The sequence below is a fragment of the Pseudomonas sp. M5 genome, assembly GCF_016907075.1.
In the GTDB taxonomy this organism is placed as follows: domain Bacteria; phylum Pseudomonadota; class Gammaproteobacteria; order Pseudomonadales; family Pseudomonadaceae; genus Aquipseudomonas; species Aquipseudomonas putida_E.
On sequence record NZ_JAFBBH010000001.1, the window covers coordinates 55,334 to 110,818 of the forward strand.

52 protein-coding genes and 1 tRNA gene (2 of these 53 only partly in view) are annotated in these 55,485 nt (G+C 62.6%); 31 read left to right on the plus strand and 22 right to left on the minus strand.

The features are described 5' to 3' along the window. Positions 1–252: the 5' portion of an ABC transporter ATP-binding protein gene (locus tag JOE27_RS00280; RefSeq protein WP_012313661.1), read on the minus strand. The gene continues 432 nt to the left of window position 1, outside the view; the window shows 252 of its 684 coding nt (coding positions 1–252); its start codon is at positions 250–252; its stop codon lies off the left edge, out of view. 10 nt (positions 253–262) lie between these two features. On the opposite strand from JOE27_RS00280, the gene JOE27_RS00285 reads away from it, so the two are divergent. The 3 genes from JOE27_RS00285 (at position 263) to JOE27_RS00295 (ending at position 2,317) form a co-directional block, all read left to right on the plus strand. After that, entirely contained in the window at positions 263–868 is a 606-nt protein-coding gene (locus JOE27_RS00285) for an arylesterase (protein ID WP_046787322.1), read from the plus strand. Between the two features lie 58 nt (positions 869–926). Then, a complete protein-coding gene (locus tag JOE27_RS00290) occupies positions 927–1,208 on the plus strand; it encodes a hypothetical protein (RefSeq protein ID WP_039601335.1) in 282 nt (93 codons plus the stop codon). A gap of 131 nt (positions 1,209–1,339) precedes the next feature. Beyond that, entirely contained in the window at positions 1,340–2,317 is a 978-nt protein-coding gene (locus JOE27_RS00295) for a L,D-transpeptidase family protein (protein WP_046787321.1), read from the plus strand. A 139-nt stretch (positions 2,318–2,456) separates the two neighbouring features. On the opposite strand, the gene JOE27_RS00300 is transcribed toward JOE27_RS00295, so the two are convergent. Beyond that, complete coding sequence (locus JOE27_RS00300) at positions 2,457–2,708, minus strand: Lpp/OprI family alanine-zipper lipoprotein (RefSeq protein ID WP_003250288.1); 252 nt, start codon at positions 2,706–2,708, stop codon at positions 2,457–2,459. Positions 2,709–3,225: 517 nt separating this feature from the next. On the opposite strand from JOE27_RS00300, the gene JOE27_RS00305 reads away from it, so the two are divergent. Then, a complete protein-coding gene (locus JOE27_RS00305) occupies positions 3,226–3,507 on the plus strand; it encodes a GNAT family N-acetyltransferase (protein WP_046787320.1) in 282 nt (93 codons plus the stop codon). A 62-nt stretch (positions 3,508–3,569) separates the two neighbouring features. Here JOE27_RS00305 and JOE27_RS00310 read toward each other — a convergent pair whose 3' ends face one another. Next, positions 3,570–4,646 (minus strand): 3-deoxy-7-phosphoheptulonate synthase, encoded by a 1,077-nt coding sequence (locus tag JOE27_RS00310; protein ID WP_046787319.1) that lies wholly within the window; start codon positions 4,644–4,646, stop codon positions 3,570–3,572. Positions 4,647–4,879: 233 nt separating this feature from the next. Here JOE27_RS00310 and JOE27_RS00315 point away from each other — a divergent pair, with 233 nt between their 5' ends. The 3 genes from JOE27_RS00315 to cysB all read left to right on the plus strand — a co-directional run bounded on the left by JOE27_RS00315 (position 4,880) and on the right by cysB (position 7,533). Next, positions 4,880–5,827 (plus strand): putative 2-dehydropantoate 2-reductase, encoded by a 948-nt coding sequence (locus JOE27_RS00315; protein WP_204917514.1) that lies wholly within the window; start codon positions 4,880–4,882, stop codon positions 5,825–5,827. A gap of 104 nt (positions 5,828–5,931) precedes the next feature. Continuing rightward, a complete protein-coding gene (locus tag JOE27_RS00320) occupies positions 5,932–6,429 on the plus strand; it encodes a universal stress protein (protein ID WP_012313668.1) in 498 nt (165 codons plus the stop codon). A 129-nt stretch (positions 6,430–6,558) separates the two neighbouring features. Next, positions 6,559–7,533, plus strand: coding sequence for an HTH-type transcriptional regulator CysB (gene cysB / locus JOE27_RS00325; protein WP_046787317.1), 975 nt, complete (start codon positions 6,559–6,561; stop codon positions 7,531–7,533). Positions 7,534–7,634: 101 nt separating this feature from the next. Here the strand turns inward: cysB and JOE27_RS00330 are convergent, their stop codons facing one another. The 5 genes from JOE27_RS00330 to JOE27_RS00350 all read right to left on the minus strand — a co-directional run bounded on the left by JOE27_RS00330 (position 7,635) and on the right by JOE27_RS00350 (position 13,021). Beyond that, a complete protein-coding gene (locus tag JOE27_RS00330) occupies positions 7,635–8,369 on the minus strand; it encodes a phosphoadenylyl-sulfate reductase (protein ID WP_046787316.1) in 735 nt (244 codons plus the stop codon). 119 nt (positions 8,370–8,488) lie between these two features. Continuing rightward, complete coding sequence (gene pabB, locus JOE27_RS00335) at positions 8,489–9,832, minus strand: aminodeoxychorismate synthase component I (protein ID WP_174141620.1); 1,344 nt, start codon at positions 9,830–9,832, stop codon at positions 8,489–8,491. A 131-nt stretch (positions 9,833–9,963) separates the two neighbouring features. After that, a complete protein-coding gene (locus JOE27_RS00340; RefSeq protein ID WP_115275358.1) occupies positions 9,964–10,944 on the minus strand; it encodes an alpha-L-glutamate ligase-like protein in 981 nt (326 codons plus the stop codon). Continuing rightward, a complete protein-coding gene (locus tag JOE27_RS00345) occupies positions 10,944–12,479 on the minus strand; it encodes an inactive transglutaminase family protein (protein ID WP_012313673.1) in 1,536 nt (511 codons plus the stop codon). Before JOE27_RS00345 ends, JOE27_RS00340 begins: the two co-directional genes overlap by 1 nt. 5 nt (positions 12,480–12,484) lie before the next feature. Beyond that, entirely contained in the window at positions 12,485–13,021 is a 537-nt protein-coding gene (locus tag JOE27_RS00350; RefSeq protein WP_046787313.1) for an ATP-dependent zinc protease, read from the minus strand. Positions 13,022–13,315: 294 nt separating this feature from the next. Between JOE27_RS00350 and JOE27_RS00355 the strand changes: the two genes are divergently transcribed. The 6 genes from JOE27_RS00355 (at position 13,316) to prpD (ending at position 21,738) form a co-directional block, all read left to right on the plus strand. Then, positions 13,316–14,020 carry a GntR family transcriptional regulator gene (locus JOE27_RS00355; RefSeq protein ID WP_115275357.1) on the plus strand — a complete coding sequence of 235 codons (705 nt, stop codon included), beginning with the start codon at positions 13,316–13,318 and terminating at the stop codon, positions 14,018–14,020. An 8-nt stretch (positions 14,021–14,028) separates the two neighbouring features. Further along, positions 14,029–14,919 (plus strand): methylisocitrate lyase, encoded by an 891-nt coding sequence (gene prpB / locus JOE27_RS00360; RefSeq protein ID WP_012313676.1) that lies wholly within the window; start codon positions 14,029–14,031, stop codon positions 14,917–14,919. A gap of 84 nt (positions 14,920–15,003) precedes the next feature. Further along, entirely contained in the window at positions 15,004–16,131 is a 1,128-nt protein-coding gene (prpC, locus tag JOE27_RS00365; protein ID WP_115275356.1) for a 2-methylcitrate synthase, read from the plus strand. 100 nt (positions 16,132–16,231) lie between these two features. Further along, the gene (gene acnD, locus JOE27_RS00370; protein WP_174141622.1) at positions 16,232–18,820 is read left to right on the plus strand and encodes a Fe/S-dependent 2-methylisocitrate dehydratase AcnD; all 2,589 of its coding nucleotides are present in this window, start codon (positions 16,232–16,234) and stop codon (positions 18,818–18,820) included. Positions 18,821–18,959: 139 nt separating this feature from the next. Next, complete coding sequence (prpF, locus tag JOE27_RS00375) at positions 18,960–20,150, plus strand: 2-methylaconitate cis-trans isomerase PrpF (RefSeq protein WP_204917518.1); 1,191 nt, start codon at positions 18,960–18,962, stop codon at positions 20,148–20,150. Positions 20,151–20,253: 103 nt separating this feature from the next. Next, positions 20,254–21,738: a 2-methylcitrate dehydratase gene (gene prpD, locus JOE27_RS00380; protein ID WP_115275354.1), complete on the plus strand. Its 1,485-nt coding sequence runs from the start codon at positions 20,254–20,256 to the stop codon at positions 21,736–21,738. 63 nt (positions 21,739–21,801) lie between these two features. Here the strand turns inward: prpD and acnB are convergent, their stop codons facing one another. Further along, positions 21,802–24,411: a bifunctional aconitate hydratase 2/2-methylisocitrate dehydratase gene (acnB, locus tag JOE27_RS00385; RefSeq protein WP_204920600.1), complete on the minus strand. Its 2,610-nt coding sequence runs from the start codon at positions 24,409–24,411 to the stop codon at positions 21,802–21,804. A gap of 405 nt (positions 24,412–24,816) precedes the next feature. On the opposite strand from acnB, the gene JOE27_RS00390 reads away from it, so the two are divergent. Both JOE27_RS00390 and JOE27_RS00395 read left to right on the plus strand, forming a co-directional pair. Continuing rightward, on the plus strand, positions 24,817–25,284 hold the full coding sequence (locus JOE27_RS00390) for a DUF1289 domain-containing protein (RefSeq protein ID WP_115275353.1): 468 nt from the start codon (positions 24,817–24,819) through the stop codon (positions 25,282–25,284). A 68-nt stretch (positions 25,285–25,352) separates the two neighbouring features. Further along, positions 25,353–26,114, plus strand: a complete 762-nt coding sequence (locus tag JOE27_RS00395) for a hypothetical protein (RefSeq protein ID WP_115275352.1) — start codon at positions 25,353–25,355, stop codon at positions 26,112–26,114. A 27-nt stretch (positions 26,115–26,141) separates the two neighbouring features. On the opposite strand, the gene queD is transcribed toward JOE27_RS00395, so the two are convergent. After that, entirely contained in the window at positions 26,142–26,498 is a 357-nt protein-coding gene (queD, locus tag JOE27_RS00400) for a 6-carboxytetrahydropterin synthase QueD (RefSeq protein WP_012313684.1), read from the minus strand. Between the two features lie 51 nt (positions 26,499–26,549). Continuing rightward, entirely contained in the window at positions 26,550–27,629 is a 1,080-nt protein-coding gene (locus JOE27_RS00405) for a patatin-like phospholipase family protein (RefSeq protein WP_204917520.1), read from the minus strand. A 154-nt stretch (positions 27,630–27,783) separates the two neighbouring features. Here JOE27_RS00405 and JOE27_RS00410 point away from each other — a divergent pair, with 154 nt between their 5' ends. The 5 genes from JOE27_RS00410 (at position 27,784) to JOE27_RS00430 (ending at position 31,756) form a co-directional block, all read left to right on the plus strand. Further along, entirely contained in the window at positions 27,784–28,092 is a 309-nt protein-coding gene (locus JOE27_RS00410) for a PepSY domain-containing protein (RefSeq protein ID WP_046787304.1), read from the plus strand. Beyond that, the gene (locus tag JOE27_RS00415) at positions 28,092–28,406 is read left to right on the plus strand and encodes a PepSY domain-containing protein (protein ID WP_012313687.1); all 315 of its coding nucleotides are present in this window, start codon (positions 28,092–28,094) and stop codon (positions 28,404–28,406) included. Before JOE27_RS00410 ends, JOE27_RS00415 begins: the two co-directional genes overlap by 1 nt. Next, positions 28,407–29,075: a response regulator transcription factor gene (locus tag JOE27_RS00420; RefSeq protein ID WP_161872221.1), complete on the plus strand. Its 669-nt coding sequence runs from the start codon at positions 28,407–28,409 to the stop codon at positions 29,073–29,075. Then, positions 29,072–30,391: a sensor histidine kinase gene (locus JOE27_RS00425; RefSeq protein ID WP_204917522.1), complete on the plus strand. Its 1,320-nt coding sequence runs from the start codon at positions 29,072–29,074 to the stop codon at positions 30,389–30,391. Before JOE27_RS00420 ends, JOE27_RS00425 begins: the two co-directional genes overlap by 4 nt. A gap of 207 nt (positions 30,392–30,598) precedes the next feature. Beyond that, positions 30,599–31,756: an HPP family protein gene (locus JOE27_RS00430; protein ID WP_204917524.1), complete on the plus strand. Its 1,158-nt coding sequence runs from the start codon at positions 30,599–30,601 to the stop codon at positions 31,754–31,756. Here JOE27_RS00430 and JOE27_RS00435 read toward each other — a convergent pair. Beyond that, a complete protein-coding gene (locus JOE27_RS00435) occupies positions 31,730–32,596 on the minus strand; it encodes a LysR family transcriptional regulator (RefSeq protein WP_039602801.1) in 867 nt (288 codons plus the stop codon). The genes JOE27_RS00430 and JOE27_RS00435 overlap by 27 nt on opposite strands. A 180-nt stretch (positions 32,597–32,776) precedes the next feature. On the opposite strand from JOE27_RS00435, the gene JOE27_RS00440 reads away from it, so the two are divergent. Then, the gene (locus JOE27_RS00440; protein WP_204920601.1) at positions 32,777–34,666 is read left to right on the plus strand and encodes a propionyl-CoA synthetase; all 1,890 of its coding nucleotides are present in this window, start codon (positions 32,777–32,779) and stop codon (positions 34,664–34,666) included. Between the two features lie 34 nt (positions 34,667–34,700). On the opposite strand, the gene zapE is transcribed toward JOE27_RS00440, so the two are convergent. Together zapE and JOE27_RS00450 are read right to left on the minus strand one after the other, a co-directional pair. Continuing rightward, on the minus strand, positions 34,701–35,783 hold the full coding sequence (gene zapE / locus JOE27_RS00445) for a cell division protein ZapE (RefSeq protein WP_204917526.1): 1,083 nt from the start codon (positions 35,781–35,783) through the stop codon (positions 34,701–34,703). A 105-nt stretch (positions 35,784–35,888) separates the two neighbouring features. After that, positions 35,889–36,131, minus strand: coding sequence for a hypothetical protein (locus JOE27_RS00450; RefSeq protein WP_039602799.1), 243 nt, complete (start codon positions 36,129–36,131; stop codon positions 35,889–35,891). Between the two features lie 269 nt (positions 36,132–36,400). Here JOE27_RS00450 and JOE27_RS00455 point away from each other — a divergent pair. Then, a tRNA-Gln gene (locus tag JOE27_RS00455) sits at positions 36,401–36,475 on the plus strand. Between the two features lie 126 nt (positions 36,476–36,601). Here the strand turns inward: JOE27_RS00455 and JOE27_RS00460 are convergent. Genes JOE27_RS00460 through JOE27_RS00470 form a run of 3 tightly spaced genes read right to left on the minus strand, consistent with a single transcriptional unit; the run spans position 36,602 to position 41,751 of the window. After that, complete coding sequence (locus tag JOE27_RS00460; RefSeq protein ID WP_115275346.1) at positions 36,602–38,989, minus strand: hybrid sensor histidine kinase/response regulator; 2,388 nt, start codon at positions 38,987–38,989, stop codon at positions 36,602–36,604. A 14-nt stretch (positions 38,990–39,003) separates the two neighbouring features. Beyond that, positions 39,004–39,465 carry a response regulator gene (locus JOE27_RS00465; RefSeq protein ID WP_046787299.1) on the minus strand — a complete coding sequence of 154 codons (462 nt, stop codon included), beginning with the start codon at positions 39,463–39,465 and terminating at the stop codon, positions 39,004–39,006. Between the two features lie 15 nt (positions 39,466–39,480). After that, positions 39,481–41,751, minus strand: a complete 2,271-nt coding sequence (locus JOE27_RS00470) for an ATP-binding protein (protein WP_204917530.1) — start codon at positions 41,749–41,751, stop codon at positions 39,481–39,483. 264 nt (positions 41,752–42,015) lie between these two features. Between JOE27_RS00470 and JOE27_RS00475 the strand changes: the two genes are divergently transcribed. From JOE27_RS00475 to JOE27_RS00505, 7 genes are all read left to right on the plus strand, one after another. Next, the gene (locus JOE27_RS00475) at positions 42,016–42,543 is read left to right on the plus strand and encodes a spore coat U domain-containing protein (protein WP_115275344.1); all 528 of its coding nucleotides are present in this window, start codon (positions 42,016–42,018) and stop codon (positions 42,541–42,543) included. A gap of 29 nt (positions 42,544–42,572) precedes the next feature. Then, complete coding sequence (locus JOE27_RS00480) at positions 42,573–43,109, plus strand: spore coat U domain-containing protein (protein ID WP_115275343.1); 537 nt, start codon at positions 42,573–42,575, stop codon at positions 43,107–43,109. A 19-nt stretch (positions 43,110–43,128) separates the two neighbouring features. Continuing rightward, on the plus strand, positions 43,129–43,662 hold the full coding sequence (locus JOE27_RS00485; protein WP_115275342.1) for a spore coat protein U domain-containing protein: 534 nt from the start codon (positions 43,129–43,131) through the stop codon (positions 43,660–43,662). A 9-nt stretch (positions 43,663–43,671) separates the two neighbouring features. Continuing rightward, positions 43,672–44,175 (plus strand): spore coat U domain-containing protein, encoded by a 504-nt coding sequence (locus tag JOE27_RS00490; RefSeq protein ID WP_115275341.1) that lies wholly within the window; start codon positions 43,672–43,674, stop codon positions 44,173–44,175. Between the two features lie 43 nt (positions 44,176–44,218). Next, positions 44,219–44,995, plus strand: a complete 777-nt coding sequence (locus JOE27_RS00495) for a molecular chaperone (protein WP_115275340.1) — start codon at positions 44,219–44,221, stop codon at positions 44,993–44,995. Between the two features lie 81 nt (positions 44,996–45,076). Next, positions 45,077–47,401 carry a fimbria/pilus outer membrane usher protein gene (locus JOE27_RS00500; protein WP_239539371.1) on the plus strand — a complete coding sequence of 775 codons (2,325 nt, stop codon included), beginning with the start codon at positions 45,077–45,079 and terminating at the stop codon, positions 47,399–47,401. Beyond that, the gene (locus JOE27_RS00505) at positions 47,398–48,369 is read left to right on the plus strand and encodes a spore coat U domain-containing protein (RefSeq protein WP_204920602.1); all 972 of its coding nucleotides are present in this window, start codon (positions 47,398–47,400) and stop codon (positions 48,367–48,369) included. The genes JOE27_RS00500 and JOE27_RS00505 overlap by 4 nt, the downstream gene beginning before the upstream one ends. A 58-nt stretch (positions 48,370–48,427) precedes the next feature. On the opposite strand, the gene JOE27_RS00510 is transcribed toward JOE27_RS00505, so the two are convergent. After that, a complete protein-coding gene (locus tag JOE27_RS00510; RefSeq protein ID WP_161872319.1) occupies positions 48,428–49,576 on the minus strand; it encodes a M14-type cytosolic carboxypeptidase in 1,149 nt (382 codons plus the stop codon). Between the two features lie 328 nt (positions 49,577–49,904). On the opposite strand from JOE27_RS00510, the gene JOE27_RS00515 reads away from it, so the two are divergent. Further along, positions 49,905–51,080: an MFS transporter gene (locus tag JOE27_RS00515; RefSeq protein ID WP_204920603.1), complete on the plus strand. Its 1,176-nt coding sequence runs from the start codon at positions 49,905–49,907 to the stop codon at positions 51,078–51,080. Between the two features lie 43 nt (positions 51,081–51,123). Here JOE27_RS00515 and JOE27_RS00520 read toward each other — a convergent pair whose 3' ends face one another. Both JOE27_RS00520 and JOE27_RS00525 read right to left on the minus strand, forming a co-directional pair. After that, on the minus strand, positions 51,124–51,639 hold the full coding sequence (locus tag JOE27_RS00520; RefSeq protein WP_204917532.1) for a DUF4880 domain-containing protein: 516 nt from the start codon (positions 51,637–51,639) through the stop codon (positions 51,124–51,126). A 437-nt stretch (positions 51,640–52,076) separates the two neighbouring features. Next, positions 52,077–52,388, minus strand: a complete 312-nt coding sequence (locus JOE27_RS00525; RefSeq protein ID WP_204917534.1) for a hypothetical protein — start codon at positions 52,386–52,388, stop codon at positions 52,077–52,079. 130 nt (positions 52,389–52,518) lie between these two features. On the opposite strand from JOE27_RS00525, the gene JOE27_RS00530 reads away from it, so the two are divergent. Beyond that, positions 52,519–53,181, plus strand: coding sequence for a S24 family peptidase (locus JOE27_RS00530; protein WP_046787294.1), 663 nt, complete (start codon positions 52,519–52,521; stop codon positions 53,179–53,181). Positions 53,182–53,214: 33 nt separating this feature from the next. Here JOE27_RS00530 and JOE27_RS00535 read toward each other — a convergent pair whose 3' ends face one another. Both JOE27_RS00535 and JOE27_RS00540 read right to left on the minus strand, forming a co-directional pair. After that, complete coding sequence (locus JOE27_RS00535) at positions 53,215–55,167, minus strand: acetyl/propionyl/methylcrotonyl-CoA carboxylase subunit alpha (protein ID WP_115275335.1); 1,953 nt, start codon at positions 55,165–55,167, stop codon at positions 53,215–53,217. After that, positions 55,164–55,485 carry the 3' portion of a gamma-carboxygeranoyl-CoA hydratase gene (locus tag JOE27_RS00540; protein WP_161872316.1) on the minus strand. 494 nt of this gene lie beyond the right edge of the window, so 322 of the gene's 816 nt are visible here — the last part of the coding sequence; its start codon lies off the right edge, out of view — the gene reads right to left on this strand; it ends in the stop codon at positions 55,164–55,166. Before JOE27_RS00540 ends, JOE27_RS00535 begins: the two co-directional genes overlap by 4 nt.

A 55,485-nucleotide genomic window follows, 5' to 3' on the forward strand; every position in this document is an offset into this window, starting at 1 on the left:
CACCCTGGCGCGTTGGTCTTCGTCCAGTGGGCCCAGGTCGTGTCCGGCGAGTATCACCTTGCCGGCGCTGGGGCGGTCCAGGCCGGCCAGCAGCCCGAGCAGGGTGGATTTGCCTGAGCCCGAGGCGCCGACGATGGCCAGGCTGTCGCCTTGGGCGAGGTCCAGGGACAGTGCGTGCAGGATGGTCAGATCACCTTCCGCACTGGGGACCACTTTGCTAAGGTTCTGCGCAACGAGAATGCTGGGGCCCATGGAGAATCCAATGCGAGTGTGGTGGTTGAGTGCCGGTCTGGCCCTGTATTGCCTGGCCCAGAGCGCGGCGGCGGGAACGTTGCTGGTTGTCGGCGATAGTATCAGCGCCGGTTTTGGCCTGGATACCCGCCAGGGGTGGGTCTCTTTGTTGCAGACCCGGCTCAGGGACGAAGGTTTCGATGATCGGGTGGTCAATGCGTCGATCAGCGGCGACACCAGTGCAGGGGGCCAGGCGCGGCTGCCGGCGCTGCTTGCAGCGCACAAGCCCAGCCTGGTGGTGCTGGAATTGGGCGGCAACGACGGGCTGCGCGGACAGCCTCCAGAGCAATTGCAACAAAATCTTGCCTCGATGATCGAGCGGTCACGCGAGTCCGGGGCCAAAGTGGTGCTGTTGGGCATGCGCCTGCCGCCCAATTACGGGGTGCGCTACACCACGGCGTTCGCCAAGGTTTATGAGCAGTTGGCAGCGCAGAAACAGGTGGCACTGGTGCCGTTTTTCCTCGAGGGCGTAGGGGGTGTGCCGGAGATGATGCAGGCCGATGGCATCCATCCGGCGCAGGGTGCCCAGCAGCGGTTGCTGGAAAATGCCTGGCCGGCGATAAAACCCTTGCTGTGACGCTTTAAACGGGGCCGGCTTTCGGCTAATGTTGCGCCCCCCGTTTCGAGAGCCCCCAATGCCGCGCCCTGCCTGGTCCTTGTATGCCTACCAACTGATCGAGCCCGATGAGCAGCTCGATCTGTTCGCCTGCCAGGAAATCCGCGTCCACCTTGTCGCCCGCCAGCTCGAACTGGGTGTGCCGGTCGACCGAACCCTTTGTGGGGGCTTGCTGCCTGCACAGCCACGGTGGTCCGGCGTGCCGCGTTCGATCTATCGTGACGGCCGCCTGTGCGACCTCTGCCGGGCGATTCTCGACGCCCAGCGCCGCGGCATGCGTCCGGTATGGCCACAGCTTTGACACGGCCCTGGGCCTGAAACTCCGAGCGCCTTTCATCATCTGAAACGCATGGAAACCGCCAGTGGCTCCCGCTTGGCACGGTGCGGGTGTACAATCGATTCTCTTGACCCACCTTTCGAAGGATTTACCGGATGTTGCCGCGCTTTCCCGCCGTCACCCGCTGCCTGACCCTGGCCGGCCTGCTGGCAGCAGGCCCCGCCGTTGCACTGGAGCTGCCGCTGCCGCCTCCGGGAGAAGACGTCGTTGGCCAGGTACAGGTGATCAAGGCCAAGTATGAGGACACCTTTGCCGACATCGGCACTGCCAACGACCTCGGCTACCTGGAGATGATCGCCGCCAACCCGGGTGTCGACCCATGGCTGCCGGGCGCCGGTACCGAGATCATCCTGCCGACCCGCTACGTGCTTCCGCCGGGGCCCCGCGAGGGCGTTGTCATCAACCTTGCTGAATACCGGTTGTACTACTTCCCGAAAGGGCAGAGCGTGGTGTACACCTTCCCGCTGGGGATCGGTCGTGAAGGCTGGGGTTCCCCCATCGCCAACACCAAGATCATTGCCAAAACCCCAAACCCGACCTGGACGCCACCGGCTTCGATCCGTGCTGAGCACGCCGCCGACGGTGACATCCTGCCAACCGTGGTGCCGGCCGGGCCAGACAACCCGCTGGGGCCTTACAAGTTCACCCTGGGCGTGCCGGGTTATCTGATTCACGGTTCGAACAAGAAGTTCGGCATTGGCATGCGCACCAGCCATGGTTGCTTCCGCATGTTCAACAATAATGTGCTGGAGCTGTCGAAGATGGTCCCGGTCGGTACGCCGGTGCGCATCATCAACGAGCCGTACAAGTTCGGAATCAGTGGTGGCAAGGTATACCTCGAGGCGCACACACCGCTGGACGATCACGGCGACCCTTCGGTGGTCGACAAGCACACTGCTGTCATCAACGCACTGCTCAAGCGCGAAGACCTGGCCAACAATGTGCGCATGAACTGGGACATGGTCCGCGACGTGGTCGCTGCCGAAGATGGCATGCCGGTGGAAATTGCCGTGCCCGTCGATAACCAGGGTGCAGCTCCCATGGTGTCGAGCATTCCGCCAGAACTGCAGTAAGCCCTTGAGCGATAGGGCTGAAGCCTGCCCAGGTCAAACGCCTGGGCAGGCTTTTTCATTTGTGCTGTTTGCTTTTGTAGCGGCAATAAAAAAGCCGACCCCACAAGTGGGTCGGCTTCTTAACAATCCGTGAGGACTATTACTTGCGGCTGGCTTTGTCCAGCATACGCAGAGCGCGCTCATTGGCTTCGTCAGCGGTCTGCTGAGCCTTCTGAGCGGCTGCCATTGCATCGTCAGCCTTACGGTAGGCTTCGTCAGCACGGGCCTGAGCGCGAGCTGCTGCGTCTTCAGTCGCAGTCAGACGAGCTTCGGTTTCTTTGGATACGCTGCTGCAACCGGTAGCCAGAACTGCGGCCAGAGCCAGAGCAGAGAATTTCAGAACGTTGTTCATCGTGTTCCCCTTCAAGGACTTTCTATTAAATAGCCATCTCTCAGGAAAGAGAAACTGGCCGGCGTACATAGTACCCATTACTTGTAGTAAGTAAACTGACTCAGCGCAAGAACGGTAAAAAAAATGTTGCCCAAGGGTGCTTGACGAGATTTTCAGGCTTTTTGTGAGCACGCTGTGCAGGCGGCGCAAGCGATTGTTGTATGGGAACTTTTTTGTTGAACTAACGGTGACTTTAAGGGTCGTTGTACGTCTAAAGCCCAAGAGTGTCCGGCTGAGTTTGCAGGTCAGTTCGTACAGGGGTTCGAGCTCATTGCCGTGACTTTTAACCGATGCCACCTTGAGCAATCCGGGGTGTCGCGCCTACTATTTGATGGCCCGGTCCGGCAGAACCATTGCAATCGGCCTGCGGTCCAAGGGGCAAGAGGTGGCATAGGCGCTGCACGCATTGGTTCCTCTGCCGGATACATCACCATCGATTAAGGTAAAGGTCTGCCCAAAAGGCCTGCGAGGAGTAGTGATGAGTGAAGCGCTGACCATCCACCATGACCAGGCCGGTCATCAGTTCGAGACCAACGTGGACGGTCATCGTGCCTACCTGACGTACATGGATCTGGGCAAGCAGACGCTGGATATCTATCGCACTTTCGTCCCCAACGCCTTGCGCGGCCGCGGCATCGCTGCAGCACTGACCGAAAGGGCCTTGGAGTATGCGGACCAGATGGGCTACACGGTGATTCCTTCCTGCTCGTACGTCGAACGCTACATGGAGCGCAAGCAGCGTCATTCGAGTAAAGCCTGAACCTGCTGACTGCACATGCGAAAACGCCGGGCTAAGCCCGGCGTTTCATTTTGTGGCCACGTTCAGCCGCGCTTGCGCTTGGGCAGTACATCCTTGAGCTTGGCGTGCATGCTGCGCAGGGTGTTCTCTGTGGCAGACCAGTCGATGCAGGCGTCGGTGACCGATACGCCGTACTGCAGATCTTCCAGGTTCTTCGGGATCGACTGGGCGCCCCAGTTCAGGTGGCTTTCGACCATCAAGCCAATGATCGACTGGTTGCCTTCGAGGATCTGGTTGGCGACGTTCTCCATGACCAGCGGCTGCAAGGCCGGGTCCTTGTTGGAGTTGGCGTGGCTGCAGTCGACCATGATGTTGGCCTTGATCTTTGCCTTGGCCAGGTCCTGTTCGCACAGGGCAACGCTGACCGAATCGTAGTTCGGCTTGCCGTTGCCGCCACGCAGCACTACGTGGCCGTAGGGGTTGCCCTTGGTAGTGACGATGGATACGCCGCCTTCCTGGTTGATGCCCAGGAAACGGTGCGGCTTGGATACCGACTGAAGGGCGTTGATGGCCACGGTCAGGCCGCCATCGGTGCCGTTCTTGAAGCCGACCGCCGAGGACAGGCCCGAGGCCATTTCACGGTGGGTCTGGGATTCGGTGGTGCGCGCGCCAATGGCCGACCAACTGATCAGGTCTTGCAGGTACTGCGGCGAGATCGGGTCGAGCGCTTCGGTGGCGGTTGGCAAGCCCATTTCGGCCAGGTCCAACAGCAGTTGGCGGCCGATGTGCAGGCCGTCCTGGATCTTGAACGAGTCATCCAGATAAGGGTCGTTGATCAGGCCTTTCCAGCCGACCGTGGTGCGCGGCTTCTCGAAGTAAACACGCATTACCAGATACAGCGTGTCGGAAACTTCCTCAGCCAGCACCTTGAGGCGCTCAGCGTATTCGTGAGCGGCCTTGATATCGTGGATCGAGCACGGGCCGACCACTACGAACAGGCGATGGTCTTTCCCGTCGAGGATATTGCGCACCACTTCGCGGCCGGCAGTAACGGTCTGCAAGGCTTTGGCGCTGAGGGGGATTTCCTTCTTGAGCTGATCGGGAGTGATCAAGGTCTCGTTGGAGGCAACGTTAAGGTCGTCGATCGGTAAATCAGCCATCGTGTTACTCGTCAGGTCACGGTGCCGGCCGCCAGCAATCCCCGTGCGGCCCAGCAGCAAGAATGTTCGCAGCGGGGAGCCGAACCTTAGCGCGTTACTGGGGGCGCGACAATGGGCTGCAGTGCGCCTGTGCAGGGTTTTTCCCTGGTGCTACAGGCTTGTACTGCTATTTGGGTGCGCAAAATGCCTCAACAGGTGTAGAAAAGCACACCGACATTTATCAGGAGATCAGCATGGACCCTCGCAAACCACGCATTGGCATTATTGGCAGTGGTGCCATCGGCGGCTTTTATGGCCTGATGCTGGCGCGGGCCGGGTTTGACGTGCATTTTTTGCTGCGCAGTGAATTTGCGCAGGTTCGGGAGCATGGCCTGAGGCTGGAAAGCGCCGTGCACGGCGACTGGCGCATGCCGGTGCAGGCTTATGCCAGCGCTGCCGACATGCCGCCGTGCGATTGGTTGCTGGTGGGTGCAAAGGCGACCAGCAATGGCGAATTGGCGGCGCTGATTGCGCAGGCATCGGCACCCGATGCCAAGGTGGTGCTGCTGCAGAACGGGTTGGGTGTCGAGGAGCAGTTGCGGGCAGCGTTGCCCGGCAATCTGCACCTGCTCGGTGGCTTGTGCTTTATCTGTGTCAACCGCGTGAGCCCTGGTGTGATACGCCATCAGGCGCTGGGTGCGGTCAACCTGGGCTATCACAGCGGGCCCGCCAGCGACGGGGGGCTGAGCATCGTAGAGGAGGGCGCCAGGCTGTTCCGCGCCGCGGGTATCGACTCCCAGGCCATGGACGACCTCGGTCAGGCTCGCTGGCAGAAGCTAGTGTGGAATGTCCCCTACAACGGCCTTTCGGTGTTGCTTGGTGCCAGTACCTTACCGCTGATGGCAGATGCCGACAGCCGTGAGCTGGTTCGGGCGTTGATGGCTGAGGTGGTCCAGGCGGCCGCCGCCTGTGGTCACGAGTTGCCTGCCGGTTATGCCGAGCACTTGTTCCGGGTCACCGAGCAGATGCCCGACTACTGGCCGAGCATGTACCACGATCACGTCCAGCAGCGACCGCTGGAGCTTCAGGCTATCTATGCCGAGCCTCTGGCCCGGGCGCGCGCTGCGGGGTGCAGCGTGCCGCGCATGCAGATGCTCTACCAGGCACTGGCCTTCGTCGATCGCGCCAATCGCGCCGGCTGAAACCTCTACAGCCCGCATTGGCAGTGCGCCGGGCGGCCGAGCGAGCGCCCGGCGCGCTGCTAAGCTGAAGCTTGCTCTGCCGCCACGGCAGTCGAGGAGGTCGAATGATCCGCTCCATGCTGTACGCCACCGACCTCGGTGTCTACGCCCCTTTTGTCATGCAGCATGCCTTGGCCCTGGCCCGCACGTTCGGCGCGGAACTGTATGTGATTCATGCCGTAGAACCCATGGGGCAGTTCGCCGAATCCCTCCTGCAAAGCTACCTCGATGAGCAGACGCTCGATGCGTTGCATAGCGAGGGCGTCAATACGGTGATGGCCAACATCGAGCAGCGTGTGCTGGAGAACTTTCGCGAGGAGCTGGGCGAGGACGCGGACCTGGCGGTGATCAAGGCGGTCCGGGTGCGCCAGGGTGATCCGGCGCAGGTCATCCTGGAACAGGCGCAACGTTTGAGCGTGGACTTGCTGATTTTCGGCAGCCACAGCGCCGGTGCTGGGGTAGATGTGCCGATTGGCCGAACGGCTGTGCGCTTGCTGCAGTTGTCTGCGGTGCCGGTGTACATGGTGCCGCTTTCGCAGCATCTCGGCCGTAGGAAAACGTGAAGCTGATGGTGGGCAGTTTCGGAGCGGCATGTAACAAAATAGTTCTAGTTTTATTTCGAGAACCACTAATATAGTTATATCCCGTCGCTGCCTGCTGCCGCTGACTTACCGCTGATTCGAGGGAAACCTATGAAGCTTCAACAACTGCGCTACATCTGGGAAGTGGCGCACCACGACCTCAACGTCTCCGCGACGGCGCAGAGTCTGTACACCTCTCAGCCGGGGATCAGCAAACAAATCCGCCTGCTCGAGGATGAACTGGGTGTTGAAGTCTTTGCCCGCAGCGGCAAGCATCTGACCCGTGTCACTCCGGCAGGTGAGCGCATCATCAACACCGCTGGTGAAATCCTGCGCAAGGTCGAAAGCATCAAGCAGATCGCCCAGGAATTCTCCAACGAGAAGAAGGGTACGCTGTCCATCGCTACCACCCATACCCAGGCTCGCTATGCGCTGCCGCCGGTCATCAGCAGCTTCATCAAGCAGTACCCGGAAGTCGCCCTGCACATGCATCAGGGTTCACCCATGCAGATTGCCGAGATGGCTGCGGACGGTACCGTCGACTTTGCCATTGCCACCGAGGCGCTGGAGCTGTTCGGCGACCTGATCATGATGCCGTGCTACAAGTGGAACCGCTGCGTGGTGGTGCCGCAGGGTCACCCGCTGGCCAAATTGCCGAAGCTGACGCTGGAAGCTGTAGCCGAATACCCGATCGTCACCTATGTATTCGGGTTCACTGGCCGCTCCAAGCTGGATGAGGCCTTCAATCACCGCGGCCTGACGCCGAAGGTGGTGTTCACTGCTGCTGACGCCGACGTGATCAAGACTTACGTGCGCTTGGGGCTGGGCGTGGGCATCGTGGCCAAGATGGCGGTGGACAGCAAGCTGGACAGCGACCTGGTGGCGCTTGATGCCAGTGAGCTGTTCGAGGCCAGCATCACCAAGATCGGCTTCCGCCGCGGCACCTTCCTGCGCGGCTTCATGTGCGACTTCATTGAGAAATTTGCGCCGCACCTGACGCGTGAAGTGATGGCCAAGGCGATCCAGTGCCACAACAAGCAGGAACTCGAAGAGCTGTTTGCCGGTGTCGAGTTGCCGGTGCACTGAAAAAGCAGCTTCAAGCTGCAAGCTTCGAGAAAGAGCAGCCCATGTGGGCTGCTCTTTCTTCTTGGGACTTGCAGATTATAGCTTGAGGCTTGCAGCTGCCTTCAGGCCTTGCTGATCAGGTTGCCGGCGTGCAGCCCGCATTCCTTCTGGGTCGACTCTTCCCACCACCAGCGGCCTTCACGTTCGTGCTGGTTCGGCAGTACCGGGCGGGTGCAGGGCTCGCAACCGATGCTGATGAAGCCGCGCTCGTGGAGGCTGTTGTACGGTAGCTCGAGCATTCGGATGTAGCCCCAGACTTCCGCGCTGGTCATCTGCGCCAGCGGGTTGAATTTGTACAGGGTGCGTTCCGCTGTGGAGAACGCGCTGTCGATTTCCAGTGCTGCCACCTGGCTGCGGGTGCCTGGGCTCTGGTCGCGGCGCTGGCCGGTGGCCCAGGCGCTGACAGTGGCGAGCTTGCGCCGCAGTGGCTCGATCTTGCGGATGCCACAGCACTCGCCATGGCCGTCCTTGTAGAAACTGAACAGGCCCTTTTCCTGAACGAACGGGTCGAGTTTGGCACGGTCCGGGCTGAGGATCTCGATTGGCAGGCTGTACTGCTCACGCACCTGGTCGATGAACCGGTAAGTCTCAGGGTGCAGGCGGCCGGTGTCGAGGCTGAACACCTTGACCTGCTTGTTCAGCTTCCAGGCCATGTCGACCAGCACCACGTCCTCGGCACCGCTGAAAGAAATCCACAGGTCGTCGCCGAAGTGCTCGAAGGCGAGCTTGAGAATGTCCTGCGGGGATTTGCTGGCGTAGGTCGCGGCCAGGGCGGCGACGTCGAAGGGTTGGCTCATCAGGCGGTTTCCATCTTGGCTGTGGCGCTGTGCGCTCGTAATGAGGTGATGGTAACAAAAAATGGCAGGCTAGACGCTGTGCCTGCACCGGCCCTGGGCCGGCGCAGGCAAACGCTGGGTCACAGGCTCTGCAAGGTCTCCATCAATACCCGTACCTTGGCGATCGATTCTTCGTATTCCGATTGCCAGTCGGAGTCCGCCACCACCGCGCCGCCGCCCCAGCAGCTGACCTGCCCATCCTTGACCAGCAGGCTGCGAATGGCGATGGAACTGTCCATTTCACCGCGCACATCCACGTACAGCAAGGACCCGCAATACAGCGCGCGGCGGCTGGGCTCCAGCTCGTCGATGATCTGCATGGCGCGAATCTTGGGGGCGCCGGTGATCGAACCGCCTGGGAAGCTGTCGCCGATCAGGTCCAGGGCGTCCTTGTCGGTGGCCAGTTGCCCGGTGACGCTGCTGACCAGATGGTGCACGTTGGGGTAGCTTTCCAGGCTGAACAGCTCTGGCACCTTCACCGAACCGATCTGGCAAGTGCGGCCCAGGTCGTTACGCAGCAGGTCCACGATCATCAGGTTTTCCGAGCGGTCCTTGGGGCTGTGGCGCAGCGCCTCGGCATTGCGGGCGTCTTCTGCCGGGTCGGCAGAGCGCGGGCGGGTGCCCTTGATCGGGCGGGTCTCCACTTGCCCCTGGCTGACGCGGATGAAGCGTTCTGGAGAAAAGCTCAGCAGTGCGCTGCCGTCGGCCAGTTGCTGGTAGCCAGAGAACGGCGTCGGGCAGGCCTTGCGCAAGGCCTGGTAGGCGCGCCAGGGGTCGCCCTGGCAAGGTGCGCGGAAGCGTTGGGTCAGGTTGATCTGGTAGCAATCGCCGGCCTGAATGTAGCGCTGTACCTGATCGAATGCTGCCTCGTATTGCCCTGGCTGCAAATCACCCGTCATGGCGGCGAGCAGGCGGAAATCGCCGCTTGCAGCGTTGTCGGTGTCTTCAAACAAGGCGATGAGGCGCTCGCGCTCGTCATCAGCCAGCTGGGGGTGGAACACCAGTTGGCTGGTGCCATGCTGGTGGTCGGTCACCAGCGCCCAGCCATACAACCCAAGCTGGGCGTCGGGCAGGCCGAGGTCATCCGTGGCGAGGCAGGGCAGGTGCTCCAGGCGTCGGCCGAAGTCGTAGCTGAGGTAGCCGATCAGGCCGCCGGCAAATGGCAGCTCGACACCACCGGGCAACTGCGCAGGGCCCAGTTGTTTCAGGCTGGCGCGCAGCCGTTGCAGGAAGGCCCGGCCATCTTCGTCGGGCAGTACCTGCAAGTGTTGCAGCGGCCAGGCGCTGAGCAGGTCGAAGCGGCCGCGCTCGGCGCCTGGGCGGGCGCTGTCGAGCAGGATCGCCCCGGGCGCCTGGCGCAGGCGGGCGAAGTACGCGGCGGGGTCGGGCTGATAGGGCAGGGGGTAGAGCGTACAGGTCGGCATCAGTGTGGACGGCGATGTAAAAGCGAGGAGGGCGATTGTAGACCTGCGCAGGAAATGCGCCTAGCGCCAGTGTGACTTTCAGGCAGTGGGTTGAAGCCATCGCCGGCTTGCCGGCGATGGGGGCAGAGCTATCAGCCCGGATGCACGTGCCCGAACAGGCTTTGCGCGACCCGGACACGCTGTTCGGCATCCTCGGTCACGCCGTCCTTGGCCAGCGCCTCGATGTGCGCCTCGATGGCATGGGTGCGTTGGGTCAGCCCGGTGTCGTTGGCGATCTGGATGTTCAGGCCAGGGCGGGCATTGAGTTCGAGAATCAATGGCCCCTTGTCCTGGTCCAGCACCATGTCCACACCGATGTAGCCCAGGCCGCACAGCTCATAGCAGCCGGCTGCCAGCTTCATGAAGCCGTCCCAGTTCGGCAGCTGTACGCCATCCACCGCATTGGTGGTATCCGGGTGCTTGCTGATGATGTTGTTCAGCCAGGTACCGCGAAGGGTCACTCCCGTGGCCAGGTCCACACCTACGCCGATGGCGCCCTGGTGCAGGTTGGCCTTGCCGCCGGACTGGCGGGTCGGCAGGCGCAGCATGGCCATTACCGGGTAGCCCATCAGCACGATGATGCGGATGTCCGGCACACCTTCGTAACTGATGCTCTTGAAGATCTGGTCGGGGGTTACCCGGTACTCGATCAGCGCGCGGTCGCGGTGCCCGCCGAGTGAGTACAGGCCGGTCAGGATGCTGGAGACCTGATGCTCGATCTCTTCATGGCTGATGATCTTGCCGGAAACGGTGCGGTAGCGGTCCTCGAAGCGGTCGGCAATCACCAGGATGCCGTCACCGCCGGCCCCCTGGGCCGGCTTGATGACGAAGTCGTTGCGCCCGCCGATGATCTCGTGAAGCTTGTCGATCTGCTTCTCGGTCTCGATGATGCCGTACATTTCAGGCACGTGAATGCCCGCTGCCAGCGCACGCTCCTTGGTGATGATCTTGTCGTCGACGATCGGGTACAGGTTGCGCTTGTTGTACTTGAGCACATAGTCGGCATTGCGCCGGTTGATACCCATGATGCCCCGGGCCTCCAGGGCTTTCCACGTCTTGATCAGGCCAAACATCAGGCGTCAGCCTTCTTCAGGAATGCCTTGAAGCGCACCAGCTCGGTCAGGCGGTAGCCGCGGTAGCGACCCATCGCCAGCATGAAGCCCACCAGGATCAGCAGTACCGCCGGGAAGGTGAAGACGAAGTACACCAGCTCCGGCACCATCATCAGCAGGTGGGCAAGCGACGCTGCGAACAGGGTGCCGATCGCCACTTTCATGGCATGACCGCCGCCACGTTCTTCCCAGGTGATCGACAGGCGCTCGATGGTCATGGTCAGGATCACCATCGGGAACAGCGCTACCGACAGGCCGCGTTCCAGCCCCAGCTTGTGGCTGAACAGGCTGATGGCGGCAATCAATACCACGACGAAGGTCAGTACCACCGAGAGGCGCGGCAGCATCTGCAGCTTGAGGTGCTCCAGGTAGGAGCGCAGCGACAGGCCCAATGCGGTGATCACGGTGAACAGCACGATGCCGAAGCCCAGCTGGGTCTCGCGGAACGCCAGGGCGATCAGTACCGGTGTGAACGTGCCCAGGGTCTGGATGCCGATCAGGTTGCGCAGGACCAGGATCACCAGCACGCCGATCGGGATCATCACCATGATCATGAAGGTCTGCTGGGTCTGCAGCGGCAGGCCGTACAGCGAGTACTCGAGGAAGTCGGCGTCGGTGTTCTCGTCGGTCAGCTTGGCCAGGCGGATGGCGTTCATCTCGCTGTTGTTCATGCTGAAAGTGACGTTGGCTTTCTTGCCGCCATCGACGGTGACCAGGTTGTCATCACCGGTCCACCACAGCAGGCGGTCGCTGGGCAGGCCCTGCTCACCGGTGTCCGGGTTGAAGTACAGCCAGTCGCTGCCGTTGAAGCTGCGCAGCCAGAGCTCGGGGGACTGCGGCGTATCGGCCACCAGGCGGATGGTATGGACCTTTTCCATCGGTACATGCGCGATCGACAGCAGCAGGTCGATGACCTGGGCCTTCTTCATGGGCGAGGTATCGCCGGCCAGCAGCAGCTTGACGTTGTCGTCGTTGAGGTTGTTCACCCGCTTGATGGTTTCGCTGACGAAGGTCTCGACGTCGGCCGAGTGCTGGCGGATCGGCGCCATCAGGGCTTCGGCGGCGATCTTCTCGGGGCCTTCTACGGCAAGGCTGTCACGGAAGGTCGGGCCTTTGATGGCGGCCTTTTCGCTGCTGTAGCGCTTGGTCAGCACCAGGCGGTAATAGAGGGTCTGGTTGCCGCTGGCGCGGCGGGCCGACCAGGTTACCTTGCGGTTGCCATCGGCGCGGTTGACGCTGACCCCGTAGTTGTTGGAGATGAAGCTCTCGTTGAGGCTGACATAGTCGCGGTTCAGCGGCGGTACGAACATTTGTACCTTGACCGGGTCCTTGCTGCTGGCGACGAACTCGACCTTGGCGTCGATGTTCCAAAGGTCGTCGGTTTCGTCTTCGGTCACCGGGATGCCGAGGAAGAAGATCTGATAGGCCGTGACCGCCACGCCCAGCAGCACCAGTACGGTGATCAGGACTTTCAGATGGAGGGTAAGAGAGCGCATCGGGATTACTCTGCTTTGGGAGCGTCGGTGGCACAGGCAGGTTTGCCGGCCGCGTATTTAAGGCTTGGGTCGACCAGCGCGTCGAAGTGCTTGAGCGCCTCGGAACCGATCAGCAGCGGGAACTGGAACGCGCTGCGGTCGGTGAGGTTGACTTCGATGGTGCGCAGGGCCTGGCCCATGCAGATTTCGAGTTCGATGACCGGGCGGGCGGTATAGGCCTTGCCCGATTCGGCATCATAGTCGCCTGCGCGGCGCTTGATCTTGCTGACCCGCGCCAACGGGCGTTCGATGGGGTGCGAATGGGCGGCGTCTATCGCCAGGTAGAAACGCACCCAGCTCTCGCCGTCGCGCTTGAAGCGCTTGATGTCGCGGGCACTCAGGGACGCGGTCTTGGCGCCGGTGTCGAGTTTGGCGGCCACTTCCAGGTCGAGGTCGCCGAGGCGGGCGTATTCGTTAAGACCGTACACGGTCTTGCCCGCCGCCTGGCCAAGGGCCGGCAGCAGGGTGAGGCATGACAGCAATAAAACGGGTGTAAGTCTCATAGTCCTGGCGCGGTGCTGTGCAAGGTTCGGGGCAAGGCGACTGGCAGGTACTGCGCAAGCTTCCTCGGTTCGTCTGTCAACAACATGAATGGATGACAGAAACGCTATCCATACTCCGTTGGAGGCGCGGCATTCTATCACGCCGATGCCTTGGCGCCAGCGCGTCGCGATCTGACAACGCCATCACTCACTAAGTTCGCGCTTAGACAATTGTCGACAATGTTCATTTTCTCTTTGACTGAATGGGCTTGTTTCGCTAATTTCTCCTCAATGGCTTATCAAGGTGTCAACAATATGCTGGACCTCATTACCCCCAGCCCTTCAGTGCCGGATGAAACGGAAACCTTGTCCGAGCATGTCTTCCGGCGCATCCAGGCCGCGATCGTCAAGGGGGAAATAGCCCCGGGCAGCAAAATCTCCGAGCCGGAGCTGGCGCGCACCTATGGCATCAGCCGTGGCCCGCTGCGTGAGGCCATCCATCGCCTGGAGGGCCAGCGCCTGCTGGTGCGGGTGCCACATGTAGGTGCACGCGTGGTGTCGCTCAGCCATGCCGAGCTGATCGAGCTGTACGAAATCCGTGAGTCGCTGGAGGGCATGGCTTGCCGCCTGGCGGCCGAGCGCATGAGCCAAGGCGATATCGACGAGCTGCGCCGGGTGCTGGACACCCACGAACGCGACGCGGCGTTCCAGGCGGGGGTGGGTTACTACCAGCAGGAAGGCGATTACGACTTCCATTACCGGATCATCCAGGGCAGCGGCAACCAGACCCTGGTCAAGATGCTCTGCGGCGAGCTGTACCAGCTGGTGCGCATGTACCGCATCCAGTTTTCCGCCACGCCCAACCGCCCGCGCCAGGCCTTCGCCGAACACCACCGCATTCTCGATGCCATCGCCGATCGTGACGGCGAGCTGGCCGAACTCCTGATGCGCCGCCACATCGGTGCGTCCAAGCGCAACATCGAGCGTCACTACCTGGACGCCAACAATAATAGCCTTTGAGGTGAGAAATGACTGTGAAGAGCACCCCCGGTCAGCGTTTTCGCGATGCCGTTGCCGCCGAACATCCACTGCAGGTGGTCGGCGCCATCAACGCCAACCATGCGCTGCTGGCCAAGCGCGCCGGCTTCAAGGCCATCTACCTGTCCGGTGGCGGTGTCGCCGCCGGTTCGCTGGGCTTGCCGGACCTGGGCATCACCGGTCTTGATGACGTGCTGACCGATGTGCGGCGCATCACCGACGTCTGCGACCTGCCATTGCTGGTAGATGTCGACACCGGCTTCGGTGCCTCGGCCTTCAACGTTGCGCGCACGGTGCGTTCGATGAGCAAGTTCGGTGCCGCCGCCATCCATATCGAAGACCAGGTAGGCGCCAAGCGCTGCGGCCACCGGCCGAACAAGGAAATCGTCTCCCAGCAGGAGATGGTCGACCGCATCAAGGCTGCGGTCGATGCCCGTACCGATGACAGCTTCGTGATCATGGCACGTACCGATGCCCTGGCTGTGGAAGGCCTGAACGCAGCCCTGGACCGCGCCGCCGCCTGCATCGAGGCCGGCGCCGACATGATTTTCCCTGAGGCCATTACCGAACTGCAGATGTACAAGACCTTCGCCGACCGGGTGAAGGCGCCGATCCTGGCCAACATCACCGAGTTCGGTGCCACGCCGCTGTTCACCACCCAAGAGCTGGCTGGCGTGGACGTGTCGTTGGTGCTCTACCCGCTGTCGGCGTTCCGCGCCATGAACAAGGCGGCCGAGAATGTCTACACCGCGCTGCGTCGCGACGGCACGCAGAAGAATGTGATCGACACCATGCAGACCCGCATGGAGCTCTACGATGCCATTGGCTACCACGCATTCGAGCAGAGCCTCGATGCCTTGTTTGCGCAGAAAAAAGGTTGAGCCAATGCCGGCGATAGGGCCGGTACAGGCACCCTGATTTAGCCAGAACGATATCCATAACAAATTCAAGAAAGGAGAAACACCATGGCCGAAGCAAAAGTACTCAGTGGCGCAGGCCTGCGTGGCCAGGTGGCCGGCCAGACCGCTCTGTCGACCGTCGGCCAGGCCGGCGCCGGCCTGACTTACCGGGGTTATGATGTGCGCGACCTGGCAGCAGGCGCCGAATTCGAAGAAGTGGCCTACCTGCTGCTATACGGCGAGTTGCCCAGCAAGGCAGAACTTGCCGATTACAAACACAAGCTCAAGGGCCTGCGCGACCTGCCGCAGGCGCTGAAAGAAGTGCTCGAGCGCATCCCGCGCGACGCGCACCCGATGGACGTCATGCGCACCGGCTGCTCGGTGCTGGGTACGCTGGAGTCGGAGTTGACCTTCGACGCCCAACACGACAAGACCGACCGCCTGCTGGCGCTGTTCCCGGCGGTGATGTGCTATTGGTACCGCTTCACCCACCATGGCGTACGTATCGACTGCACCAGCGATGAAGACACCCTGGGCGGGCATTTCCTGCACCTGCTGCACGGCAAGAAGCCGAGCGAGTTGCATGTCAAGGTAATGAACGTTTCGCTGATCCTGTATGCAGAGCACGAGTTCAACGCATCGACCTTCACCGCCCGGGTCTGCGCCTCGACGCTATCGGACCTGTACTCCTGCATCACCGCGGCCATCGGCTCGCTGCGCGGCCCACTGCACGGCGGTGCCAACGAGGCGGCGATGGAGCTGATCGAGCGCTTCCAGAACCCGCAGGAAGCCACTGCAGAGTTGCTGCGCATGCTCGAGCGCAAGGACAAGATCATGGGCTTTGGCCATGCCATCTACAAAGAGTCCGATCCGCGCAACGAGGTGATCAAGGGTTGGTCGAAGCAGCTGGCCGACGCAGTCGGTGACAAGGTGCTGTTCCCGGTCTCAGAAGCCATCGACAAGACCATGTGGGAGCAGAAGCGTCTGTTCCCCAACGCCGATTTCTACCATGCCTCGGCGTATCACTTCATGGGCATCCCGACCAAGCTGTTCACCCCGATCTTTGTCTGCTCGCGCCTGACCGGCTGGGCAGCGCACGTGTTCGAACAGCGCGCCAACAACCGCATCATCCGCCCGAGCGCCGAGTATGTCGGCGTCGAGCAGCGCCAGTTCGTGCCAATCGAGCAGCGCTGAAACAACAGGCCCTATAGCGACCCTGTGGGAGCTGGCTCCCACAGTGATTGCAGGGCCTGTGCGTTCATCCACGACCGTACCGTGACCGAGCCGATATTCTATGAACACTGCATACCGCAAAGCCCTGCCAGGCACTGACCTGGACTATTTCGATGCCCGTGCCGCGGTCGAGGCCATCAAGCCCGGTGCCTACGACAACCTGCCTTACACCTCGCGCGTGCTCGCCGAAAACCTGGTGCGCCGCTGCGACCCTGCAACCCTGAACGCCTCGCTCGGCCAGCTGATCGAACGCAAGCGCGACCTCGACTTCCCGTGGTTCCCGGCGCGCGTGGTGTGCCACGACATCCTCGGCCAGACCGCGCTGGTCGACCTCGCCGGCCTGCGTGACGCCATCGCCGAGAAAGGTGGCGACCCGGCGGCAGTCAACCCGGTCGTGCCGGTGCAACTGATCGTCGATCACTCGCTGGCCGTCGAGTGCGGTGGTTTCGACCCGCAGGCCTTTGACAAGAACCGCGCCATTGAAGACCGTCGCAACGAAGACCGCTTCCATTTCATCAACTGGACCAAGAAGGCGTTCAAGAACGTCGATGTGATCCAGCCCGGTAACGGCATCATGCACCAGATCAATCTGGAGAAAATGTCGCCGGTGATCCACAGCGATCGCGGTGTGGCCTACCCGGACACCTGCGTGGGCACCGACAGCCATACCCCGCATGTCGACGCGCTGGGCGTGATCGCCATCGGCGTCGGCGGCCTGGAAGCTGAAAATGTCATGCTGGGCCGTGCCTCGTGGATGCGCCTGCCGGAAATTGTCGGCGTGGAGCTGCGCGGCAAGCTGGCGCCCAACATCACCGCCACCGACCTGGTGCTGGCCTTGACCGAGTTCCTGCGCAAGCAGAAGGTGGTTGGCGCCTACCTCGAGTTCTACGGCGAAGGTGCACGCGCCCTGACGCTCGGTGACCGTGCGACCATCTCCAACATGGCGCCGGAATATGGTGCAACCGCTGCGATGTTCGCCATCGACCAGCAGACCATCGACTACCTGAAACTGACCGGCCGTGAAGATCAGCAGGTTAAACTGGTGGAAACCTACGCCAAGGCCACGGGCTTGTGGGCTGACGCGTTGGCCACGGCCGAATACGAACGCGTGCTGAACTTCGACCTGTCGAGCGTGGTGCGCAACATGGCCGGGCCGTCCAACCCGCATGCCCGGGTTGCCACCAGTGAGTTGGCAGCCAAGGGCATCGCCGGCGCCTGGGATGAGGTGCCGGGGCAGATGCCTGACGGCGCAGTGATCATCGCTGCGATTACCAGTTGCACCAACACCAGCAACCCGCGCAACGTGATCGCCGCTGGCCTGCTGGCGCGCAATGCCAACAAGCTCGGCCTGGCGCGCAAGCCGTGGGTCAAGTCGTCGCTCGCGCCCGGCTCCAAGGCCGTGCAGCTGTACCTGGAGGAAGCGGGGCTGGAGAAGGAGCTGGAGCAACTGGGCTTTGGTATCGTCGCCTTCGCCTGCACCACCTGCAACGGCATGTCCGGTGCTTTGGACCCGGTGATCCAGCAGGAAATCATCGACCGTGACCTCTACGCGACGGCGGTGCTCTCGGGCAACCGCAACTTCGATGGGCGCATCCACCCGTACGCCAAGCAGGCATTTCTCGCTTCGCCGCCGCTGGTGGTGGCCTATGCCATTGCCGGCACCATCCGCTTCGACATCGAGAAGGATGTACTGGGCGTAGTCGATGGTCAGCAAATCCGCCTCAAGGACATCTGGCCAAGCGACGAAGAGATCGACGCGGTGGTGCGCGCTGCGGTCAAGCCGGAGCAGTTCCGCAAGGTCTACATCCCGATGTTCGCTATCGAGCAAGACCGTGGGCCGAAAGTGGCGCCGCTTTACGAGTGGCGCCCGATGAGTACCTATATCCGCCGCCCGCCCTACTGGGAAGGCGCCCTGGCCGGTGAGCGCACGTTGCGCGGCATGCGTCCGTTGGCGGTGCTGCCGGACAACATCACCACCGACCACCTGTCACCTTCCAATGCCATCCTGCTCGACAGCGCGGCGGGTGAATACCTGGCCAAGATGGGCCTGCCGGAGGAGGACTTCAACTCCTACGCCACGCACCGCGGCGACCACCTGACGGCACAGCGTGCCACCTTCGCCAACCCCAAGCTGTTCAACGAGATGGTGCGCAAACCCGATGGCAGCGTGCAGCAGGGTTCGCTGGCGCGCCTGGAGCCGGAGGGCAAGGTGACCCGGATGTGGGAAGCCATCGAAACCTACATGCAGCGCAAGCAGCCGCTGATCATCGTTGCCGGTGCCGACTATGGGCAAGGCTCGTCCCGCGACTGGGCGGCCAAGGGCGTGCGGCTGGCGGGCGTCGAGGCGATCGTGGCCGAAGGCTTCGAGCGCATTCACCGCACCAACCTGGTGGGCATGGGCGTGTTGCCGCTCGAATTCCTGCCGGGCACCGACCGCAAGACCCTGGGCCTGGATGGCAGCGAGACCTATGACGTGGCAGGTGAGCGCAAGCCGCGTGCAACCCTGACGCTGGTGGTCACGCGCAGTAATGGCGAACGGGTCGAGGTACCGGTGACCTGCCGGCTCGATACCGCCGAAGAGGTGTCGATCTACGAGGCGGGCGGGGTATTGCAGCGCTTTGCCCAGGATTTCCTCGAAGCCACCGCCTGAGCTTGAAAAGCGGGGCCGCGTTGCGGCCCTTTCGCGACGCAAGGCCGCTCCTACCGGGGCTGTAGGAGCGGCCTTGCGTCGCGAAGGGCTGCAAAGCAGCCCCAAGGGTATTTCGCCGGACTATCAGGACAGCACAACCATGGCACACGCACCACAAATCAAGATCCCCGCCACCTACATCCGCGGCGGCACCAGCAAAGGCGTGTTCTTCCGCCTGCAAGACCTCCCTGAACGAGCCCAAGTCCCAGGGCCGGCCCGTGACGCACTGCTCCTGCGGGTCATCGGTAGCCCCGACCCCTACGCCAAGCAGATCGACGGCATGGGCGGCGCCACCTCAAGCACCAGCAAGACCGTGATCCTTTCACCTAGCACCAAGCCCGAGCACGACGTCGACTACCTGTTCGGCCAGGTAGCCATCGACAAGGCCTTCGTCGACTGGAGCGGCAACTGCGGCAACCTGTCTGCTGCTGTCGGCTCGTTCGCCATCAGCAGTGGCTTGGTCGAGCCGTCGCGCATCCCGCGCAATGGCGTTGCTACCGTGCGTATCTGGCAGGCCAATATAGGCAAGACCATCATCGCTCATGTGCCGATCACCGAGGGCCAAGTGCAGGAAACCGGCGACTTCGAGCTCGACGGTGTGACGTTCCCGGCGGCAGAGGTGCAACTGGAATTCCTTGATCCGGCGGCCGATGAGGGTGAAGGCGGCGGTGCGATGTTCCCTACCGGTAACCTGGTGGATGACCTGGAAGTGCCCGGTGTCGGTACCTTCAAAGCCACCTTGATCAACGCCGGTATCCCGACCATTTTCGTCAATGCCACCGATATCGGTTATGCCGGTACCGAGCTGCAGGATGCGATCAATGGCGATGCCCAGGCGCTGACGCGTTTCGAGGCTATCCGTGCCCATGGCGCCGTGCGCATGGGGCTGATCGAACATGTCGACCAGGCGGCCGGGCGTCAGCACACGCCGAAGGTGGCTTTCGTTGCGCCGCCAAGCACCTACACTGCGTCCAGTGGCAAGGCTGTCGAGGCGGCTGACATCGACCTGCTGGTGCGTGCACTTTCCATGGGCAAGTTGCACCACGCGATGATGGGTACTGCTGCGGTGGCCATCGGTACCGCTGCTGCCATTCCAGGTACGTTGGTCAACCTCGCTGCTGGCGGGGGCGAGCGCAGTGCCGTGCGCTTCGGCCATCCCTCCGGCACTTTGCGGGTCGGGGCTCAGGCCAGCCAGGTGGATGGTGAGTGGACGGTCACCAAGGCAATCATGAGTCGTAGTGCCCGGGTGTTGATGGAAGGCTGGGTAAGGGTGCCTGGCGACAGCTTCTGACGCACCATTGGCGCTTGGCTTTGAATCAGCAGGGCCGCTGCGCGGCCCGTCGCCGGCTTGCCGGCGATGGGCTGCGTAGCAGCCCCAATCAAAGGAGCTGCAAATGAGCGCCAACGTAGACCTGAACGAGCGCCCTGACTATGACGGGGTGCTGCAAACCCTTGCCGATTACGTTCTCACCTACCGCGTCGAATCCCTCGAGGCGCTGGACACCGCGCGCAATTGCCTGATGGACACCCTGGGCTGCGGCCTGTTGGCCCTGCGCTTTCCAGAGTGCACCAAGCACCTCGGCCCGCTGGTGGAGGGAACAGTGGTGCCCAATGGCGCCCGGGTGCCCGGCACCAGCTACCGGCTCGACCCGGTCAAGGCCGCCTGGGATATCGGCTGCACCGTGCGTTGGCTGGATTACAACGACACCTGGCTTGCCGCCGAGTGGGCCCACCCTTCCGATAACCTTGGGGGGATCCTCGCGGTGGCCGATCACCTGTCGCAAAAACGGGTGGCCAAGGGTGAAGGCCCGTTGCTCATGCGTGAAGTGCTCGAGGCGATGGTCATGGCCCATGAGATCCAGGGTGTGCTGGCGCTGGAAAACGCCTTCAATCGTGTCGGCCTCGACCACGTGCTGTTGGTCAAGGTGGCCTCCACGGCCGTGTGCGCCAAGCTGATGGGGGCCAATCGTGAACAACTGCTGTCGGCCCTGTCCCATGCCTTTGTCGATGGCCAGGCGCTACGCACCTACCGCCATGCACCCAACGCTGGCTCGCGCAAGTCGTGGGCCGCCGGCGATGCTTCGAGCCGTGGTGTGCGCCTGGCCGATATCGCGCTGCGTGGCGAGATGGGGGTACCCGGGGTGCTGACCGCGCCGCAGTGGGGCTTTTATGACGTGTCGTTCAGCCATACCAACAAGGACCTGGCGCTCAAGCCGTCTGCCCAGCAGACGCTGCGGGTACCGCAGGCGTTGGCCAGCTACGTGATGGAGAACGTGTTGTTCAAGGTCAGTTTCCCGGCCGAGTTCCACGCCCAGACCGCCTGCGAAGCCGCGGTCAGCCTGCACCCGCAAGTGCGCAACCGCCTGCACGAAGTCGACCGTATCGTCATCACCACCCAGGAATCGGCCATTCGCATCATCTCCAAGGTCGGCCCGCTGGCCAATGCTGCCGATCGCGACCACTGCCTGCAGTACATGGTGGCGGTGCCGCTTATATTCGGCCATCTGGTGGCCGAGCATTACGAAGATGCCTTCCACGCCGCCCACCCGAGCATCGACCGTCTGCGCGAAAAGATGGAGGTGGTCGAGGACCCTCGTTTCAGCCGTGAATACCTGGAGCCGGACAAGCGCTCGATCGCCAATGGCTTGCAGGTGTTCTTCAAGGATGGCAGCAGTACCGAACAGGTGGTGGTGGAGTACCCGGTCGGGCACCGGCGCCGGCGCGGCGAGGGCATCCCTTTGCTGGAGGCCAAGTTCAGGGACAACCTGGCGACGCGGTTTGCGCCTCAGCGTTGCCTGGAGATTTTCGAGCTGTGCGAGGATCAGCAGCGGCTGGAGGGTGCGGCGGTGCACCGGTTTGTGGATTTGTTCGTGATCTGAGGCGAGCAAAAGCAAAAAACCCCGGCATTGATGCCGGGGTTTTTTCTTGTAGCGTACCGCTGATTACGCTTGAACAACCGGGATCTTGGCGTTGGCCGCAGCTTCGCGGAACTCGGCGATCTGGTCGAAGCTCAGATAGCGGTAAACGTCGGCAGCCATGCTGTCGATGTCTTTCGCGTACTGCATGTACTCCTCGACGGTCGGCAGCTTGCCGATGATCGATGCGACAGCAGCCAGCTCGGCCGATGCCAGGTAGACGTTGGTGGCGTCGCCCAGGCGGTTCGGGAAGTTACGGGTCGACGTGGAGACCACGGTCGAACCGGTCTGCACACGTGCCTGGTTACCCATGCACAGCGAGCAGCCTGGCATTTCCATGCGCGCACCGGCCTTGCCGTAGATGCCGTAGTAGCCTTCTTCGGTCAGCTGGTGGGCGTCCATCTTGGTTGGCGGAGCCAGCCACAGACGAGTCGGAATACCGCCCTTGACCTTCTCCAGCAGCTTGCCGGCAGCGCGGAAGTGACCAATGTTGGTCATGCACGAACCGATGAACACTTCGTCGATCTTCTCGCCCTGTACCGACGACAGCAGGCGGGCGTCGTCCGGGTCGTTCGGCGCGCAGAGCACAGGCTCCTTGACGTCGGCCAGGTCGATTTCGATGATTTCGGCGTATTCGGCATCGGCGTCAGCCGACAGCAGCTCAGGCTTGGCCAGCCAGGCTTCCATGGCCTGGGCGCGACGCTCCAGGGTGCGGGCATCGCCGTAGCCTTCGCCGATCATCCAGCGCAGCAGGGTGATGTTCGACTTTAGGTACTCGGCGATGGCCTTTTCCGGCAGCTTGATGGTGCAGCCGGCAGCGGAACGCTCGGCCGAGGCGTCGGACAGTTCGAACGCTTGCTCGACGGTCAGTTCGTCCAGGCCTTCGATTTCCAGGATGCGGCCGGAGAAGGCGTTTTTCTTGCCTTTCTTCTCGACGGTCAGCAGGCCCTGCTGGATGGCGTAGTAAGGGATGGCATGCACCAGGTCACGCAGGGTGATGCCTGGCTGCAGTTTGCCCTTGAAGCGCACCAGGATCGACTCTGGCATGTCCAGCGGCATGACGCCGGTGGCGGCGGCGAAGGCCACCAGGCCGGAACCGGCCGGGAACGAGATGCCGATCGGGAAACGGGTGTGCGAGTCACCACCGGTACCGACGGTGTCAGGCATCAGCATACGGTTCAGCCAGCTGTGGATGATGCCGTCGCCTGGGCGCAGCGACACGCCGCCACGGGTGCGGATGAAGTCTGGCAGGGTGTGGTGGGTAGTGACGTCGATCGGCTTCGGATAGGCCGCGGTGTGGCAGAACGACTGCATCACCAGGTCAGCGGAGAAGCCCAGGCACGCCAGGTCTTTGAGCTCATCGCGGGTCATCGGGCCAGTGGTGTCCTGGGAGCCGACGGTGGTCATCTTCGGCTCGCAGTAAGCACCTGGGCGCACGCCCTGGCCTTCGGGCAGGCCGCAGGCACGGCCGACCATTTTCTGAGCCAGGGTGAAGCCCTTGCCGGAATCGGCAGGCTGCTCTGGCTTCTTGAACAGGTCGGATGCACCCAGGCCCAGCTCGGTACGGGCTTTTTCGGTCAGGCCACGGCCGACGATCAGCGGGATACGGCCGCCAGCGCGGACTTCATCCAGCAGTACTTCGGTTTTCAGCCCGAAGCTGGTGACCAGCTCGTCGCTGTCGTGACGGCGTACTTCACCTTTGTATGGGTAAACGTCGATGACGTCGCCCATGCCCAGGTTGGTGCAGTCGAATTCGATCGGCAGGGCACCGGCGTCTTCCATGGTGTTGTAGAAGATCGGGGCGATCTTGGTGCCGAAGCAGAAGCCACCGGCGCGCTTGTTCGGCACGTACGGGATGTCGTCGCCGAAGAACCACAGCACCGAGTTGGTGGCGGATTTGCGCGAAGAACCGGTACCGACCACGTCACCGACGTAGGCGACCGGGAAGCCTTTGGCCTTGACCGCTTCGATCTGCGCCAGCGGGCCGACCGAGCCCGGCTGCTGCGGCTCGATGCCGTCGCGGGCCATTTTCAGCATGGCCAGGGCGTGCAGCGGGATGTCAGGGCGCGACCAGGCGTCCGGGGCAGGGGACAGGTCGTCAGTGTTGGTTTCGCCCGGCACTTTGAACACGGTCAGGGTGTACTTGTCGGCGATGGCCGGACGCGAGGTGAACCACTCGCCGGCAGCCCAGGATTCCAGCACGGCCTTGGCGTGAGCATTGCCCGCCTTGGCTTTTTCGGCCACGTCGTGGAAAGCATCGAACATCAGCAGGGTGTGCTTGAGCTTTTCGGCCGCGACGGCGCCCAGTTCGGCGTCATCCAGCAGCGCGACCAGCGTTTCGATGTTGTAGCCGCCCTGCATGGTACCCAGCAGCTCGGTGGCGTGCTTGCGGTCGATCAGTGGCGAGTTGGCTTCACCCTTGGCCACGGCAGACAGGAAAGCGGCCTTGACGTAGGCAGCTTCGTCGACTCCTGGTGGAACGCGGTGGGTGATCAGGTCTACGAGGAAGGCTTCTTCGCCGGCCGGCGGGTTTTTCAGCAGCTCGACCAGGCCTGCGGTTTGTTCGGCGTTCAGCGGCTGGGGCACGATACCCAGGGCGGCACGCTCTTCGATGTGTTTGCGGTAGGCTTCAAGCACAGTTATTACCCTCATCAGTGGTCCCTAAAGGGAGTCCGGGACGCTCATCCAGCATTCTCTGCACCCATGCGCCATCACGGCTTCTTGGGCCGCCCAGCCAGGGTCGCAGAGAATCCTTACAGAAGCTGCTTTCAAAGTTTTACGCCTGCAGAACGGGGGCTGATGAGGGCTGGCGCGGGCATGCGAGGGGTGCATGGCCCGGGCCAACGCCGTTCTACCGGATCAACTGTGCTCGTGACGCTTTGAAAACAGCTTCCAACGGACATTGTTGCCTTGAAAAGGCGGAGTGATTCTACGGCAAATTGTCGCAGAAGGTAAGGCGGCGAACATGACTTTAACGAGTGACCCTGGTTAGACAAAGGGCTAACATGGGCTTGTGTTCCACCGCCAAGCCGTTGTTTTTCCATGCCCAACCAGTCCATCAAGACCCCTTGCGTCGGCCTTTGCTCCACGGTGTATGGAGACACGGTGTGCCGTGGCTGCAAGCGCTTCCATCATGAAGTCATCCACTGGAACGGCTACGACGACGATCAGAAACGTGCAGTTTTGCTGCGCCTGGAACAGTTGCTGGTGCAGGTGATGATGGCCAAGCTGGAAGTGTTCGATGCAAACCTGCTGCGTCAGCAGCTGCAGCAGCGCTCCATACGCTTTGTCGAGCAGCAGTCTGAGTATTGTTGGGCGTATCAGCTGATTGCACGCGGTGCCCGCCTGATTCGCGACCTGGAAGCGTACGGGATGGCGTTGCTGCCCGAGTTTCGGGACTGGGAGCTGCCGCAGTTGCGCGATGCCATCGACCGCGAATTCTTTTTGTTGTCCGAGGCGCATTACCAGCGCTATATCGCGCCGGGGTTCCTGCGTACCGAACTGAGGTAAGCCTTCTTCCTGCCCCCTGCCTTGAAAAGGCGCCACTGTGCGTTTTTTATCGAGCGTAGGGAGTACGGATGATGGCGCAGCTGTGTTTTGAACCGCTGCTGAGTTTTACCGCGACATGCCGCTGGCAATTGCTGGATGCACCGTTGCGGGCCGCCCAGTTTGACGATGATGAAATCACCCGGCCGTTCTGGGTCGAATTCGATGACTGGAACGGTGACGATGGTTGGCTGATGACCAGCCTGGACTACGGCGAGGAAATGTTGCAATCGTTCCTGATTGATTCGCTGTGGGGTGGTGAGGCTCGTAAGCGTGCGTTTTGTGACGCTTTCTGGTTTGGTGTCTATCGACTTGCAACAGGCTTCGTTTACGAGATCCGCCCGGCATATGAGGGCAATAACGTCGACCGTTGGCCTTCACTGGAATACTGGCTCGACGTCAGTCGAAACGGTTATCTGGGCTTTTACCCGGCGCGTTCGGATGCCGGTGTGTGCAAGGACGACCCGGCCAGTCTGGCGTTGCGAGACCCCTTCGGAACAACCGTGGCGCTACCCGCCGACCCGCCTGTCGATCTGGAGACGGCACTGTACAAGCTGACCGCCGGGCGGCGAACGCCACTGTGGCACATCCCTGGCCTGGATCCACAGGAGTTGCAAGAAGGGCAAGTGCTGTTGAACCTGAAGCTCTATAGCGCAGACGGTCGGCAAGTGAGGCGACGGGTGGAGCGGGTTGCATACCTCAACAACCGTCGAGGCGAGCGTGGCCAGTTCAGCCTGCAGGTGTCTAACCCTTGTGTGCCGCCTCACCCTCGTCCGCTCGTTGCCAAGGCTTGACCCCGTGCTCGTGTAGCGCAGCGCCAGTCAATCGCCGCTGTATTCGCAGCCGCTGGTGCAGGTTTCATGAATACGCACCTTGGACAGCTCCGGCAGCAGCGGCTTGACCTGCTCCCAGATCCACTTGGCGATGACCTCGCTGGTGGGGTTTTCCAGGCCTGGAATATCGTTGAGGTAGTTGTGATCCAACTGCTCGTAGATCGGCTTGAAGATCGCCTTGATCTCGGAAAAGTCGCGGATCCAGCCGGTATGCGGGTCAAGCGGGCCGGTCAGATGCAGGCCGACCTTGAACGAGTGGCCATGCAGGCGGCCGCATTTGTGCCCGGCCGGGACGTTAGGCAGGCGGTGGGCCGATTCGAAGGTAAATTCCTTAAAGATTTCCACGGTCAGAACTCTGTGTGTATCGAAGATGCGCGCAGTCTACCAGCATGGTCGCTACAAGGCTTGCAGGCGTTCGTGCAGCCGCCCGGTGGCGATCAGCTCCAGCAGTTCGTCACCCAGCCGCTGGCTTTCGGCAATGGCCTGGTACCAGTAGCGTTTGCGGCTGGGTGCATCGCCCATGAAACGCTTGAAGTCGTTGCGGTCGGGCAGCTTGCCGAAGGGCAGTGCGGCCAGGTACTGCGGTGACGGCGTCACCAACAGCACATTGCGCAGGCGCGTGGCATCGCCCTTGCGCCATGGCAGCGCCTTGTCGAACCAGCCAGGCACGACCTTGTCGGTGAAATGCGGGTAAAGCACCAGGTCGTCGCCGCGGTATGGCAGGTCGAGGTGATAGTCGAGCAAACCGCCGTCGCGGTAGGTGCCCGCACCCGCACCGGGGATGTCGCGCACGCCTTCCATGACCATCGGGATCGAGCCGGACGCGAGCAGGGCGTGGCGCAGGTTGCCCTGGCCCAGTGGCAGGTAGCGTGAGGGAAAGTCTGTGAGTTGATCCAGCGGCGGGGCGGCACGCTCATCGTGCAGGATGACCCGTTCGAAATGCCGGCCCAGGCGTGAGCGCCCCAGCAGATTGCTGGCGATCACCGAGCCCAGCCCCATCCCCAACCGGCCGCGGTGGTCGTGGGCAAGATGGCCGTGGCTCTTCACCACCAGGATGTTCAGGCGGTAGTGCGGGTTTGCCAGGATCTGCCCATCGCGCCCTTGCAGCAGGTCGTCGAGCATCTGCTGGCAACTGCGGCTGATCTGGGCTGCGGTCACACCTTTGGCGAAGTCCTGTTCGGTATACAGCTCGCCGAGGCGGCGGATGCCTGCGACCGGGTCGTCAAGGCAGGCGCTGGCGAAACGCCAGGAGCCGATCGATGCGCCAATCAATGCCCGCTGGCGAGGGGCCGATGGCAGCCACTCGCCAAACAGCGCCAGGTCCAATCCCTGAATCCCCAGCGGCTTAGGCCCGCCAGCGGCGCCTGGCACCACACCGACGTCCGCTGCCTGCAGCCCGCGTTCGCGGATCTGCTGCAGGGCACGTTTGCCGGCCTTGAAGGTCAGAGCCGGGTACTTGATATGGATGGCGCTCATGGACGGCCTCGCAACTCACAGGTGGGCCATTATAGGGAATCGCATGGTGGATGCGCTGCGCTATCATGGCGCCAGCTGTTTTCAGGTTGAGTTAAGGACCGGTGGATAATCTTAACTCCGTAGACAAATTGCACACCTCGATGGAGAGAACCTGATGAAAACCCTGACTGCCTTGTTCACTGCCGCTGCGCTTGCTTTCGGTGCCAACGTCGCCCTGGCCAAGGACGTCCAGCCTGACGAAGTGGTCAAGCTGGTGAATGCCAAGACCATCAAGTCGCTGGATGAGCTCAAGGCCACTGCCGTTGCCAAGCACCCGGGCGCCACCGTCACCGATTCGGAGCTGGAAAACGAATACGGTCGCTACATCTACAAGGTCGAGATGCGTGACACCCAGAACGTCGAATGGGACGTTGACCTGGACGCCAAGACCGGTGAAGTGCTGAAGGACGAACAGGACCGCTGATGATCCACTTGACCCGGTCGGCGCGCTACCTGGCGCTCTCGCTGCTGGCCGTCTGCTCCTTGGCCGTTGCTCGCGACCTGGATCAGGATGAGGCCCTGCAGTTGCGCCAGAAAGGCGTGATTCTGCCGCTCGAGCAATTGCTCGAGACCGCCCTGGGGCGCCACCCCGGGGCGCGGTTGCTGGAGGCGGAGCTGGAAGAAGACGATGATCGCTACGAATACGAAGTCGAGCTGCTGACCACCGAAGGCGTGGTGCGCGAGATCAAACTCGATGCCAGCACGGGTGCCCTGCTCAAAGACGAGGAAGACGACTGAATGCGCCTGTTGCTTGTCGAGGACAATGTCCCCCTGGCTGACGAACTGATCGCTGGCCTGCAGCGCCAGGGCTATGCCGTGGACTGGCTGGCCGACGGCCGGGACGCGGTATACCAGGGCCAGAGCGAGCCCTACGACCTGATCATTCTGGACCTCGGCCTGCCGGGGTTGCCGGGGCTGGACGTGCTGGCGCAGTGGCGTGCCGCAGGTCTGGCCACGCCGGTGCTGATCCTGACCGCGCGAGGCTCGTGGGCCGAGCGCATCGAGGGGTTGAAGGCTGGGGCCGACGACTACCTGAGCAAGCCCTTCCACCCTGAAGAGCTGCAGTTGCGCATTCAGGCGCTGCTGCGCCGGGCCAAGGGCCTTGCCAACCAGCCCCGTCTTGAAGCCGCCGGGTTGCACCTGGACGAAAGCCGCCAATGCGTGAGCCGCGAGGGGGTGGACATCCAGCTGACCGCTGCGGAGTTCCGCCTGTTGCGTTACTTCATGCTGCACCCTCAACAGATCCTCTCCAAGAGCCACCTGGCCGAGCACTTGTACGACGGTGAAACCGAGCGTGACTCCAACGTGCTCGAAGTGCACGTCAACCATTTGCGCCGCAAGCTGGGCCGCAGTGTCATCGAGACCCGCCGCGGGCAAGGCTACATCTACGCCGGGAGCACCGGGTGAAATCGATTCAGGCACGCTTGAGCCTGGGCCTTGTAGCCGTATTGGTGGTGGTCGGGGTGGTGCTTGCGCAGCTTACCTTGTGGTTGTTCGAGGCCGGTTTGCAGCGCTATCTGGAAAACGGCCTGCGCAAGGAAAGCGAGAACCTGCTGGTGGCGCTGGTGCGCGGGCCTTCGGGGTTGCAGTTGGATGAGCGGCGCATTTCCGCCGCCTATCAACGGCCGTTTTCCGGTTACTACTTCCGCATCGATTTCGACAAGGGCACCTGGCGCTCGCGCTCTTTATGGGACCTGGACATGCCGAAACCGGCCGCGCCCGGTCTCTCCGATAGCCACGAGCTGGGCCCGGAAGGCCAGCAGTTGCTTGCGCTGCGTGCCGATTACCGGCGGCTGGGCCAGGACATTTCGATCAGCGTCGCCCAGGATTACTCGCCTGTGCGCGAGGGGTTCCGGCGCCTGCAGCAGATCGGCCTGGGGATGGGCCTGGTGGCGCTGATCCTGGTGCTGGTGTTGCAGCGCATCACCGTCACCCGCTCGTTGCGCCCGCTGGAGCGGGCGCGTCAGCAGATTGCTCAATTGCAGCAAGGCCAGCGCTCGCAGCTCGATGCCCAAGTGCCCAGCGAACTGGCACCGCTGGTAGGTCAGATCAATCATCTGCTCAGCCATACCGAAGACAGCCTGCGCCGTTCGCGCAACGCGTTGGGCAACCTGGGTCATGCATTGAAGACGCCATTGGCGGTGCTGCTGAGCCTGGCGTCCAGCGAGCGCCTGAATGGCTTGCCCGAAGTGCGTGCGCAACTGCGCGAGCAACTGGAGCAGATCCAGCAGCGCCTGGCACGCGAACTGAACCGGGCGCGCCTGGCCGGGGATGCGCTGCCTGGCGCTCAATTCGACTGCAATACCGAGCTTCCGGGGTTGCTCGCCACCTTGGGCATGATCCATGGCGAAGGCTTGCTGCTCGAGCGCGATGTACCGCCAGGGTTACTGCTGCCTTGGGACCGGGAGGACTTCCTGGAGCTGCTTGGCAACCTGCTGGATAACGCCTGCAAATGGGCTGACAGCGAAGTGCGCCTGGGCATAGCCCCGACCACCGAAGGCTATCAGGTGTGGGTCGACGATGACGGTCCGGGCATACCTGAAAGCCAGCGCCTGCAGGTGCTGGAGCGCGGTTCGCGGCTGGATGAGCAAGTGCATGGGCATGGCCTGGGGCTGGGAATCGTGCGGGATATCGTCGATGCCTGGGGTGGGTCTTTGGCCTTGCTCCAGAGCCCTTTGGGCGGGTTGCGGGTGAGTATCGATTTACCGCGCAAGGTGCGCTGACCCTCTCTGGCCCTGTCGCCGGCAGCAGCACTGCAAAAAAACTGCAGTACAGCCGCATTTTTTTGAATTGGCCCAAGCCCGACACTGGGCGGCACAATCCCCTGACGAAACCCTGCGGTTTCCATCTCTCCACGGACGGAGCCCCTAGGGCCCAGGCCAGTTCGGCTGGGCTTTCTTTTGATCAGAACCACAAACACGATTACTTGAATGACTGCCTTGCGTTCCGAAAGTCGTCTGCAGCGGCTGTTGCCGTCGCCCCTGAATATTCCTCCAAAACAATGGCTGCGTGCAGGCATCGGCGCGCTGCTCGGTTTGTTCCTCGCCGGCTGGTTGACCGGTATGGCCTACGGGCCTGGTATCGCCTTGCACCTGCTGGGCCCTCTTGCGGCTTCGGCAGTGCTGGTGTTCGCCGTGCATTCCGGGCCGTTGGCCCAGCCCTGGCCAGTGCTGGGCAGCTATGCGCTGGCGGGCGCAGTGGGCCTTGCCATGCGCGAGGGGTTCGGCCCCCACCTGTGGGTTGCGGCGGCTGCCTTGGGCATCTCGCTTTTGCTGATGTGCCTGTTGCGCTGCCTGCACCCGCCGGGTGGCGGTGTTGCGGTGAGCGCGGTGCTGGCCGATTCAGGGCTGACGGCGCTGGGCGACCACCTGCTGGAGCCCGTGTTGCTCAACGCGCTGATTCTGGTGACGGTGGCAGTGGTCTACAACCGTTTGACCGGCGTGCATTACCCCAAGGGCGCTGCGCCACGCAAGGACCAGCACCACACCCACGACCCGTTGCCCAGCGAGCGGGTCGGGGTCAGTGGTGCGGACCTGGATCAGGCGTTGGAAGAGTTGGGTGAGTTCGTCGACGTCACCCGCGATGAACTGGAGCGCATCATCCTGGCCACCGAGCAGCATGCCCTGCAGCGCAGCCTCGGCGGGATCAGCGCAGCTTCGGTGATGTCCCGCGATGTGCAGTTCGCCGCCCCCGACACCACCCTGGAACAGGCCTGGAAGATGCTCGCCAGTCATCACCTGAAAACCCTGCCGGTGCTGCAACAGGGCAAGCTGGTGGGTATCGTCAGCCTCAGCGATCTGCTCGGTCCGGCCATGCAGCGTGGCCGGTTCAGCTGGCGGGGGCTTTTCGCGGGCAAGGCCGTGCGTATGGAGCAGGTGATGAGCCGGCAGGTCATCAGTGTCAGCAGCCAGCACCCATTGGAACGCCTGCTGCCCCTGCTGTGCGAGCAAGGGCTGCACTGCCTGCCGGTGATCGATGGCGACCAGTTGGTCGGTGTGATCACCCAGACCGACCTGATCGCCGGCCTCAAGCGCCAGCTGCTCAGTGGCGCTGGCAGCGTTTCAGATCAGCGGGTCCCAGCGTTGTGACCAATCGCTGGCGCCGGAGGCCACCAGCCGGCGCAGCACCGCGAAGGCCTGTTGCAGGGCCTCGCTGTCGCGTTTGCGCGGGTAGACAAGGAAGGTCGGGTAGGTGAACTCCGGGGCTTGCGGTACCCGCTCGAATACCCCGCTGTCCAGATACGCCTGCACCACGCGGGTACGGAAATAGCCGCTGCCGCCTTTGTCGAGAATGAACTGCAGGGCCAGCGGCCCGAGGTTGAAGCTCAGCGCCGGTCGCGCGCAGTCGGGCAGGGCGGCGTCGTGCTGGCGGCGGAAGGCCTCGCCCCAGTCGATGTAGATGTACGGGTCGGGTTGCTCGACCCGGCGTATGCGGATCAGCTTCTCTTCCATCAACTGCTCTACCTGCAGGCCCGGGCCGTAGGTGGGCTGATAGACCAGTGCGGCGTCCAGCAGGCCCATCTCTACCTTGCGCAGCAAGGACTCACCGTCGCTGACCTCGCTGCGGATGGCGTGGCTGGGTAATGCGCAGTGCAAGGCGCTGACCCAGTCGAGCAGCATCGGGTTGCCCAGGCTCACTTCTGCCCCTACGTGCAGCACTTGCTGGCAGCCCTCGGGCAGCGGCAGGTCACGGCGCGCCGCCTCCCACGTCTGCACCAGCTGGTTGGCATAGCTGACGAAGGCTTCGCCATCACTGGTCAGGCTGGCGCCGTTGCGGCTACGCACGAACAGCTGGCAGCCCAGTTGCTGCTCAAGGCGCTGCACGCGGGCGGTGATGGCGGTCTGTGACACGAACAGGCGCTCGGCGGCGGCGACGAGGCTGCCGCACCGTACGACTTCCAGAAAGGTTCGGGCCTGCTCGATATCCATGGGCTGCTCTGTGGCGGGAAGGGTTGCCTATTCTAGAGGCTTTGCACCGTTATGGGGCGCTTTCGCCAGCGCTGCAAATCTGCATATGCGTTGTGACTTTAGTCCCATGGCGGCCGGGGCGTGGCGGTCCATACTCAAGGCTCGCCCTTCAATAACAACAAGTACCGGGTTGCCATCAACATGACCTACCAGCACAGCTACGCCCATTCCATTGCCGACCCTGCTGCCTTCTGGGCCGACCAGGCCAAACATCTGGCCTGGTACCGCAAACCTACCCTGACACTGCAGGAAAACCCGGACGGCACCCATCGCTGGTTCGCCGACGGCCGCCTGAACAGCTGCTACCTGGCCCTCGATCGGCAAATCGAGCTGGGCCGTGGCGAGCAGATGGCGTTGATCTACGACTCCCCTGTCACCGGTGTGCAGCAGGCGTTCACCTACAACGAGCTGCGTGACGAGGTGGCGCGCCTGGCCGGGTTGCTGCGCCAGCTGGGGGTGGGCAAAGGCGATGGGGTGGTCATCTACATGCCGATGGTGCCGCAGGCGGCCATGGCCATGCTCGCCTGCGCGCGTATCGGTGCGGTGCACTCGGTGGTGTTCGGTGGCTTTGCAGCCAACGAGCTGGCCCTGCGTATCGATGATGCGCGGCCAACGCTGCTGCTGACGGCGTCCTGCGGCCTGGAATTCGATCGGGTGATCGAGTACAAGCCGCTGGTCGACCGCGCACTGCAACTGGCTCACCATCAGCCGCGCCACGTGCTGGTGCTGCAGCGGCCCCAGGCTCGCGCCCGGTTGCAACCAAACCGCGACCTTGACTGGCAGCAAGCGCTGGTAAATGCCGAGCCGGTGCCTGCGGTCGAGCTGGAGTCGGCAGACCCGCTTTACATCATGTACACCTCCGGTACCACGGGCAAACCCAAGGGCATCGTCCGTGAGAACGGTGGCAACGCGGTCGCCCTCTGTTATGCCATGCGCCACATCTACGGCATGCAGGCCGGTGATGTGTGGTGGGGTATTTCCGATGTGGGCTGGGTGGTCGGCCATTCGCTGATCGTCTATGGGCCACTGATGAGCGGCTGCACCACGGTGTTCTACGAAGGCAAGCCGATCCGCACCCCGGATGCGTCGGCCTATTGGCGCGTGGTCGAGCAGTATGGGGTCAATGCCTTGTTCTGTGCACCGACCGCCATGCGGGCGATCCGCAAGGAGGACCCGGATGGCGAGCTGATCCGCCGGCATGACTTGAGTACGCTGCGCCAGTTGTTCCTGGCCGGGGAAAAGCTCGATTCCAGTACCCACCAATGGCTGGAACGGGTTACCGGCAAGCCGGTGCACGACCATTGGTGGCAGACCGAGACCGGCTGGCCAGTCACCGCGCCATGCGTGGGGCTGGAGGGCAGCGCGGCGCGTCCGGGTTCGAGCAACCGCGCGGTGCCGGGCTATGACGTACGTGTGCTGGATGACGATGGGCAGCTGCTGGGCCCGAACCATCAGGGCGCCATCGTCATCGCCCTGCCGCTGCCGCCCGGTTGCAGCCAGACCTTGTGGGGCGATCATGAGCGCTACCTGCAGGCTTATCTGCAGACTTACCCGGGTTACTACCACACCGGTGATGGTGGCTACCTGGATGACGATGGCTTCGTCTACATCATGGGGCGAACCGATGACGTGATCAACGTCTCTGGCCATCGCCTTTCCACCGGCGAGATGGAGGACTTGGTGGCGTGCCACCCTGCGGTGGCCGAATGCGCGGTAATCGGCGTACATGACGAGATCAAGGGCCAGGTGCCCTTGGCGCTGGTGGTGCTCAAGGACGGTGAGGGTATTACCGAGGCGCAACTGTTAGTGGACTTGGTGGGCAGGGTGCGTGAAGAGATCGGCGCGTTGGCCTGCTTCAATCGGGTGCGCTTGGTGAAACGGCTGCCCAAGACCCGCTCGGGCAAGATCCTGCGGGCGGTGCTGCGCAAGATTGCCGATGGCCAGGCGTATGTGCCGCCCTCGACACTGGATGATCCAGCGGTATTGCGGGAGATTGAAGCGGTGCTGGCGGATCTTCCCAGGGCAGGCTGACCGGGTTGCCTGGCTAGCCTGGGAATGTAAGGGTTCAGCCGCTGGAATCCTCCGGCCCCACCTGATGCAACTGCCCCAGCCGGCTGCGGGTGCGCATCAGGTCGGCAATAGCCCCGCCCAGGCTTTCGCTCAGCGGCCGCTGCCCGATCACCGTTACCTGCCGGTCCTGGTCGTAGAGCACATCCACCAGGTTGACGAAGCGCTGCTGTGCGGCCAATGAGCACTCGCAGAGGTCATCCAGCCCGTCGATGATCCACGCCTCATAGCGCTGGGCAAGCTGCAGATAATCGATCACCGCGGTGGGCTGCTCACACAGGTCGTCAAACGCAAACATCACTTGCCTGTCATCACTGGCAAGCGCGCGAAGATTGCGTTTGTTCACCTCCAGCGTCAGCGGTTGCGCGGCCGGCACTTTCAGCGCCAGGCGCTGGGCCGCATCGCCTGGCCATACATAATGGCCTTGGGTAAAGCGCTGATGTTCACGGTTGGCCGGCAGGCTCCGAAAGTCTGTGTCACCGCCAACTTCAAGTACCTCCATACGGCCATTGATCAGGCGGATCACCGGCAGGAATCGCTCGTGGTACAGCGGGTTGGGCAGCAGCCCCTCGGGTGCGTAGTTCGAGGTCACCAGCAGGAAGATGCCGCGCGCGAACAAGGCATTGAACAGGCGGGTAAGGAGCATGGCATCACCGATGTCATGCACATGGAATTCGTCGAAACACAGCACCTGGCAGTCGCCCAGCAATGCGTCCAGCGTGGCGCCCAGGGCATCGTCAAGCAGCCTGTGACGGTGCATGCCCTGGTGCAGGCGGGCAAAAAAATCATGGAAGTGCAGGCGTTTTTTCGCCTCGATCGGCACTGCCTGGAAGAAACCGTCCAGCAGCCAGCTCTTGCCGCGGCCAACCGACCCGTACAAGTAAAGGCTGCGTGGTTCGCCTGGCAAGCGGGCAAGCTGCTCGGCCATGGCCTGGATGACCCGGCGCTGGCCCGCGCTGAGCTGATAGCCACGGCTGCGCGCCTTGTCTTCGAACCATGCGAGCAGCTCGCTCTGGCTGGAGGTGGCGGGTCGCAGGCGTTGGCCCAGTTGGCGCAGGGGGGAGGGGATCCAGGCAGACAAAAGCTAAGCTCCTTGGGCACAGGAAGGTCAGCGCGCAGCTTGCCCCAGGTCGGCCCTTTTAACCAATAGAAAAAGTGCGGGGCTTCTATCAGTTGGCCGGATAACTCAAACCTTGCGTTCCAGTTGACGCTCGATCATGTACTTGATGGCCAGCCGGCGCTCCTTGAGGTGGCGCAGGTCGTCGTCCTGAAAGTTACCTGCTGAAATCGCCTCGGCAGCCAGTACCTGGTTGTCGATGTCGACGTACTCGTCGAGCATTCGGTCAAGGGTCTTGTCCTGTTGACGGCGCTGCTGGACGATCTCGCGGGGGTAGTGCAGGTCCTGGTACAGGTCGTGGGAAACGGGCATGGCATCCTCCTTGGTCAATGCAAATGGCTTATCTGATTGGAAGGGCGCGATGCGATTGTGTTGAAGCCAAGCGGATTAAATGCGACGGATGGTCGTTTTGCGGCGTGTGAAAGGCCGGCAAAACACTAACCTGCTGTTTTAAAGCATTTTTTTTGCGCAAGGGACTTCCCAGGTGCAAAGAATGTTGTTAAAGTGCCGCGCATTCCAAGACAACAACCCAGTTGTCACTCAGTTGGAATGATCAGAGCAGCTAACGCTGCATCCGATACAGGGGCGTCGCCAAGCGGTAAGGCAGCAGGTTTTGATCCTGCCATGCGTTGGTTCGAATCCAGCCGCCCCTGCCATTTTCTCGTTAAACATCCACTCCTGATTCAGTGCAGATGACTATCGGCGCTGGGTTTGTTCGTTTCTGGCGTTTGCGCAAGCCCATCGCCAGCTGACGACAATGGGCCCTGTCAGCTACAGCGCGATTACCTGTTCACCCGCAGCAGTTCATCCAGCACGCGGGCCAGTTCCTCAGCCTGCACCGGCTTCTGCATCACCAGGCTGTCCGGCAAATCCAGCCCTTCCAGCTCGGCATACCCTGTCAGAAACACCACCGGCAAGCGCGGATGCCGTTCACGTGCGGCCAAAGCCAGTTGAGCACCGTTGAATTCGGGCATGGCAAAGTCGGTCAGCAACAAGTCGATCTCGTCGTCCAGCTGGGCCAATGCCTGTTCGCCGCTGTGTGCCTGGCGTACCTGATAGCCGTACTGGCGCAACACATCGCCGAGCATGTCGCGCACCAGGTGGTCGTCATCCACCAGCAGCACCGTGCGGTCGCGGCCACTGTCGCTGATGGACTGCGACGCAGCCGGGATCACCGGGTCCGCCGCCAGCTCATGCTTCACTGCGGGCAGGTAAACGGCAACCTGGGTGCCATGCCCAGGCGCGGTGTCGATGCGCACACCGCCACCAGACTGCTTGGCAAAGCCGAACACCTGGGCCAGCCCCAGGCCCGAGCCTTTGCCGATGTCCTTGGTGGTGAAGAAGGGTTCGAACACCTTGGCCACCACCTCTTCGCTCATGCCGCAGCCGGTGTCGCGGATGCTCAGCATCACGTACTCGCCCGGCTCCGGGTCTTCTGGCCGCTGCGGGCGGGCCTTGATCCGGGTATTGCGTGTGGCCAGCGTCAACTGGCCACCGTCGGGCATGGCGTCGCGGGCGTTGATCGCCAGGTTGAGAATGATCATTTCGGTCTGGGTCGGGTCTGTCAGCGCTTGCCACAGGCTGTGGTCCAGGTCCAGGCGCACAGAAATGCTCCCGCCCAAGGTGCGGCGCAGCAATTCCTCCAGGCCGCCCAAGGTGCGGTTGAGGTTCAGCGGTACCGGTTCCAGGCGCTGGCGGCGGGAGAAGGCGAGCAGCTGTGAGGTCAGCTTGGCGCCGCGTTCACCCGCCTCGCGGATATGCGTCAGGCGTTTGCGCGCTTTTTCCAGGTCACCTTTGTCCAGGTCGCGCTCAAGGAAGCTTGAGCCGGTTAGGATGACTGTCAGCAGATTATTGAAGTCGTGTGCAACACCCGCCGTGAGCTGGCCGACCGCCTCCAGCCGTTGCATCTGCTGCAACGCTGCCTCTATGCGCTCGCGCTCGGTGATCTGTTCGCGCAGGCGGTCGTTGGCGTCGGCCAGGCCCATGGCTGCTTCGCGCTCGCTGGTGATGTCGCGGGCTACCACATAGAGCAGCGTGTCTTCCGGTACCACCACCCATGACAGCCAGCGCAACTGGCCGCCTGCATGCTGGATACGGCCGACGAAGCGCGCGCTGGTGCGGCCATGGGCGAGGGCGGCGAGTTCGGTCAGCAGTGCTTCCTGGTCCGGTTCGGGCAGCAACTGCAATAACGAGGTCTGGCTCAGGCGTTCGCGCGAGAAACCCAGGCTGGCCTCCCAGGCAGGGTTCAGTGCGACCGGTGTGAGGTCTTTGTTGAGCACCGCGAGCAAGTCCTGGGAAAGCTCCCAGGCCCGGTCACGCTCGCGGGTACGGCGCTCGACCCGCTCGCCGAGCATTTCGTTGAGCTGTTTGAGCGCCTGGGTCGCCAGGCGCTGGGCGTGGATGTCCTGCAATACGCCCGAAAAGCGTGTGCAGCGGCCATCGACAAACTGGCTCTGACCGCTGCTGAGCAGCCAGCGCGGTTCCAGGCCGTTGGGTTGGGCAATGCGAAATTCGGCCCGGTAAAGCCCGTCGCTGTCCGGGCGCATGGCGTATTCCACCGTTTCGCGCACCCGTTGCACGTCTTCTGGATAGATGCCGGCATAGAAAACGTCAAGGCTCATCTCGGTGTCTACCGGCAGACCGAACAGCGTCTTGCAGCGGTCGTCCCAGATCAGCAGCCCTTCTTCCGGGCGAAAGTCCCAGGTACCCATGCCGGCTGCATCGATGGCAATCCGGGCGCGTGCCTCAAGGTCCGCCAGGGCTTCTTCGGCACGGCGCCGACGCTGACGTTCCTGCACTTCGGTAAGCGCCCTGCGCACTGCCTTGGGCAGCAACGACAGGTTTTTCTTCAGTACATAGTCGGTGGCACCCAGGCGGATCATTTCCACCGCGTGCTCCTCACCGTATATGCCCGACAGGAAGATGAACGGCGTATCCGGCGCCAGGCGCTGGGCGATGGCCAGCACGTCGGTACCGGACGAGCCGGGCAGCACGCAGTCGCAAAGGATCAGGTCATAGCTGGCTTCGTGCAGGGCATGCTCGGCGGCGACATGATCGAACACCAGCTGCGACTGCAGCTGCAGTCCGCTGCGCTCCAGGCTCAGCAAGGTCAGCTCGGCATCCAGCGAGCTGTCTTCGACCATCAGTAATTTGAGCGGCGTTGGCAGCATGTTCGCGGCGGGCCTCAGTTGCTGCCACGCCGGTTAAGGCGTAGCGAGCCAGGTGGTGGTTCGTTGAGCACGGCCCAGAACACGCCGAGGTCGGAAATCGCCGCGACGAACTCCTTGAACTCCACGGGCTTGACCACGTAGGCATTGACCCCCAGTTCATAAGCCCGCAGCAAGTCGGGCTCTTCCCGCGACGAGGTCAGCATCACCGTCGGGATGCTGCGCAGCTCGGGGGTGGCACGCACCTCCCTTAGCACTTCCAGGCCATCGACCTTGGGCAGTTTCAGGTCCAGTAGCAACACGGCGGGGTTGCCGTCATCGCGCGCGGCATAGGCGTTACGCCGTAGCAGATAGTCGAGGGCATCAGCGCCGTCGCGCAGAACGATGACCTCGTTGGCCAACTGGCTACGCTCCAGGGCCAGGAGCGTGAGTTCCAGGTCCCGGGGATTGTCTTCTACCAGCAGGATAGGTTTGAGCATGATTGAACCGGTGCCTCAGTTTGTTTCTGGATGACGTGGAAGAGTGAAATGGAAGCTGGCGCCTTGGTCGACCTGGCCTTGGGCCCAGACTCGGCCATCATGGCGCTCGATGATCCGCCGCACGCTGGCCAGACCTATTCCGGTGCCCTCGAAATCCTCCATGCGGTGCAGCCGCTGGAACACCCCGAAGAGTTTGTTGGCATAGGCCATGTCGAAGCCCACGCCATTATCGCGAATATAGACTTCGATTTCCTCCGCGTGCTGGTGTGCGCCGATTTCGATGCGCGCAGGTTCGCGGCCACGGGTGTACTTGATAGCGTTGGCGATCAGATTATGCAGCGCCAGGTTGATGAACGCCGGGTCACCGATCACCTTGGGCAGCGGTACGACGTCCCAGACGATCTCGCGCCCTTCATAATCGGGCGCCAGTTCCTGGCGGATGGCTTCTACAAGCGCATTGAGGTCAACATCCGACAGGCGTAGGGCCGAGCGGCCCATCTGCGAGAAGTTGAGCAGGTTATCTACCAGGCTGCCGGCGAACTGCGCAGCTTCCTCGATGTGCTTGAGAAAGCGCCGACCGCGTTCACTCAGGCCCTGGCCTTCGATTTCGCCTAGCAGTTCGGTGTAACCAGCGATATGCCGCAACGGTGCGCGCAGGTCGTGTGACACGCTGTAGCTGAAGGCTTCGAGCTCCTTGTTCGAACGGCGCAGCTCGTTGGCCAGTTGCGCCAGCTCTTCGGCCTTGCGCAGGACAATGCCGAGCACGGCGGTGCGCAGTTCGACCACGCCTTCGATCGTCAGCGGGTCCCACGGCTCGCAGTAGCCGCCCAACTGTTCCTGCCAGTGTTCGAAGCTGTGCCGCGGGTTCAGCGCGCCCTGCGGGCCTATCTGTTTGTCGGGCCGTCCGGCCCAATTGACCGTGCGCACCTGCTCGGGGCGGAACCACAGCAGGTAGTGCGAGTGGATCTGGGAAATGGCCACTGCCAGCACGCCACCGGCATGCTCGGCCAGCTCGGGCAGTTCGTCGATGTCGCGGCACACGTTGTCACTGTGGAACACCGTCTCATCATGACGCTGGGCCAGCCAGTGCACCAGCGCAGTGACCTGCGCTGCCGGCGGCGTCTGGCCAATCAGGTCGCAGCGCTCGGCGGAAATGACCGCTGCGCCGCTTGCCCCGGCGAAGGCCAGCAGCACCTCGGGCTGCGCGCGCAGACCCTCGCTGACACTGTCATGGTCGGCCATCGAGGAGATCATGCGTACGATGTGCTGGCGCAGGTCGAGCAGCTTCCGGGTATTGGCGTGGGCCTCACGCGACTCGATCTGCAGCGACAGCACACTGGCCAGCAGCTCGCAGGCTGTGCGGGTGCGCAGGTCGACCGGTCGAGGTTGCTCGTGGTGGCACGACACCAGCCCCCACAGTTGCCCATCGACCACGATCGACAGTGACATCGACGCCAGGGTACCCATGTTGCGCATGTACTGCAGGTGCACCGGCGACACGCTGCGCAACGCGGCAAAACTCATGTCCAGCGGCTTGCCGGTGCGCGGGTTGGCCGCCGGCACCAGCGGTGAGGCCTGGTAGTCGGCATCTTCGATCACGCGAATGCGGTTGACCCGATAGAGCTCGCGGGCCTGGCGGGGAATGTCCGACGCGGGGAAGCACAAACCCAAGTAGCGTGGATAGCCGGCATCAGCCACTTCAGCGAGCACCTGGCCATTGCCCTCTTTATCGAAGCTGTAGGCCTTTACCCGGCCAAAACCGGTGATTCGCTTTATCTGCAATACAGTCTGCTGCAGCAACGCTTCCAGGGTTGCGGCGTTGTTCAGGCTACTGACGAAACCCCGCACCAGGGGGTAATAATCGCCTTGGTCGACCGGGCCGACAGGCTGACGAACGGGCTCGAACTCAGCGATCAGTACCTGATCATGGCGATGGGTCAGCAGGCGCAGCCGGTCGTTGCAGGGTGCCCCATTGCGCAGGAGCACATCGCCGATGTGGAAGGGGAATACATCGTCGCCGGGCAGGCGCTCAAGATGGGAACGCAGATCGAAACTGTCGCTGACCACGTCGGCGAAGGTGCATCCCACCAGCTCAAGGGCGGGCACACCGAGCCAGCGTTCGACATTGTCGCTGGCCTGGAGGATACGCAGGTCCTGTTCATCCAGCACCAGCAGAAAACCATGTGGCTGGATGCTGCCGGGTACCTGGATCGGCTCCTGGGCGCAGCGTTCCACGGCTTCGGCGAGTGCGATGTCGGTGGTCGTCAATGGATACGCTCCTGTCATGTTCGTCCATGCATGGCGCGCATGCGTCTGATGCGGGCTCGGTGGCTGCTGCGCACCGTAACAGAATGCGCACTGCTTTGCCGGCCTATGGCCATTGGAGGTACTGGAGGCGCTTGGGTTCGATGCCAGCCGAAAATTTCTTTGCTGTGACCGGCTAACGGTCTAACCCTTTGTTGTTACTACCAAAGAATGGCGTGGAGTGGGCACAGGCAGGCCACCGGCTGCTACGCTCAGACTCAGGACGGAAAAACTAGGGACTTGTCAGTGAAGGGACGCTTTGTGGCCGTACTGTGGGGCCTGTTGTTGAGTGGCAGTGCCATGGCAGCGGACTTCCTCGTGGAGGTGCGGGTGCAGGTGCAACGGGGCTGCATGCTGGTCAACCAGCAGCGTGAGGCGGGGGCGCAGGCCCTTGGCCGGATCGACCTGGGCGTTGCCGCACGCCTGGACGGGCCTGATATGCCCTTGAGCGGGGTGCTGCTAAACCAGCGCCCACCGCGACTGGAATGCAACCCCGACACGCCCTACCAGGTACGTGTCGACGGTGGCCAGCACGGTGGTGCCGGTGAACTGCGCTTCTTGGCCAGTAGCGACGCCAGGGCCCGGCCGATTCCCTATCGCCTGTACCGCGACGCGGCCTGGCGCGAGCCTGTGGTCGTGGGCCAGCCCCACGCCGCACGTGTGCCGGACAGCGGTACGGTCGAACTGCCACTGTACGCCCGGATCGACAAACTGGCCTGGGTGCCGCACGCCGGTGTGTACGCCGACCTGCTCAAAGTCACGGTCACCTGGTAGCGGGCCACTATGCACAAGGACGTCACGCCATGAACCGTACATCCATCCTGTTGCTCAGCCTGGGCCCGTTGCTGTTGCCCAGTGGTGCAGCACATGGCACGACCACCGGCTTTATCCAGGCGCGTCTGGTGATCAGCGCAGCGTGCCAGATCAGCAGTGGCGACCAGCCCCCGGCCACACTCGGCAACCCGGGGCTGATGGACTTCGGCGAGCGTGGTCCGAACTGGGACCAGCCGCTGCGCAGCCGGGTTGACGAGGCAGGCGGCGAGGGCAGCTTGCAGATCAGCTGCACGCCCCAGGTCAGGGCCTTCAATGTGCGCATCGACGGCGGCCTCAATGGCAGCGATGGCGTACGGCGGCTCAGCAATGGCCGTGAAATGATCCCCTATCAACTGGCGCTCGACCCAGGCGGTAACAGCCGTTATGGCATCGGCCAGGCGCGTGCCTTCACGATCAGCAGCACCGAACAGATTCCGATTCCCATCTTCGGCGTAGTGGTAGCGCAACCGCGTGCGCTGCCGGCCGGGCTGTACCGCGACACGCTTAGAGTGACTCTGGACTGGTAATTCACGCAAGGAGACCCCGATGCGAACGAACCTCACCCACTGGATGCTCGCTGGCCTTGGCCTGGCGATGGCATGCCACGCCCAGGCCGCTACGGTGACCGGGACCATCAGCTCCACCCTGACATTGACGTCGGCGTGCCAGGTCAATGGCACCACAGGCACCTCGGGGTTGAACTTCGGTACCCTCAGCTTCGGCACCCAAGAGGCGCTGTTCACCACCGCCAACGGTGAGGTGCTCGGTGGCGGCGGCGGTGCGATGAGCATCCTCTGCTCCGCAGGTACGGTGCCAGCCATTCGCGTGCGAGCGGGGGCCAACGACGGTGCATCGGATGGCGGCACCCGGGCGCTGGCAGACGGCAACGGCAACTTCGTGCCTTACGACTTCTATACCGACACCGGGCGCACCCAACTGTTGGACATCGACGGCACCATCACGCTGCCGACCAGCACCGGGGTTGCTCAGACCGTCAACCTCTACGGTCAGGCACGCGGCAAGGCGGGGCTGCCGGCAGGGGTATACACCGATACGGTGGCCGTCGAGCTGTCGTTCTGAGCCGCGGCCATGCGCTATTGGCTGGGTGGCTGCCTTGCAGGCCTGGGTGCGCTGCTGGCGACGCCACTGGATGCCGCAACCAGCAGCACCTTCCAGGTCACGGCGACGATCACCGCAGGCTGCCTGGTGGTGGGCGGCGTCACCCAGTATGGCGTGCTCGACTACGGGACGCAGTCGGCCTTGTCGACCGGGGTCCTCAGTACCTCATTGGGGGGCGCCACAGTGACCTTCCAGTGCACGCCCGGCGTGAGCCTGAGCATGAGCCTGGACGGTGGCCAGAACGTGGTGACCGGCACGCGCTTCCTCAAACGCAGCGGCGGCACGCAGCTGCTGGCCTACCAACTGTACCAGGACGCGGCCTACAGCCAGAGCATCGCAGTGGGCCAGAGCGTGACGCTGAACAACAGCGACCCGACGACGATCAAGCTGTCGGTGTATGGCCGCACGCAGCTCACCGGCCTTGTGCCGGCCGGGACTTACACCGACGTCGTGCAAGTGACGGTGACCTGGTGAAACACCGGGGCCCCTGACAATAAAATAAATCAAGGAGAGCGGTATGCGGGCAAGCGCGAAGTGGGCGCGGGGTTTGATCGGGTCATTGCTGCTGGCGAGCTTGCCGGCGGGGGCTGCCACCTCGGTGCTGATCTGGCCGATAGACCCGGTGCTGGAGGCTGACCAGAAGGCCGGCGCGCTGTGGCTGGAGAACCGTGGCAGCGCTCCGGCGAGCCTACAGGTGCGGGTTTTCGCCTGGCGTCAGGGCGACATGCAGGAGCAGTTCCAGGCCCAGCGGGAGATCATCGGCAGCCCGCCGGTAGCCACCATCGCCCCCGGCCAGAAACAACTGATCCGCCTGACCCGCACTGGCAGCTCACCGGCCGGCCAGGAGCAGGCTTACCGCATCATCATCGACGAAATTCCCTCGCCACTGCCCTCGGACAACGCCAGTCAGGGCGCTACCGCAGCCATCCGCCTGCAGATGCGCTACTCGGTACCGTTGTTCGTCTATGGCGAAGGCTTGTGGGGCAAGCCGGACCCGGAGGGCAAGCGCAGCGCCAGCGGCGTAGGCAAGCCGCAACTGAGCTGGCGGCCGGTGACGGTGCAGGGCAAACCCTATGTAGAACTGCGCAACACCGGCCCGGTGCATGCCCGGCTGACCGATGTGGTGGTGCAGCAGGGCGGCCAGGCAAGGCCACTGGCCGAGGGGCTGCTTGGGTATGTATTGCCCGGGGCCAGCATGCGCTGGCCGGCACCGGTTGCACCGAACAGCAGTGGCGTACTCAAGGGCAGGGTGAACGGTCAGGAGGTGGCCGAAGCGATCCGCCAAGGGCAATGAAACCACTATTGAATGAATGTCAGGGGCCAGGGAGGACCCGGCGATGGTCGGAATGCGTGTGTGAAATGGCTGTCGCAGGCGATGCGCCGCTGGTGCCTGGGGCTCGCGGTAATCGGCCCCGGCCTGGTGGTGGCCGACGAGCTGCCGCCGCCGCCCACCGAGGCCGCCGCCATTGCCGACGCCACACTGTATCTGGACCTGCTGGTGAACCAGGTGCCCAGGGCTGAGCTGGTGCCGGTGCAGCAGCGCGCCGGCGGGCTGTTCCTCGACAGCCAGGTGCTGCGCGCTGCCGGCATCGCCCTGCCGGGCAATCCGCAAGGCGAGGTGGCCCTGGATACCGTCGCGGGCCTGCACAGCGACTACGACAGCCAGAACCAGCGCCTGCTGCTGCAAGTGCCACCGGCCTGGCTCCCGGACCAGCAAGTCGGCGACCGTAACCTGTACCCGGCCAGCGATGCGCGCAGCAGTTTCGGCGCGTTGTTCAACTACGACCTGTACCTCAACGACACCGACGAGGGTGGCACTTACCTGGCTGCGTGGAATGAGCTGCGCCTGTTCGACAGCTGGGGCACCTTTGCCAGCACCGGCCAGTGGCGGCAGTCGTTCAACGGCGCCGCGGCCGACGACAGCCGCCAGGGTTTCCTGCGCTACGACACCACCTGGCGCTTCACCGACGAGCAGCGCCTGCTGACTTACGAAGCGGGCGACTTCGTCACCGGTGCGTTGCCCTGGACCAGTTCGGTGCGGGTAGGCGGCCTGCAGTTGTCGCGTGACTTTGCCGCCCGCCCTGACCTGGTCACTTATCCGTTGCCTGCTTTCGCGGGAGAGGCGGCGGTGCCGACCTCACTGGACCTGTTCATCAACGGCTACAAGTCCAGCACCGCCGAGTTGCAGCCAGGCCCCTACACCCTGACCAACGTGCCGTTCATCAACGGTGCCGGCGAGGCCGTGGTGGTTACCACCGACGCACTTGGGCGCCAGGTTTCCACCACGTTGCCGTTCTACGTCACCAGCAGCCTGCTGCAAAAAGGTCTGTCGGATTTCTCGATGGCCGCCGGCAGCCTGCGCCGAGACTATGCAGTGCGCGACTTCAGCTACGGGCCCGGCGTCGCCTCGGCCAGCCTGCGCCATGGCGTCAGCGATTTCTTTACCCTCGAAAGCCATGTCGAAACCGCAGAGTCGTTGCTGCTTGGCGGTGTGGGCGCGAATGTGCGCCTGGGCACGTTCGGTGTACTGAACGCTGCGACGGCGCAGAGCCAGTACGATGGCGAAAAGGGCCACCAGGTCGCCCTCGGCTATCAGTACAACAGCCAGCGCCTGGGTTTCAGCTATCAGCGCTTGCAGCGTCATGGTGATTACGCCGACCTGAGCCGGGTCGACAGCCTGGACATGCAATTGAGCCAGCGCAGCGAGCAGGTCACCCTGAGCCTGAACCTCGACCGCTTCGGCAGCCTCGGCGCGGGCTACTTCGATGTGCGCGCCGGTGACGGCTCGCGCACCCGGCTGATCAACCTGAGCTGGAGCAAACCGCTTTGGGGCAATAGCAGTGTCTACCTCTCGGCCAACCGTGAGGTCGGCGACAGCCAGTGGGCGGTGCAGGCACAGTGGGTGATCCCGATCGACTTCAGCGGTACCCTTGCCGTGAGCATGGAACGCAGCAAGGAAGGCGAGGACCTGCAGCGGGTCAACTACAGCCGCGCGGTGCCGGTGGGCGGTGGTGTTGGCTACAACCTTGGCTACGCCACTGGGGGTGATCGCGATGCCTACCGCCAGGCCGACGCCACCTGGCGCTTGCAGTCGGTGCAATTGCAGGCCGGCGTGTACGGCAGCAGCGGCGAAATGACCCGCTGGGCCGATGCCAGCGGCTCGCTGGTGTGGATGGACGCCGGGGTGTTCGCCGCCAACCGTATCGACGATGCCTTTGTGGTGGTCAGCACCGGCGGCTATGCCGATGTGCCCGTGCGTTACGAAAACCAGGAGATCGGCCGCACCGACCGCAACGGCCACCTGCTGGTGCCGTACAGCAGCGGCTACTACCGCGGCAAGTACGAGATCGACCCCATGGACCTGCCACCCGATGTGCTCGCGGCGCAGGTGGAGCAGCGGGTCGCGGTACGCCGTGGCAGCGGCTACTTGCTGGAATTCCCGCTCAAGCGCGTGCTGGCGGCGAGCGTCGAGCTGGTCGATGGCAACCAGCAGCCGCTCAAGCTGGGCAGTACGGTCAGCCATCGTGAAAGTGGCAGCCAGGCGGTGGTGGGCTGGGACGGACTGGTGTATCTGGAGAACCTCTCAGCGCACAACCACCTGCAGGTTGGGCTGGAGGGAGGAGGGCAGTGCCAGGTCGAGTTCGACTTGCCGCAGGCAGAAGGCTCCATCCCGTTGATCGGCCCGTTGGTATGCCGATGAGGAGGGGGTTGCTCGGCCTGGTGATCGCAATGCTATGGCTGCCGGCGGGTTCGGTCTGGGCGCTATGCTCGTCCGTCGCGACCGCGCCAGCGGCGTTCGGCACCGTCAACTCAACGCTGGTGCGCACTGCCATCCAGAGTGCTTCCACCATCAATGCGGGTTTGCAGTGCACCGGGTCGTTGTTGTCCCTGCTAGTGAGCAGTGACCACTTCTACCTCACCATTACATCAGCTACCAGCGGGCTGGTGGGGCCGACCGGGGATGTCATCCCGTATACGATCTATGCCAATAATACGACCAGCTACCCCATCACCCGCAGCGCGCAGTTCGACTTCGCACGCAATGGCCTGATCGACGCCCTGGGCCTGCTCAATGGCAATTCCCCGAAGTCTGTGCCGCTGTATCTGAAAACGTCGGTTGGCGCCAACGTGGCCGCCGGCGTCTATACCGAGACGCTGAACCTTGCCTGGGTCTGGAACTATTGCTCGGGCATTGGCTTGGGCAATCTCTGCCTGGGGCGCGACACGGGCGCGGGGAACCAGACCCTCACGGTGACCCTGACGGTAAGTAATGATTGCCAGATCACAACGCCGACCATCAGCTTTGGCAGCGCACCGGTAGTGGCGGGGTTCGGCACGGTTAACCAGAGCGTGAACCTTTCCTGCACCAAGGGCAGTAGCTACACGGTCGGGCTGGATGACGGGCAGAACGCATCTGGCGGGCGTCGGAGGATGAAGTCTGCTGCCAACGACTACCTGGCCTACGACATCTTCAAGAGCGCGGGCGCGGTACGTTGGGGAGCAGTGGGTGGCGCGCGGCGTTCCAGCAGCGATGCCAACGTCAACCCTGGGGTGGGGACTGGCACCGGTAGCCAGGTGTTCAACTACAACGCCAAGGTCTATACCGACCAGGCGACACCGCCGGCGGCGACCTATACCGACAATGTGATACTCGATGTGCAGTTTTGACCGGGTATGTCTGCGCCGGCCTCTTCGCGGGCTTGCCCCGCGAGAAGGCCGGCACTGATCAGCGCAAATCGTCAGCCATCTTCAGCAAGGTCTCCAGCACCGCCCCTGCCAATGCCTTGGACCGCTCTCCCGACCAGCCGGTCACCGGGTTGGGCGCATCGTCATGGTCCTTGAACGGCATCTCAAGGGTCAGCGACAGGCAGTCGTACGCCATGCCCACCGCATTGCACGCCAGTGTCGTATTGGCCTGCCCCGGCTCATCGCGGGTATAGCCATACTTGGTCTGGAAGTCAGGCGTAACGCTGCACAAGGTGCTGCGGAACTGCTCCTCAAGCTTGGCCAGGCGTGGCGTGTACCCCGGGTTACCCTCACACGCTGCGGTGAACACGTGCGGGATTTCTTCATCCCCATGCACATCGATGAACGCATCCACCCCGTACTGCTTCATCTGCGCCTGGGCAAAGAACACCTCCGGGCTAGCCTCGACGCTGGCATCCTGCCAGGCCCGGTTGAGGTCCTGGCCTTTGAAGTTGGTGCGCAGGTGGCCGAGGAAGGCGCCATCCGGGTTCATGTTTGCGATCAGGTACAGGTCAGCCTTGGCCAGCAATTGCTGGACGACGGCGTCATTGGCTTGAAGACGGTCGATCACCCCCTCCATGAACCACTCGGCCATGTGCTCGCCCGGGTGCTGCTGGGCGATCAGCCAGAGCTTGCGTTTGCCTGCGGCTCCGTCGCCTGCGCGCAACAGCGGAATGTCGCGGCCCTGCACGCTGCGGCCATGGGCCAGCAGTTCGACACCGGGAATCTGCTGGGCACGCTCGATCAACTGGTTGTGGCGCGCACGCGGGTAGGGCTCGAAGTAGGCGAACCAGATCTGCTCCTGCTCGGCTTTCACTTCGAAGGCCAGTGCCTTGCCATCGAACTGGCTGGGCACACGGAACCAGGTTTGCTGGTCGTACGAAGCCACGGCGTTATAGCCGGCCCAGGCGTTCTTGTAGGAAGACTCGCTGGCGTTGTCCAGGCTGAAGCGATGGACCTGACCGGGCGTGAGGCCGCTGACCTTGAAGTGGAACCACTGGAAGTGGCCGCTGTGGGTGTCCGGGCGAATGGCCAGGTGGACCTGGGCAGGGTTACTGGCATCCAGGACCTGGATGTTGCCGGAATCGAAAGCGCAGTCGATCTGCAGAGGGGACAGCGTCACGGTCATTGGCGTGGCTCCTTGGGCTTTGTTGTGGGGGTACTGTACACCCCTCGTGGGGGAGGCTGTGTACAAAAAACAGCACCCTCAATGATTTCCTATTGTTGGGAAGTTAATTGCAGGCTGATTAAGCAGTTGATAGATCGAACTGGAATGGGCGGGGCAGGACGGACTAGTACGATGTTGGGTTCAAGAATCCTACACGTTTTTAGGGTATTTCATTCAGTAATCCCGCTTGTGTGTATTGCCTGTGTGGGTTCGTATATGCATTGAAAAAATAGTGGAACGGTTAGGCGTGTTGGCCAGCGCCTTGTCGTCAGTAACCGGAGTGGGTGGCGTGCCTGCAAAAACATCTTCCCTTTCGATTTTGCTCATTCTTATCAGTCTGCTGGGTGTATTCCCACTCGACGTCATTTTGCCTTCTGTTCCGCAGATGGCTGAGTATTTTGCAGTCGATACAAAGCGCATTGCCTATTCAGTGAGTTTATTTGCGCTGGGTGTGGCTCTATCCCAAGCGGTGATCGGCCCGCTTTCCGATTGTGTGGGAAGAAAACGCTTGCTGATCGCTGGGCTCTTGGTAGGCATCGCAGGGGCAATCGGCTGCATGCGCACCACTCACTATGAGACCTTCATGGTGTTTCGCCTGTTGCAGGCCATGGGCTGTGGCTGTTTCGTACTAAGCCAAGCGCTGGTGCAGGATAGTTACAGTGGCCAGCAGCGCAATGCGATGCGAATTCTGCTGACCAGTGCAAGCGGCGTCTTTATCGCGTTGTCGCCGTTAGCAGGCAGCGTGCTTCAGCAATATTGGGGGTGGCAGGGGAGTTTTCAGGCATTTGTCATGCTTGCAGTATTGGTGCTGTTACTTTGTTTGATGTTATTGGGTGAAGATAGAGCCTCTCGCTATCGGGGAGGTTTTTTGCTTGGCTATTGCCAGATTCTGAAGGATAGAAAGTTTCTTGTGTATTCGATCTTCTCCTGTTTGGCATTTGCCTGTCACTTTTCATTTGTTGTCGTATCCCCCTTGTTGCTGATGGGGCCGCTAGGGTTGACGGAGTTCGCCTTCTCCATGGTGTTCCTCTTGTATGGGTTGGCCTACATGGTCGGCGGTGTAGTTGCCAATTCGCTGAATCGAAGTATGAGTACACAGGCGCAGATTGGTTGTGGATTTGCACTGATAGGCACCGCTGGCATTGCCCTGCGCCTTGCCATTTCAAGCGGTGCACTGGTGCTCATCGATCTTGTATTGCCATTAACCTTATGCACAATCGGCACGACGATCGTCCGCCCGGCTGCAACCACGTACGCACTCAGTCGGCATCCCGATCGCGCAGGGGCTGCTGCATCGGTCAGCAACAAATTGCTCTATGCGTGCGGTGGGGGCGTTAGCCTGCTGGTGGCTTCATCAGGAGAGGTGAGTTTGGCAATGCATCTGGCAGTGAGTTTTATAGCCTCTTGCCTATCAGGCTGGTTGCTCCTTGCCTGCGTGTCCGGGCTATTCGGACATAAGCCTTGATTTGGCAGGGGTACTGGCTTTGCATCCTGCCGACCCTGACGGCTTACGCCCAGTAGCCAAACAGCATTAGCGCCGCCACGCCCAGCCCTACCGCAATCGAACACCCACCCAACGAAATCGCCGCTCGCCCTTGCCGATACCAGCCATCGTGCCCCAGCTCCCTCGCTGGGGCGAGCAGGCTGCGCCAGCGCAGTTCGGTGTCATGGAAGGCTTGCAGGTGCGCTGCATCGGCGTCCAGCCAGCGCCGAAAATCAATGCGCTCGCAGGTGGTGACCTCAGGGCTCTGCAACCGTACATACCATTGGCTGGCAGCGCTGGCCACAGCATCACCGTGCGGGCGGGCCGTTTGCAGGGCCTGGTTCATGTGCCGTTCGATGCTCAGCAAGGGCAAGTCGAGGCGCCTGGCGATGCCGGCGAAGTCCAGCTGGTCCAGGCGATTGAGCAGGAACACTTGCTGAACGCGGCGTGGCAAGCGCTTGAGCCCGTGCAGCAGGGCATCCTCGGCGTCGTGGCCGGTAGCGGGCGTTGGGTGCTCAAAAGGCAGCAGCAGGCGGCTCATGGTCAGCTCCTTGCTCAAGAGTAGGGGTGGGGGCATCTTCCGTGATGCGAAACCAGCTTAGTAGAAACGAGATTGATTCTCAAGTGCTGATTCCGCAAAGTTTTGTAATGAGCGTTCACGCCCTGACACACTTTTGCTATCATCGCGGCCATCAAAGATCTTCATTAGCCTGAAGAGCCAAAAAAAAAGACCCGGCAAAAAGCCGGGTCAAAAACCGTGATTAGCCTGATGAGGAGATAATCTGAGAGCGACCTAAGCTCCAGGTTATCCAGCAGATCTCGCGATCAGCTGAGTGCAATAATAATCGTTATCATTTGCCAGTCAAATGATTTTTCACCTATCCGGTAAAAACTTTTGCTGGAGCACTCCCTTGTCCCGGCAATCGGGGCCCCTTGCCGTTACCTGGCCACCACGTCTCTCCCTATTCCAGTTCCAGTCTAAAGACCGCTCTGCACGGTCCACTTGTGCTCCAGCAGCGCCCTGGCCATGTCCATCATGTGCATCAGTGCAAAGGTCAGCTCGCGGTGGCTGCCTTCCTGATGGGTGGCGGTTTCATGGGCGGTGGCGGCCGCGCAGCGCAGCAGCGCGATGGCGTGCTCCTGGGCCTGGTCTGCGGTGACGCCTTCGTGGAGTGTCCAGATCTTGTTGTCGATGCTGGGGCGCGGCGGGTTGGGGTTGAGGTAGTAGTCGAGGGCGCGGCGGGCTGCTTCGCTGTCGAGTTCTGTTTCGTCGTTTTTCGGTGGTTTCATCGCGATACCTTCTGATTTCCCTTCAAACACAATGAAATCAGAGCATAGGTCAATCTGTACTATTAATCCTGTCACAAATAATTCAGAGTGTGTATTGAAGCGGCTAATACAGTCCGTATTGTTGCCGCTCATGGAAAACTGGAACGCATTTCTCAAGCGCTACAAGCGCGAACATAATCTCAGCCAGCTCAAGCTGGCCGAACGTCTGGGCATGACTCAGGGCGGCGTGGGCCATTGGCTGCGTGGGACGCGGCGGCCAACGCTGATCACCATCAACGAGAAACTGGAAAAGCTCGGGTTGGTGTACCTGGAGGCCCAGGTCATGGTGGTTGAACGTGAGGTCAATGACCTCACGCGTGAATCCAGGGGCACCTACGGCCCCGCACGGCCTTTGTCGGTTGAGGCGCTGCGTTATGCAAGCTTCCGTTTCCCTGTGCTGAGCTGGGCTGATCTGCAGGGGCCTTTACCTGAAAAGAGCGACCTGCACGAACAGACTGACTATATGCCGGCGGGTAATGCATTTTGGCTGGCAGTGGAAAACGACTCGATGAACGCCGCCAGTGGCAAGAGCGTGCCGGAAGGTATGCGTATCCTGATCGATACGGGGCTTGAGGCGCAGCCGGGCAAGTTGGTGATTGCCAGGCAGCCGGGGCGCTTGGCGGTCTTGCGGCAATTGATCGAAGAGGGTGGGGAGCGGATGCTCAAGCCCCTGAATACCCGTTATCCGACGGTTTTGTGTGAGCCAGGGTGTGAGTTTCTCGGGGTGGTTGTGCGGGTGCACGGCTCCTTCTAGATTGCTGGGGCCGCAAAGCGGCCCTTGCTTGCATCACTCCACCAGTTCGACCAGCACCGTCCCTTCGCTGACCATATCCCCTTCCTGGCAAAACAACGCCTTCACCGTCCCACCCTGCGGAGCGCGGATGCTGTGTTCCATTTTCATCGCCTCCAGCACCACCAGCGCAGTCCCTGCTTCCACCGCCTGGCCCGGCTCCACCAGTACCCGCACGATGCTGCCATTCATGGGCGCGCCCAGCCCGCCCTGATGGCTGTGGCTGGCTTCGGCCTCGGCGATCGGGTCGAAGGCCTCGATGGCATGCATTTCACCATCCCAGCGCAGGTATAGCGTGCCACCGCGGCGCACTGCCAGGTAACGCCTGCGCACGCCGCCTTGATCATGCCCGAGCTGTTCGCCGTCCAGCTGCCAGGCCAAAGTAGCACCGTGCTCAAGGGTAACTGCCTGGCTTTCGCCGCCGCTGCGTAAATGCAGGCTGCTGTGCGCTGGCAGGCCCAGGCGCAAACCCGTGCGCTCAGCCCAGGGAGAGCGGTCATCGTCGTCACGCTGATGCGGCGCCTGGCCCTGCAGCCAGGCTTCTCCTGCGGCTTGCCAGAAGCCTGCGGGCAATGGCTGCGGTACCGGCAGCAGTACCTCCTGATGACGTGGAATAAAGCCTGTATCCAGCTCGGCCGCCGCAAATGCGGGATGGGCGAGGATGCGGCGCAGGAAGGCAATGTTGGTCTTCAGCGCGCCGATGGCGAACTCGTCCAGCATCGCCAGCAAGCGCAGGCGTGCCTGTTCACGGTTTTCGCCCCAGGCGATCAGCTTGCCCAGCATGGGGTCATAAAAGGATGAGACCTGGTCTCCCTCGCTTACCCCGCTGTCCACCCGGCGACCTTCGCCAGGTGCCGACTCGCGGTACAGCGTCAGGGTGCCTGTGGCCGGCAGAAACTCATTGCCCGGATCTTCGGCATACAGGCGCACCTCGATGGCATGGCCGATCAGCGGCACCTGCGCCTGGGTAATCGGCAGCGGCTCGCCGCAGGCGACGCGGATCTGCCAGGCCACCAGGTCCAGGCCGGTGATAGCTTCGGTCACCGGGTGCTCTACCTGCAGGCGGGTATTCATCTCCATGAAGAAGAACTCGCCACGGGCATCGAGCAGAAACTCCACGGTGCCGGCACCGACATAACCGATGGCCTGGGCGGCGCGCACCGCCGCTTCGCCCATGGCCCGCCGCAATTCAGGGGAGAGCCCCGGCGCAGGCGCTTCCTCGACCACTTTCTGATGGCGGCGCTGGATCGAGCAGTCGCGCTCATTAAGGTACAGGCAGTTGCCGTGCTGATCGGCGAACACCTGGATCTCGACGTGGCGGGGCTTGAGCACGTACTTTTCCACCAGCATGCGCGCATCGCCGAACGACGACTGCGCTTCACGCTGGGCCGAGGCGAGGGCATCGGCCAGCTGGCTTTCTTCCTCCACCACTTTCATGCCCTTGCCGCCGCCCCCGGCGCTGGCCTTGAGCAGCACCGGGTAGCCGATGCGCTCGGCGGCGGCGCGGAAGGTTTCCAGGTCCTGGGCGTCGCCGTGGTAACCCGGCACCAGCGGTACGCCGGCCGCTTCCATCAGCGCCTTGGCTGCCGATTTGCTGCCCATTGCATCAATGGCGCTGGCCGGCGGGCCAAGGAAGATCAGCCCGGCGTCTTCGATGGCTCGGGCAAACCCTGCGTTTTCCGAAAGAAAGCCGTAGCCTGGGTGAATGGCCTGGGCGCCGCTGGCTTTGGCCGCAGCGAGCAATTTGTCGATCACCAGGTAACTGTCAGCGGCTTTGCTGCCACCCAGGTCGACACGGATATCCGCTTCGCGGCTGTGGCGGGCATCGCGGTCGGTGGCGCTGTGCACGGCCACGGTGGTCAGGCCCATGGCCTTGGCGGTGCGCATCACCCGGCAGGCGATTTCGCCACGGTTGGCGACCAGCAGCGTGGTCAATGGCGGGCGGCTCATGGGCGCGGCTCCTTGTTGGGCTCGGTTTGCCAGGCGGGGCGACGTTTTTCCAGGAAGGCGCGCAGGCCCTCCTGGCCTTCGGCGCTGACACGGATACGGGCAATGGCGTTTTCACAGTAGCGGCGCAGGGCAGGGCTGAGCTCACCGTCATCGACTTCGCGCAGCAGGTCCTTGGTGGCGCGCAGTGCCTGCGGGCTGTTTTGCAAGAGGTTGTCCACCCAGGCCTGTACCTGCACTTGCAGCTCACTGGCCGGGTACACCTCTGCCAACAGCCCCAGTTCCCGGGCCCGTACGCCGCTGAAGCGTTCGGCGGTCAGG

What these genes read in the sequence shown, in the direction of transcription:
- JOE27_RS00435 (WP_039602801.1), bottom strand. Translation starts at nt 32,596, where the DNA reads ATGGATATCGAGCAGGCCCGAACCTTTCTGGAAGTCGTACGGTGCGGC.
- JOE27_RS00305 (WP_046787320.1), top strand. Translation starts at nt 3,226, where the DNA reads ATGAGTGAAGCGCTGACCATCCACCATGACCAGGCCGGTCATCAGTTC.
- acnD (WP_174141622.1), top strand. Translation starts at nt 16,232, where the DNA reads ATGAACACTGCATACCGCAAAGCCCTGCCAGGCACTGACCTGGACTAT.
- JOE27_RS00300 (WP_003250288.1), bottom strand. Translation starts at nt 2,708, where the DNA reads ATGAACAACGTTCTGAAATTCTCTGCTCTGGCTCTGGCCGCAGTTCTG.
- prpB (WP_012313676.1), top strand. Translation starts at nt 14,029, where the DNA reads ATGACTGTGAAGAGCACCCCCGGTCAGCGTTTTCGCGATGCCGTTGCC.
- JOE27_RS00490 (WP_115275341.1), top strand. Translation starts at nt 43,672, where the DNA reads ATGCGCTATTGGCTGGGTGGCTGCCTTGCAGGCCTGGGTGCGCTGCTG.
- JOE27_RS00405 (WP_204917520.1), bottom strand. Translation starts at nt 27,629, where the DNA reads ATGAGCGCCATCCATATCAAGTACCCGGCTCTGACCTTCAAGGCCGGC.
- JOE27_RS00500 (WP_239539371.1), top strand. Translation starts at nt 45,077, where the DNA reads ATGCGCCGCTGGTGCCTGGGGCTCGCGGTAATCGGCCCCGGCCTGGTG.
- JOE27_RS00395 (WP_115275352.1), top strand. Translation starts at nt 25,353, where the DNA reads ATGATGGCGCAGCTGTGTTTTGAACCGCTGCTGAGTTTTACCGCGACA.
- JOE27_RS00340 (WP_115275358.1), bottom strand. Translation starts at nt 10,944, where the DNA reads ATGTTTGGCCTGATCAAGACGTGGAAAGCCCTGGAGGCCCGGGGCATC.
- JOE27_RS00320 (WP_012313668.1), top strand. Translation starts at nt 5,932, where the DNA reads ATGATCCGCTCCATGCTGTACGCCACCGACCTCGGTGTCTACGCCCCT.
- JOE27_RS00415 (WP_012313687.1), top strand. Translation starts at nt 28,092, where the DNA reads ATGATCCACTTGACCCGGTCGGCGCGCTACCTGGCGCTCTCGCTGCTG.
- JOE27_RS00480 (WP_115275343.1), top strand. Translation starts at nt 42,573, where the DNA reads ATGAACCGTACATCCATCCTGTTGCTCAGCCTGGGCCCGTTGCTGTTG.
- pabB (WP_174141620.1), bottom strand. Translation starts at nt 9,832, where the DNA reads ATGCCGACCTGTACGCTCTACCCCCTGCCCTATCAGCCCGACCCCGCC.
- prpF (WP_204917518.1), top strand. Translation starts at nt 18,960, where the DNA reads ATGGCACACGCACCACAAATCAAGATCCCCGCCACCTACATCCGCGGC.
- JOE27_RS00430 (WP_204917524.1), top strand. Translation starts at nt 30,599, where the DNA reads ATGACTGCCTTGCGTTCCGAAAGTCGTCTGCAGCGGCTGTTGCCGTCG.
- JOE27_RS00355 (WP_115275357.1), top strand. Translation starts at nt 13,316, where the DNA reads ATGCTGGACCTCATTACCCCCAGCCCTTCAGTGCCGGATGAAACGGAA.
- JOE27_RS00530 (WP_046787294.1), top strand. Translation starts at nt 52,519, where the DNA reads ATGGAAAACTGGAACGCATTTCTCAAGCGCTACAAGCGCGAACATAAT.
- JOE27_RS00460 (WP_115275346.1), bottom strand. Translation starts at nt 38,989, where the DNA reads ATGCTGCCAACGCCGCTCAAATTACTGATGGTCGAAGACAGCTCGCTG.
- JOE27_RS00290 (WP_039601335.1), top strand. Translation starts at nt 927, where the DNA reads ATGCCGCGCCCTGCCTGGTCCTTGTATGCCTACCAACTGATCGAGCCC.
- JOE27_RS00505 (WP_204920602.1), top strand. Translation starts at nt 47,398, where the DNA reads ATGAGGAGGGGGTTGCTCGGCCTGGTGATCGCAATGCTATGGCTGCCG.
- JOE27_RS00440 (WP_204920601.1), top strand. Translation starts at nt 32,777, where the DNA reads ATGACCTACCAGCACAGCTACGCCCATTCCATTGCCGACCCTGCTGCC.
- prpD (WP_115275354.1), top strand. Translation starts at nt 20,254, where the DNA reads ATGAGCGCCAACGTAGACCTGAACGAGCGCCCTGACTATGACGGGGTG.
- JOE27_RS00510 (WP_161872319.1), bottom strand. Translation starts at nt 49,576, where the DNA reads ATGACCGTGACGCTGTCCCCTCTGCAGATCGACTGCGCTTTCGATTCC.
- JOE27_RS00350 (WP_046787313.1), bottom strand. Translation starts at nt 13,021, where the DNA reads ATGAGACTTACACCCGTTTTATTGCTGTCATGCCTCACCCTGCTGCCG.
- JOE27_RS00310 (WP_046787319.1), bottom strand. Translation starts at nt 4,646, where the DNA reads ATGGCTGATTTACCGATCGACGACCTTAACGTTGCCTCCAACGAGACC.
- JOE27_RS00410 (WP_046787304.1), top strand. Translation starts at nt 27,784, where the DNA reads ATGAAAACCCTGACTGCCTTGTTCACTGCCGCTGCGCTTGCTTTCGGT.
- JOE27_RS00520 (WP_204917532.1), bottom strand. Translation starts at nt 51,639, where the DNA reads ATGAGCCGCCTGCTGCTGCCTTTTGAGCACCCAACGCCCGCTACCGGC.
- JOE27_RS00525 (WP_204917534.1), bottom strand. Translation starts at nt 52,388, where the DNA reads ATGAAACCACCGAAAAACGACGAAACAGAACTCGACAGCGAAGCAGCC.
- JOE27_RS00285 (WP_046787322.1), top strand. Translation starts at nt 263, where the DNA reads ATGCGAGTGTGGTGGTTGAGTGCCGGTCTGGCCCTGTATTGCCTGGCC.
- JOE27_RS00535 (WP_115275335.1), bottom strand. Translation starts at nt 55,167, where the DNA reads ATGAGCCGCCCGCCATTGACCACGCTGCTGGTCGCCAACCGTGGCGAA.
- JOE27_RS00470 (WP_204917530.1), bottom strand. Translation starts at nt 41,751, where the DNA reads ATGACAGGAGCGTATCCATTGACGACCACCGACATCGCACTCGCCGAA.
- JOE27_RS00330 (WP_046787316.1), bottom strand. Translation starts at nt 8,369, where the DNA reads ATGAGCCAACCCTTCGACGTCGCCGCCCTGGCCGCGACCTACGCCAGC.
- JOE27_RS00295 (WP_046787321.1), top strand. Translation starts at nt 1,340, where the DNA reads ATGTTGCCGCGCTTTCCCGCCGTCACCCGCTGCCTGACCCTGGCCGGC.
- cysB (WP_046787317.1), top strand. Translation starts at nt 6,559, where the DNA reads ATGAAGCTTCAACAACTGCGCTACATCTGGGAAGTGGCGCACCACGAC.
- JOE27_RS00345 (WP_012313673.1), bottom strand. Translation starts at nt 12,479, where the DNA reads ATGCGCTCTCTTACCCTCCATCTGAAAGTCCTGATCACCGTACTGGTG.
- JOE27_RS00420 (WP_161872221.1), top strand. Translation starts at nt 28,407, where the DNA reads ATGCGCCTGTTGCTTGTCGAGGACAATGTCCCCCTGGCTGACGAACTG.
- JOE27_RS00450 (WP_039602799.1), bottom strand. Translation starts at nt 36,131, where the DNA reads ATGCCCGTTTCCCACGACCTGTACCAGGACCTGCACTACCCCCGCGAG.
- JOE27_RS00495 (WP_115275340.1), top strand. Translation starts at nt 44,219, where the DNA reads ATGCGGGCAAGCGCGAAGTGGGCGCGGGGTTTGATCGGGTCATTGCTG.
- prpC (WP_115275356.1), top strand. Translation starts at nt 15,004, where the DNA reads ATGGCCGAAGCAAAAGTACTCAGTGGCGCAGGCCTGCGTGGCCAGGTG.
- JOE27_RS00485 (WP_115275342.1), top strand. Translation starts at nt 43,129, where the DNA reads ATGCGAACGAACCTCACCCACTGGATGCTCGCTGGCCTTGGCCTGGCG.
- JOE27_RS00390 (WP_115275353.1), top strand. Translation starts at nt 24,817, where the DNA reads ATGCCCAACCAGTCCATCAAGACCCCTTGCGTCGGCCTTTGCTCCACG.
- JOE27_RS00465 (WP_046787299.1), bottom strand. Translation starts at nt 39,465, where the DNA reads ATGCTCAAACCTATCCTGCTGGTAGAAGACAATCCCCGGGACCTGGAA.
- JOE27_RS00315 (WP_204917514.1), top strand. Translation starts at nt 4,880, where the DNA reads ATGGACCCTCGCAAACCACGCATTGGCATTATTGGCAGTGGTGCCATC.